Origin of the sequence: Glutamicibacter sp. NPDC090743 (assembly GCF_044769125.1) — a bacterium.
Taxonomy (GTDB): Bacteria; Actinomycetota; Actinomycetes; order Actinomycetales; family Micrococcaceae; genus Glutamicibacter.
Map to the genome: position 1 here is coordinate 1 of NZ_JBIVXE010000010.1, position 55445 is coordinate 55445.

The 55445-nt window shown below is 62.6% G+C and carries 57 protein-coding genes and 1 tRNA gene (1 of these 58 running past the window's edge); 23 read left to right on the plus strand and 35 right to left on the minus strand.

Annotated features, from left to right (window positions below; translation table 11 throughout):
• Positions 1-205: 205 nt before the first annotated feature.
• The 6 genes from ACIQTS_RS17125 (at position 206) to ACIQTS_RS17150 (ending at position 7801) form a co-directional block, all read left to right on the plus strand.
• Positions 206-2179 carry a M13 family metallopeptidase gene (locus tag ACIQTS_RS17125; protein ID WP_402474058.1) on the plus strand — a complete coding sequence of 658 codons (1974 nt, stop codon included), beginning with the start codon at positions 206-208 and terminating at the stop codon, positions 2177-2179.
• A 93-nt stretch (positions 2180-2272) separates the two neighbouring features.
• Positions 2273-3832, plus strand: coding sequence for a lysine--tRNA ligase (lysS, locus tag ACIQTS_RS17130; protein ID WP_402474060.1), 1560 nt, complete (start codon positions 2273-2275; stop codon positions 3830-3832).
• Between the two features lie 2 nt (positions 3833-3834).
• The gene (locus tag ACIQTS_RS17135) at positions 3835-4002 is read left to right on the plus strand and encodes a hypothetical protein (protein WP_166650875.1); all 168 of its coding nucleotides are present in this window, start codon (positions 3835-3837) and stop codon (positions 4000-4002) included.
• 137 nt (positions 4003-4139) lie between these two features.
• Positions 4140-4460, plus strand: coding sequence for an Lsr2 family protein (locus ACIQTS_RS17140; RefSeq protein ID WP_105659017.1), 321 nt, complete (start codon positions 4140-4142; stop codon positions 4458-4460).
• Positions 4461-4729: 269 nt separating this feature from the next.
• On the plus strand, positions 4730-7243 hold the full coding sequence (locus ACIQTS_RS17145; RefSeq protein WP_105659016.1) for an ATP-dependent Clp protease ATP-binding subunit: 2514 nt from the start codon (positions 4730-4732) through the stop codon (positions 7241-7243).
• A gap of 90 nt (positions 7244-7333) precedes the next feature.
• Complete coding sequence (locus ACIQTS_RS17150) at positions 7334-7801, plus strand: hypothetical protein (RefSeq protein WP_402474064.1); 468 nt, start codon at positions 7334-7336, stop codon at positions 7799-7801.
• Between the two features lie 32 nt (positions 7802-7833).
• Here ACIQTS_RS17150 and ACIQTS_RS17155 read toward each other — a convergent pair whose 3' ends face one another.
• The 4 genes from ACIQTS_RS17155 to ACIQTS_RS17170 are packed head-to-tail and all read right to left on the minus strand — an operon-like array spanning position 7834 to position 10367.
• Positions 7834-8280: an iron chaperone gene (locus ACIQTS_RS17155; RefSeq protein ID WP_105659014.1), complete on the minus strand. Its 447-nt coding sequence runs from the start codon at positions 8278-8280 to the stop codon at positions 7834-7836.
• Complete coding sequence (locus ACIQTS_RS17160) at positions 8277-8699, minus strand: VOC family protein (protein ID WP_105659013.1); 423 nt, start codon at positions 8697-8699, stop codon at positions 8277-8279. The genes ACIQTS_RS17155 and ACIQTS_RS17160 overlap by 4 nt, the downstream gene beginning before the upstream one ends.
• Before the next feature lie 48 nt (positions 8700-8747).
• Positions 8748-9092: a helix-turn-helix transcriptional regulator gene (locus ACIQTS_RS17165; RefSeq protein ID WP_219844379.1), complete on the minus strand. Its 345-nt coding sequence runs from the start codon at positions 9090-9092 to the stop codon at positions 8748-8750.
• Between the two features lie 57 nt (positions 9093-9149).
• Positions 9150-10367, minus strand: a complete 1218-nt coding sequence (locus ACIQTS_RS17170) for an MFS transporter (RefSeq protein WP_402474067.1) — start codon at positions 10365-10367, stop codon at positions 9150-9152.
• A gap of 130 nt (positions 10368-10497) precedes the next feature.
• On the opposite strand from ACIQTS_RS17170, the gene ACIQTS_RS17175 reads away from it, so the two are divergent.
• Positions 10498-11007 (plus strand): amino-acid N-acetyltransferase, encoded by a 510-nt coding sequence (locus tag ACIQTS_RS17175; protein WP_105659010.1) that lies wholly within the window; start codon positions 10498-10500, stop codon positions 11005-11007.
• Between the two features lie 5 nt (positions 11008-11012).
• On the opposite strand, the gene ACIQTS_RS17180 is transcribed toward ACIQTS_RS17175, so the two are convergent.
• Together ACIQTS_RS17180 and ACIQTS_RS17185 are read right to left on the minus strand one after the other, a co-directional pair.
• On the minus strand, positions 11013-11813 hold the full coding sequence (locus tag ACIQTS_RS17180) for a DUF1206 domain-containing protein (RefSeq protein WP_400291534.1): 801 nt from the start codon (positions 11811-11813) through the stop codon (positions 11013-11015).
• A 64-nt stretch (positions 11814-11877) separates the two neighbouring features.
• Positions 11878-12786 (minus strand): A/G-specific adenine glycosylase, encoded by a 909-nt coding sequence (locus ACIQTS_RS17185; protein WP_402474070.1) that lies wholly within the window; start codon positions 12784-12786, stop codon positions 11878-11880.
• Positions 12787-12909: 123 nt separating this feature from the next.
• Between ACIQTS_RS17185 and ACIQTS_RS17190 the strand changes: the two genes are divergently transcribed.
• Positions 12910-13527 carry a hypothetical protein gene (locus ACIQTS_RS17190; RefSeq protein ID WP_402474073.1) on the plus strand — a complete coding sequence of 206 codons (618 nt, stop codon included), beginning with the start codon at positions 12910-12912 and terminating at the stop codon, positions 13525-13527.
• Between the two features lie 6 nt (positions 13528-13533).
• On the opposite strand, the gene disA is transcribed toward ACIQTS_RS17190, so the two are convergent.
• Genes disA through ACIQTS_RS17205 form a run of 3 tightly spaced genes read right to left on the minus strand, consistent with a single transcriptional unit; the run spans position 13534 to position 17100 of the window.
• Entirely contained in the window at positions 13534-14607 is a 1074-nt protein-coding gene (gene disA / locus ACIQTS_RS17195) for a DNA integrity scanning diadenylate cyclase DisA (RefSeq protein WP_105659006.1), read from the minus strand.
• A gap of 34 nt (positions 14608-14641) precedes the next feature.
• Complete coding sequence (gene radA, locus ACIQTS_RS17200; protein WP_105659005.1) at positions 14642-16036, minus strand: DNA repair protein RadA; 1395 nt, start codon at positions 16034-16036, stop codon at positions 14642-14644.
• Between the two features lie 35 nt (positions 16037-16071).
• Positions 16072-17100: an aromatic acid exporter family protein gene (locus ACIQTS_RS17205; RefSeq protein ID WP_286134711.1), complete on the minus strand. Its 1029-nt coding sequence runs from the start codon at positions 17098-17100 to the stop codon at positions 16072-16074.
• 326 nt (positions 17101-17426) lie between these two features.
• Here ACIQTS_RS17205 and pstS point away from each other — a divergent pair, with 326 nt between their 5' ends.
• The 6 genes from pstS to ACIQTS_RS17235 all read left to right on the plus strand — a co-directional run bounded on the left by pstS (position 17427) and on the right by ACIQTS_RS17235 (position 22428).
• Entirely contained in the window at positions 17427-18542 is a 1116-nt protein-coding gene (gene pstS / locus ACIQTS_RS17210; protein WP_402474076.1) for a phosphate ABC transporter substrate-binding protein PstS, read from the plus strand.
• Positions 18543-18661: 119 nt separating this feature from the next.
• Positions 18662-19597 (plus strand): phosphate ABC transporter permease subunit PstC, encoded by a 936-nt coding sequence (gene pstC, locus ACIQTS_RS17215; RefSeq protein ID WP_105659002.1) that lies wholly within the window; start codon positions 18662-18664, stop codon positions 19595-19597.
• The gene (gene pstA, locus ACIQTS_RS17220) at positions 19597-20736 is read left to right on the plus strand and encodes a phosphate ABC transporter permease PstA (protein ID WP_402474078.1); all 1140 of its coding nucleotides are present in this window, start codon (positions 19597-19599) and stop codon (positions 20734-20736) included. The genes pstC and pstA overlap by 1 nt, the downstream gene beginning before the upstream one ends.
• 47 nt (positions 20737-20783) lie before the next feature.
• Positions 20784-21563, plus strand: coding sequence for a phosphate ABC transporter ATP-binding protein PstB (gene pstB, locus ACIQTS_RS17225; RefSeq protein ID WP_105659000.1), 780 nt, complete (start codon positions 20784-20786; stop codon positions 21561-21563).
• Between the two features lie 203 nt (positions 21564-21766).
• Positions 21767-22231 carry a hypothetical protein gene (locus tag ACIQTS_RS17230; RefSeq protein WP_134778933.1) on the plus strand — a complete coding sequence of 155 codons (465 nt, stop codon included), beginning with the start codon at positions 21767-21769 and terminating at the stop codon, positions 22229-22231.
• Positions 22231-22428: a helix-turn-helix transcriptional regulator gene (locus ACIQTS_RS17235; RefSeq protein ID WP_105658998.1), complete on the plus strand. Its 198-nt coding sequence runs from the start codon at positions 22231-22233 to the stop codon at positions 22426-22428. Before ACIQTS_RS17230 ends, ACIQTS_RS17235 begins: the two co-directional genes overlap by 1 nt.
• Here ACIQTS_RS17235 and ACIQTS_RS17240 read toward each other — a convergent pair.
• The 4 genes from ACIQTS_RS17240 to ACIQTS_RS17255 all read right to left on the minus strand — a co-directional run bounded on the left by ACIQTS_RS17240 (position 22425) and on the right by ACIQTS_RS17255 (position 26251).
• Positions 22425-23453, minus strand: a complete 1029-nt coding sequence (locus ACIQTS_RS17240) for an anion permease (RefSeq protein ID WP_388025993.1) — start codon at positions 23451-23453, stop codon at positions 22425-22427. The genes ACIQTS_RS17235 and ACIQTS_RS17240 overlap by 4 nt on opposite strands.
• Before the next feature lie 5 nt (positions 23454-23458).
• Positions 23459-24073 (minus strand): hypothetical protein, encoded by a 615-nt coding sequence (locus ACIQTS_RS17245; RefSeq protein ID WP_286134404.1) that lies wholly within the window; start codon positions 24071-24073, stop codon positions 23459-23461.
• Positions 24074-24310: 237 nt separating this feature from the next.
• Complete coding sequence (locus tag ACIQTS_RS17250) at positions 24311-25522, minus strand: MFS transporter (protein WP_402474081.1); 1212 nt, start codon at positions 25520-25522, stop codon at positions 24311-24313.
• A 63-nt stretch (positions 25523-25585) separates the two neighbouring features.
• The gene (locus ACIQTS_RS17255; protein ID WP_105658994.1) at positions 25586-26251 is read right to left on the minus strand and encodes a hypothetical protein; all 666 of its coding nucleotides are present in this window, start codon (positions 26249-26251) and stop codon (positions 25586-25588) included.
• 160 nt (positions 26252-26411) lie between these two features.
• On the opposite strand from ACIQTS_RS17255, the gene ACIQTS_RS17260 reads away from it, so the two are divergent.
• A tRNA-Lys gene (locus tag ACIQTS_RS17260) sits at positions 26412-26484 on the plus strand.
• 90 nt (positions 26485-26574) lie between these two features.
• Here the strand turns inward: ACIQTS_RS17260 and ACIQTS_RS17265 are convergent.
• From ACIQTS_RS17265 to ACIQTS_RS17295, 7 genes are all read right to left on the minus strand, one after another.
• Positions 26575-27165, minus strand: coding sequence for a dienelactone hydrolase family protein (locus ACIQTS_RS17265; RefSeq protein WP_400291550.1), 591 nt, complete (start codon positions 27163-27165; stop codon positions 26575-26577).
• Between the two features lie 18 nt (positions 27166-27183).
• A complete protein-coding gene (locus ACIQTS_RS17270; RefSeq protein ID WP_105658992.1) occupies positions 27184-27435 on the minus strand; it encodes a hypothetical protein in 252 nt (83 codons plus the stop codon).
• Positions 27436-27507: 72 nt separating this feature from the next.
• Positions 27508-29115 (minus strand): ABC-F family ATP-binding cassette domain-containing protein, encoded by a 1608-nt coding sequence (locus ACIQTS_RS17275; RefSeq protein ID WP_402474083.1) that lies wholly within the window; start codon positions 29113-29115, stop codon positions 27508-27510.
• 212 nt (positions 29116-29327) lie between these two features.
• A complete protein-coding gene (locus tag ACIQTS_RS17280) occupies positions 29328-30110 on the minus strand; it encodes a CPBP family intramembrane glutamic endopeptidase (protein WP_402474124.1) in 783 nt (260 codons plus the stop codon).
• Positions 30111-30272: 162 nt separating this feature from the next.
• On the minus strand, positions 30273-30974 hold the full coding sequence (locus tag ACIQTS_RS17285; protein ID WP_105658990.1) for a demethylmenaquinone methyltransferase: 702 nt from the start codon (positions 30972-30974) through the stop codon (positions 30273-30275).
• Between the two features lie 59 nt (positions 30975-31033).
• On the minus strand, positions 31034-32005 hold the full coding sequence (locus tag ACIQTS_RS17290; protein WP_402474086.1) for an SRPBCC domain-containing protein: 972 nt from the start codon (positions 32003-32005) through the stop codon (positions 31034-31036).
• An 11-nt stretch (positions 32006-32016) separates the two neighbouring features.
• Positions 32017-32355 (minus strand): ArsR/SmtB family transcription factor, encoded by a 339-nt coding sequence (locus ACIQTS_RS17295; RefSeq protein ID WP_402474088.1) that lies wholly within the window; start codon positions 32353-32355, stop codon positions 32017-32019.
• A 221-nt stretch (positions 32356-32576) separates the two neighbouring features.
• Here ACIQTS_RS17295 and ACIQTS_RS17300 point away from each other — a divergent pair, with 221 nt between their 5' ends.
• The 5 genes from ACIQTS_RS17300 to ACIQTS_RS17320 all read left to right on the plus strand — a co-directional run bounded on the left by ACIQTS_RS17300 (position 32577) and on the right by ACIQTS_RS17320 (position 37723).
• Positions 32577-33797 carry a GAF domain-containing protein gene (locus tag ACIQTS_RS17300; RefSeq protein WP_400291555.1) on the plus strand — a complete coding sequence of 407 codons (1221 nt, stop codon included), beginning with the start codon at positions 32577-32579 and terminating at the stop codon, positions 33795-33797.
• Between the two features lie 165 nt (positions 33798-33962).
• A complete protein-coding gene (gene adh, locus ACIQTS_RS17305) occupies positions 33963-35486 on the plus strand; it encodes an aldehyde dehydrogenase (RefSeq protein WP_402474092.1) in 1524 nt (507 codons plus the stop codon).
• Between the two features lie 149 nt (positions 35487-35635).
• Positions 35636-36667, plus strand: coding sequence for an alcohol dehydrogenase AdhP (adhP, locus tag ACIQTS_RS17310; RefSeq protein WP_013347531.1), 1032 nt, complete (start codon positions 35636-35638; stop codon positions 36665-36667).
• A gap of 168 nt (positions 36668-36835) precedes the next feature.
• Entirely contained in the window at positions 36836-37261 is a 426-nt protein-coding gene (locus ACIQTS_RS17315; RefSeq protein WP_013347532.1) for a DUF779 domain-containing protein, read from the plus strand.
• Positions 37262-37270: 9 nt separating this feature from the next.
• A complete protein-coding gene (locus ACIQTS_RS17320) occupies positions 37271-37723 on the plus strand; it encodes a pyrimidine dimer DNA glycosylase/endonuclease V (protein WP_105658982.1) in 453 nt (150 codons plus the stop codon).
• Positions 37724-37743: 20 nt separating this feature from the next.
• On the opposite strand, the gene ACIQTS_RS17325 is transcribed toward ACIQTS_RS17320, so the two are convergent.
• The 9 genes from ACIQTS_RS17325 to ACIQTS_RS17365 form a co-directional block, all read right to left on the minus strand.
• A complete protein-coding gene (locus tag ACIQTS_RS17325) occupies positions 37744-38727 on the minus strand; it encodes a diaminopimelate dehydrogenase (RefSeq protein ID WP_400291557.1) in 984 nt (327 codons plus the stop codon).
• A 114-nt stretch (positions 38728-38841) separates the two neighbouring features.
• A complete protein-coding gene (locus ACIQTS_RS17330; RefSeq protein ID WP_166650877.1) occupies positions 38842-39000 on the minus strand; it encodes a hypothetical protein in 159 nt (52 codons plus the stop codon).
• A 22-nt stretch (positions 39001-39022) separates the two neighbouring features.
• Positions 39023-39301 carry a metal-sensitive transcriptional regulator gene (locus ACIQTS_RS17335; protein WP_105658980.1) on the minus strand — a complete coding sequence of 93 codons (279 nt, stop codon included), beginning with the start codon at positions 39299-39301 and terminating at the stop codon, positions 39023-39025.
• Between the two features lie 27 nt (positions 39302-39328).
• Positions 39329-39673, minus strand: coding sequence for a thioredoxin (trxA, locus tag ACIQTS_RS17340; RefSeq protein WP_105658979.1), 345 nt, complete (start codon positions 39671-39673; stop codon positions 39329-39331).
• A complete protein-coding gene (locus ACIQTS_RS17345) occupies positions 39670-40539 on the minus strand; it encodes a sulfite exporter TauE/SafE family protein (protein ID WP_402474097.1) in 870 nt (289 codons plus the stop codon). Before ACIQTS_RS17345 ends, trxA begins: the two co-directional genes overlap by 4 nt.
• A gap of 3 nt (positions 40540-40542) precedes the next feature.
• Positions 40543-41082: a rhodanese-like domain-containing protein gene (locus tag ACIQTS_RS17350; protein WP_388026027.1), complete on the minus strand. Its 540-nt coding sequence runs from the start codon at positions 41080-41082 to the stop codon at positions 40543-40545.
• A gap of 32 nt (positions 41083-41114) precedes the next feature.
• Entirely contained in the window at positions 41115-42500 is a 1386-nt protein-coding gene (locus ACIQTS_RS17355) for a rhodanese-like domain-containing protein (protein WP_388026030.1), read from the minus strand.
• A gap of 119 nt (positions 42501-42619) precedes the next feature.
• Positions 42620-43072 carry a hypothetical protein gene (locus ACIQTS_RS17360; protein ID WP_105658975.1) on the minus strand — a complete coding sequence of 151 codons (453 nt, stop codon included), beginning with the start codon at positions 43070-43072 and terminating at the stop codon, positions 42620-42622.
• 4 nt (positions 43073-43076) lie between these two features.
• The gene (locus ACIQTS_RS17365; RefSeq protein ID WP_105662720.1) at positions 43077-43745 is read right to left on the minus strand and encodes a GntR family transcriptional regulator; all 669 of its coding nucleotides are present in this window, start codon (positions 43743-43745) and stop codon (positions 43077-43079) included.
• Between the two features lie 130 nt (positions 43746-43875).
• Here ACIQTS_RS17365 and ACIQTS_RS17370 point away from each other — a divergent pair, with 130 nt between their 5' ends.
• Entirely contained in the window at positions 43876-46707 is a 2832-nt protein-coding gene (locus tag ACIQTS_RS17370; protein WP_402474101.1) for an FAD-binding and (Fe-S)-binding domain-containing protein, read from the plus strand.
• A 122-nt stretch (positions 46708-46829) separates the two neighbouring features.
• Here ACIQTS_RS17370 and ACIQTS_RS17375 read toward each other — a convergent pair whose 3' ends face one another.
• A complete protein-coding gene (locus ACIQTS_RS17375) occupies positions 46830-48290 on the minus strand; it encodes an HNH endonuclease (RefSeq protein ID WP_402474102.1) in 1461 nt (486 codons plus the stop codon).
• Between the two features lie 334 nt (positions 48291-48624).
• Here ACIQTS_RS17375 and ACIQTS_RS17380 point away from each other — a divergent pair, with 334 nt between their 5' ends.
• On the plus strand, positions 48625-50097 hold the full coding sequence (locus tag ACIQTS_RS17380) for an amino acid permease (RefSeq protein ID WP_332503508.1): 1473 nt from the start codon (positions 48625-48627) through the stop codon (positions 50095-50097).
• A 121-nt stretch (positions 50098-50218) separates the two neighbouring features.
• On the opposite strand, the gene ACIQTS_RS17385 is transcribed toward ACIQTS_RS17380, so the two are convergent.
• The 5 genes from ACIQTS_RS17385 to ACIQTS_RS17405 form a co-directional block, all read right to left on the minus strand.
• Complete coding sequence (locus ACIQTS_RS17385; RefSeq protein ID WP_359198782.1) at positions 50219-51724, minus strand: tripartite tricarboxylate transporter permease; 1506 nt, start codon at positions 51722-51724, stop codon at positions 50219-50221.
• The gene (locus ACIQTS_RS17390) at positions 51724-52245 is read right to left on the minus strand and encodes a tripartite tricarboxylate transporter TctB family protein (protein ID WP_402474104.1); all 522 of its coding nucleotides are present in this window, start codon (positions 52243-52245) and stop codon (positions 51724-51726) included. Before ACIQTS_RS17390 ends, ACIQTS_RS17385 begins: the two co-directional genes overlap by 1 nt.
• Entirely contained in the window at positions 52235-52612 is a 378-nt protein-coding gene (locus ACIQTS_RS17395) for a universal stress protein (protein ID WP_402474106.1), read from the minus strand. Before ACIQTS_RS17395 ends, ACIQTS_RS17390 begins: the two co-directional genes overlap by 11 nt.
• Positions 52613-52634: 22 nt before the next feature.
• The gene (locus ACIQTS_RS17400) at positions 52635-53657 is read right to left on the minus strand and encodes a tripartite tricarboxylate transporter substrate-binding protein (protein WP_359198773.1); all 1023 of its coding nucleotides are present in this window, start codon (positions 53655-53657) and stop codon (positions 52635-52637) included.
• 155 nt (positions 53658-53812) lie between these two features.
• Positions 53813-54481, minus strand: a complete 669-nt coding sequence (locus tag ACIQTS_RS17405; protein ID WP_359198770.1) for a GntR family transcriptional regulator — start codon at positions 54479-54481, stop codon at positions 53813-53815.
• A 167-nt stretch (positions 54482-54648) separates the two neighbouring features.
• On the opposite strand from ACIQTS_RS17405, the gene acnA reads away from it, so the two are divergent.
• Positions 54649-55445, plus strand: partial view of an aconitate hydratase AcnA gene (gene acnA / locus ACIQTS_RS17410; RefSeq protein WP_400291575.1) — the 5' end (the start) only. 1852 nt of this gene lie beyond the right edge of the window; 797 of the gene's 2649 nt are visible here — the first part of the coding sequence; it begins with the start codon at positions 54649-54651; the stop codon falls past the right edge of the window.

Below are 55445 nucleotides of genomic sequence, written 5' to 3' on the forward strand. Positions count from 1 at the left end.
TGAGGGTGTGGGAGAGTAGGTCACCGCCGGACTTAACTTGAGTAGATGGTTTGAGGCCCTGGTACCGTTTGGTGCCGGGGCCTCACCTGTTTAACTAGACTATTTAAGCCGTACGCGCATCGGCGGTCCTCACCCTTCCTATCTTCATGGATGTAGATAAGGTGTGTAGTAGAAATAACAAGATCTTCTACACGAGGGGCTTTCCTTGACCACCGAGACTACGAGTCCACTGACATACCGCGACGATTCAATTCGTCCCCAGGACGATCTCTACCGCCATAGCAATGGCAAGTGGTTCGAGACAGCAACAATTCCAGGAGATCAAGGAATTTACGGTTCCTTCATGGAACTCCGCGACCAGGCTGAGGCTGCGGTCCACGGAATCATTAATGAAGCAGTACAGAAGGTCGATTCCGGTGCAGAAACTGACGCCGCCACCCAGCGCATTGCCCGCCTCTACAGCTCATTCATGAATGAAGCCGTTATCGAAGAACGCGGTGCCGATCCGGTTGCTGTCTTCTTGAATACTATTTCGGATATCCAGAACACCGAACAGCTGCTCGAAGTATGCGGTTTCTTCCAGCGCAAAGGCATCAGCGGCTTCATGGATATCGGCGCGATGAACGACGCCGGCAATCCGGACCGGAACCTGCTGACCTTCCTGCAAGGCGGCCTGGGCCTGCCTGATGAGTCCTACTATCGCGAAGAGCAGTTCGCTGAAACCGTATCCGACTACCAGGACCACCTTGGCCGCCTGCTGGCCCTTGGCGGTATTGCTGATGCCAAAGCCGCGGCCGCACATGTCGTAGCGCTCGAGAAGGCCATGGCCTCGCATCACTGGGACCGGGTCAAGGTCCGCGATGCTCAGGCACGCTACAACCTGATGTCCGATGAGGAGCTTTCCGCGCTTTTCCCGGGTGTGAGGACCTGGCTGGCAGGCGCCGGCATTGAGCCGAAGTACTACAGCGAAGTTGTCGTCTGGCAGCCAAGCTACCTTCAGGGATTGTCTGAGCTATTCGGCTCCCAGCCGCTGGATGCCTGGAAGAACTGGTTGCGGGTCCAGGTGCTGCGCTCGTTCGCTCCCTACTTGTCCAGCGCATTCGTCAATGAGAATTTCTCCTTCTACTCGGCCAAGCTCGGTGGCGTGGAACAGCTCAAGGAACGCTGGAAGCGAGGTGTCGCATTCACCGAAGGTGCTGTAGGCGAAGACATCGGCCAGCTGTACGTGGCTGAGCACTTCCCTGCAGAGGCCAAGGACGCCATGGACGCGCTGGTCCAGCGGCTCATCGAGGCTTACCGCATCTCGATCAGCGAACTGTCCTGGATGGGCCCGGAGACCATCGAAAAGGCACTGGATAAGCTTTCCAAGTTCCGTCCGAAGATCGGCTACCCGAACCAATGGATCGACTACTCTGCCATCCAGGCTGATGAACTGGACGTCATCGCGAATATTGCCTCGGCGAACGAATTCGAGTTCGCTCGTGAATTGAAGAAGATCGATGACGGGGTGGATCGCGAACTGTGGTTCATGTTCCCCCAGACGGTAAACGCCTACTACCACCCGCTGCTGAACGAAATCGCGTTCCCAGCGGCAATCCTGCGCCCGCCATTCTTCGACGTGAACCGCGACATCGCCTCGAACTTCGGCGGCATCGGCGCGGTCATCGGCCACGAAATCGGCCACGGCTTCGATGACCAGGGCTCGCAGTTCGATGGCACTGGCCAGTTGACCAATTGGTGGACCGATGAGGACCGGGCTTCCTTCGAGAAGCTGACCGCCAAGCTGGTGGACCAGTACAACGCGCTGTCCCCTTCAGAAGCCCCGGAACACAACGTCAACGGTGCGCTGACCTTGGGCGAGAACATCGGCGACCTCGGTGGATTGGGCATTGCCTACAAGGCCTACAAGCTCGAGCTGGCCGCCCTTGGCATACAGGAAGATGAAGTGATCGACGGCATCACCGGAGACCAGCGCTTCTTCTACTCCTGGGCCGAATGCTGGCGCACGCTGATTCGACCGGAGACCGCGGTGGTACGCGTGACCACCGACCCGCATGCACCCGGGGAGTTCCGCTGCAACCAGGTGCCGAAGAACCTGGCATCCTTCCACGAGGCCTTCGGCACCAAGCCCGGCGATGGCATGTGGCTGGATCCAGCTGACCGCGTAGAAATCTGGTAAACCGCATAACTGAATGGATAGGGCCGGGGCAAAGCCAGCTTTGCCCCTGCCCTATCCTGCGTTGCGGGCCAAGATCACTGTGTAAGGCTGATCATGAAGGGCTTCAACTGCACGCCACGACACGTAGAATGGTCTATTGTGACTTCCGAAAATAATTCCGCACAGGCCCCAGATCCAAACGACCAGCGACAGGTGCGCACCGATAAGCGCAACCAGCTGCTGGCCAAGGGCGAGGAAGCCTACCCGGTAGGCATAGCTCGCACCCACTCGTTGCAGGAAATCCGCGACAAGTACGAGCACCTCGAAGCTGGTGAAGAGACCGAAGACGTCGTCGGCATCGTCGGCCGCATCGTTTTCATGCGCAACACCGGCAAGCTGTGCTTCGCCACCTTGCAGGAAGGCGGCCAGAAGGGCGAAGGGGTTCGCCTGCAGGTCATGCTCTCGCTTGCCAACGTTGGCGAAGAGCGCCTGGCCCAGTGGAAGTCGCTCGTCGATCTGGGCGACCATGTGTTCGTGACCGGCAAGGTCATCTCCTCGCGCCGCGGCGAGCTGTCCATCATGGCAGACGCTTGGGAAATGGCTTCCAAGGCCCTGCGCCCACTGCCGGTGCTGCACGCCGATCTGAATGAAGAGACCCGCGTGCGCCAGCGCTACGCCGATTTGATCGTGCGCAACGAGGCCCGCGAAATGGTCTACAAGCGCGCCGCGATCGTCCGCGCCGTACGCAACACCCTGGAGAACCGCGGCTACGTCGAGGTTGAGACCCCGATGCTGCAGCTGGTTCACGGTGGCGCTTCGGCCCGTCCATTCAAGACGCACCTGAACGCCTTTGACCAGGAAATGACCCTGCGCATCGCAACCGAGCTGTACCTCAAGCGGTGCGTCGTTGGCGGTGTCGACCGCGTCTTCGAGGTGGGGCGCATCTTCCGCAACGAGGGTGTCGACTCGACCCACTCGCCGGAATTCACCACCTTGGAATCCTACGAAGCCTACGCCGACCAGTACGTCATGGCCGATCGCATCAAGGAAATCATTCTCAATGCCGCTGATGCCATTGGCGCCGGCCGCACCATCGAGACCCCCAAGGGCACCGCTAACTTGGACGGCGAATGGCGCTGGGTCAGCGTCTACCCTGGCCTGTCCGAAGCTGTCGGCGTGGAGATCACCCCGGAAACCGAAGCTTCGGTACTGCGCGAAGTCGCTGCGAAGCACGAAGTGAAGATCGATCCGGCCTGGGGCGCCCAGAAGCTGGTCATCGAGCTGTTCGGCGAAATCGTCGAGCCGACCTTGATCGACCCGACCTTCGTGTGCGACTACCCGCCACTGGCACAGCCGCTGGCACGCCCGCATCGCTCGAAGCCGGGAGTCATCGAGGCCTGGGACCTGATCATCGGCGGCATGGAGCGCGGTACCGCGTTCTCCGAGCTGATTGACCCGGTGATCCAGCGCGAGCGCCTGACCGAGCAATCCCTGATGGCTGCTGGCGGCGATCCGGAAGCAATGCAGCTTGACGAAGACTTCCTTCGTGCATTGGAATACGGTGCACCGCCGATGGGCGGTATCGGTTTGGGTATCGATCGTCTGGTTATGCTTTTCACCAACGTCGGTATTCGTGAAACTATTCTGTTCCCACTCCTAAAGCCGGAGGCATAGGAATGCCATATATTGAGGCGATCGTCCCGACAATCGGCCTGGCGCTGCTTTTCTGGTACGTGATGAAAGCAATTACAAACGCGGATCGAAAAGAACGCCAAGCTGAAGCTGAAGCTGATGCGCTAATTCAAAATCGCTCGGATTCTAATAATCCAGTAAACGAGAATTAGTCTTTCCTGAAAGAACCTTGTGAATTCTGATGATAATTAGAGTTTAGTGCGGCTATTTGTATATGCTTGTTGTTTGAAATGGGCTGATGATCGAATGTCAGTTGGTCCAGTACATTCAAGCTCGGAGGAATTCCTAAATGGCACGTCAGGTTCAAATTGCCCTGATCGACGATATTGATGGTAGCGAGGCGACTGAATCTATTGCATTCAGCGTCGCTGGTCAGCATTTTGAAATCGACCTGAACGACGAGCATGCTGCTCAGTTCCATGCAGCCATCGAGCCGTACATCGATGCGGCGCGCTCGTCGAAGCAGACTGCAGCGAGCGAAGCTCCAGCAATCCGCGCATGGGCGAAGGAAAACAACATCAAGGTCAACGCACGCGGACGCCTTAATGCAGAAGTTGTAGATGCCTACAATGCTGCAATGCGCAAGGGCGGGCGAAACCGCGCGAAGTAATTTGCGGGGATTTCAACAAGTCTCAATATAAGAGCCGGCACGCAATGCGTGCCGGCTCTTATTCTTATAACGACGTTCGTAATTCATCCAATACTTTCATTGAAGATCGCAATACTGGTGAGCCAAGTAAATCCGGAAATTAATTGCACCTCAATTACGGATTTCCGGTACCAGGGGACCGCTTCGGTTATCCCTGTGGCGAACAAGGGCGCATTGCCGGCGCTTGGTGCGTAGCATCGAATTATTGGTAAGCAAGGAGTGTGCCGAAGATGTTTGAGAGATTTACCGACCGTGCCCGTCGAGTTGTCGTGCTCGCCCAAGAAGAGGCGCGCATGCTCAACCACAACTACATCGGCACCGAGCACCTGTTGCTCGGTCTAATCCACGAAGGCGACGGTGTCGCCGCAAAGGCGCTTGAGTCGCTGAATATTTCGCTGGGTGCCGTTCGTGAGCAGGTTCAGGAGATTATCGGCAAGGGCCAGCAGGCGCCTTCCGGTCATATCCCGTTCACTCCTCGCGCCAAGAAGGTTTTGGAGCTCTCGTTGCGCGAAGCGCTGCAGCTGGGGCATAACTACATTGGTACCGAGCACATCCTGCTCGGCCTGATCCGCGAGGGCGAGGGCGTCGCAGCCCAGGTACTGGTGAAGCTGGGCGCTGACCTCGGTCGCGTGCGCCAGCAGGTCATCCAGCTGCTCTCGGGCTACCAGGGCGGCAAGGAAACTGCCTCCGCTGGCGTCAGCTCGGGCGGACAGCAGGAAGGCACCCCGGCAGGCTCGGCGGTGCTCGACCAGTTCGGCCGCAACCTCACCGCAGCTGCCCGCGAGGGCAAGCTCGATCCAGTGATTGGCCGCGAGCACGAGATGGAACGCGTCATGCAGGTCCTCTCGCGCCGTACCAAGAACAACCCGGTGCTGATCGGCGAGCCTGGTGTCGGCAAGACCGCAGTAGTCGAGGGCCTGGCCCAGTCAATCGTGCGCGGCGATGTGCCCGAGACCATCAAGGACAAGCAGCTGTACACCCTGGACCTCGGTTCCCTGGTGGCCGGCTCCCGCTACCGCGGCGACTTCGAGGAACGCCTGAAGAAGGTCCTCAAGGAAATCCGCACCCGTGGCGATATCATCCTGTTCATCGACGAGATCCACACCCTCGTTGGTGCTGGTGCCGCCGAGGGCGCCATCGATGCCGCGTCGATCCTCAAGCCGATGCTGGCTCGTGGCGAACTGCAGACCATCGGTGCCACCACCTTGGATGAGTACCGCAAGAATATCGAGAAGGATGCAGCGCTTGAGCGCCGCTTCCAGCCGATCCAGGTCAAGGAGCCTTCGGTAGAGCTGACCACGCAGATCCTGCGTGGCCTGCGCGACCGCTACGAGGCGCACCACCGCGTGACCATCACCGATGGTGCACTGCAGGCCGCTGCCACGCTGGCGCACCGCTACATCTCCGATCGCTTCCTGCCGGACAAGGCCGTGGACCTGATCGACGAGGCGGGCGCACGCCTGCGCATCCAGCGCATGACCGCTCCTCCGGCCTTGAAGGAAATGGACGAGGAAATCGCCACCGTGCGCCTGGAGAAGGAAGCTGCGATTGACGCGCAGGACTTCGAAGGGGCTGCCTCGCTGCGCGATAAGGAATCCAAGCTGATTGAGGCCCGCAACGAGAAGGAAAAGTCCTGGCGCAATGGCGACATGGACGAAGTCTCCGAGGTGACTGAGGACCTTATTGCCGAGGTACTTGCCAACTCCACCGGCATCCCGGTTGTGAAGCTGACCGAGGAAGAGTCCACGCGCCTGCTGAATATGGAAGACGAGCTGCACAAGCGCGTCATCGGCCAGGACTCGGCGATCAAGGCCATCTCCCAGGCGATCCGCCGTACCCGTGCAGGCCTGAAGGATCCGAACCGCCCAGGTGGTTCGTTCATCTTCGCCGGCCCAACCGGTGTAGGCAAGACCGAGCTGGCCAAGGCGCTGGCAGAGTTCCTCTTCGGTGAAGAAGACGCGCTGATCACCCTGGACATGTCCGAATACTCGGAGAAGCACACCGTTTCCCGGCTCTTCGGTGCTCCTCCGGGCTACGTCGGCTACGAAGAGGGCGGGCAGCTGACCGAGAAGGTCCGCCGCCGTCCGTTCTCCGTAGTGCTCTTCGACGAGGTCGAGAAGGCGCATGCCGACTTGTTCAACTCATTGCTGCAGATCCTGGAAGACGGCCGCTTGACCGACTCCCAGGGCCGTGTGGTGGACTTCAAGAACACCATCATCATCATGACCACCAACCTCGGTACCCGCGACATCTCCAAGGGTGTGATGACCGGCTTCCAGTCGGCCGCGGATACCAAGACCGGTTACGAGCGCATGCAGGCCAAGGTCCAGGAAGAACTGCGTCAGCATTTCCGCCCTGAATTCCTGAACCGTGTTGATGACACCGTGGTCTTCCCGCAGCTGAACCAGGACGAGATCGAAGAAATCGTCGACCTGTTCATCGCACGCCTGGCCAAGCGCCTGGAAGAACGCGAGATCACCATCGAGCTGACCCAGGCTGCCCGCAGCCTGCTGGCCCAGCGCGGTTACGATCCAGCAATGGGTGCCCGCCCGCTGCGCCGCACCATCCAGCGCGATATCGAGGACCAGCTCTCCGAGCGCATCCTCTTCAGCCAGATCGTTGCGGGTCAGAAGGTCACCGTCGACGTCGAGGGCGAAGGCGAGAGCCGCAAGTTCGTCTTCCACGCTGAAGGCGGCACCGGCCAGCTGGAAGGCGAGCCGGCACCGGCAGCACTGGAAAGCTAGGCCGCAGAGGCATAACCCATAGCCGTGGAACTGACAACGTTCAGTTCCACGGCTATTGGCTTTAATCCGGCCATGTCGTAGGCTCAACACATGAAGAAGCGAAGCAAAGGGCAACAGCTGATTGCCGCTTCCTGCCTCGCAGTCATGGCCTATTCAGCCCTGTACCTTCTCCTCCGTCCCCAGCTTCCTGGACAATTGGTGCGCCATGCCGGCACCGACGGAGCCGGATACGGCCCAACGTGGCTGGTGGTGCTGGTGATTGGTGCCGCGGGCACGCTCAGTATTACCATCGGCATCATTGCCTACCGCGACTTCACCTCATTGGGGCACTGGAACCCGGGACCGAAATCGATTGTGGTCTGCTTCCTGGCCGCTGGCTTCGGAATCCTCGGACTGGGCGCTGCCATGCTTCTCGCTGCCATGGGAGAAGACGCCGCGCAGCAAGGCACCCTGCCTATTGGCATGGGACTGCTTGGGCTGATCGGGGTCTTCGCGCTTTCCGCCTCGCTGCTGGCAAAGGCATTGCCCCAGGCGGAGCAAGAAAGCCTCGACGCCTGAAGAGCAATCGATTCCCTCCGGGCGTGCTGGACTTAGCGTGCCACCGCCTTGGCTACCAACTCGGCAAGCATTTCTTCGAGCTGCCCATCAAGCGCGGTAATGGCGAACGAGGTGGGCCATAGGGTGCCCTCATCCAGCTGCGCAACATCGTTGAAGCCGAAAGTCAGGTAGCGGGTACCGAACTTCTTGGCATCCTGCATGAAGCACAAGATCTTGCCGTCCAAAGCGTAAGCGGGCATGCCATACCAGGTTTTCGGCTCCAATTCCGGAGCCGTCTCGGTGATGATCCGGTGCAGCTTCTGCGCAAGCACCTTGTCGTTGCCCTCGAAGGAAGCAATCTTCTCTTCCACTTCCTTGCGGGCCTGTTCCGCCTTCTCGGCTTTGGTCATGCGCTTCTTCGAAGTGCGCACCTCAGCGGCCCGCTCTTTCATCGCGGCCTTCTCAGCGGCTGAAAAGCCTTCTTGTTCTGAACTGCTCATGCTTCTTCTCCCTGAACTGCTTGGTTGATACGGACCATATTTCCCGAAGGATCGCGGAAGGCGCAATCGCGCGGACCCCACGGTTGGTCCATTGGCTCCTGCAGGACTTCAGCGCCCGACGCGCTCAAAGTTTCAAAGACCTTGTCCAGATCATTGGTGGACAGCACCAGCGGGCCGATCGCGCCTTTGGCTACCAGCTCGGCCAAGGCCTGCGCATCGGCAGCTGACCGGCCAGCGCCCGGAGCCGAAAGCACCAGGCTGGTGCCGGCGCCGTCGGAGCCGCCAAGGGACACCCAGCGGAAGCCGCCGTTGGCGACATCGGAGAGGACCGTGAAGCCCAGCGCATCGCGGTAGAACGCGAGCGCCTCATCCACATCGAGCACGGTCAAAGGGACATGATTGATTGAAATGCTTGCCATGGCTCCAGCCTAGGGAGCGCCGACCAGATAGCGCTTCTTCAAAACTGCTCAGAATCTCTCGGGACGCAAAAGGATCTTGGCGATGCAGGCAGGGATCTGCTCGGTGGCTGAATGGTCCCGTTCCCGGTATGACGAGGGAGTTTCGCCGACCACTTCGGTGAAGCGCGTGCTGAAGGAACCCAGAGAGGTCCATCCCACTTGCATGCAAGCATCTGTTACCGAGACCGATGCGCGCAGCAGATGCATGGCGCGCTCGATACGGCGGGTGAGCAAATAGGCATGCGGGGTTTCGCCATAGGCCCGCTTGAACTCCCTGGAAAAATGAGCAGGAGACATGGAAGCACGCTGGGCCAACGCAGGCACATCCAATGGTTCCGCATAGTGCCGGTCCATCAGGTCCCTGGCCCGGCGCAGGTGCGCCAGGGTTTTCAGCGCTTCGGCATCCACCGGCTAGCCCCGGTTCCTGGCTCGCAGGACAAGGAATGCACCCAGCACCGTTGAGCACAGGTAGATCCCGGTGACGGTGATCCAGCCCGCGGTGAAGCCACCGGCCGAGCCGACCAGCAGGCCCATGGCCAAGGGCCCCACGGTGAAACCGCCAAACTGGCCCGCCGAGACGATTCCGCTGGCACTTCCCAGGCGGCTTGCGGGGATCACCCGCAGCAAGCCCGCCATCAGCACTACCGAAACTCCCAGGGCCGAGGCCCCGTGCAGGCAGACCGCTAGCCAGAGCAAGGCCACCGAGTGCAGCTGCTGGGCCATCAGGAAGCTGGCACCGCCCGCAGTGGCCAGCGACGCCAGCAGCAGCAAGAGCTTAGGCGCTGATACGCCGCGTGACATCATCTGCCCCCATCCGACGCGGGCGGAAACGCCAATGACGCCAGCGACCGCGGCGGTCAGGCCGCCAGCCACCAAGGAGAAGTCCAGCTCGCGGACCGCAAAGAGCGCCAGGTAGACGTTGGTTGCCTGTACGCCGACACCGTTGATGAAACCGAATAGGGCCAGCGCAAAAATGACGAACTTCGTGGAGGGGGCGGCCGCAGCCACCGGCTGGCTCGCGCCCGCTGCCGCCTTCTGCGGGGCAGGCGCGGCGAGCATGGGGGATGCGCGGATAACCCGTACAGCGATCACCGCGAGGACCGCGGCGAGCACGGCGCCGGCCAGCGATGCTCCGTTCCAGCCAATGAATGCAGCCAGCAGCGGGAACCCCACGCTGCCTACGAGCTGCGAAACCTGCACGCCAGACTGCTTGATGCCAGTCCACGTGATGCGCTGGGCACTAGGGACGCGCTGGGCCAGAATGCGGTTGGTGACCCCGTTGGGGAATGACTGGGCGAAGCCGGCCAGGCCGGAAGCCGCCAGGAGCAAGACGTAGCCTGCGGGAATGGCTGCCAAGCCCAGCGCGACCGCCGTCGTGCCGAAGATCAGCAGGATCAGCCTGGTATCCGGTTGCCTGTCGGAGAACTTCCCGAAGACGGCGTTACCCAGTGCGGCGCAGCCGAAGCACACTGTCGCCAACAGGCCGAACTGGGATTCGGTGATTCCCAAATCCCTGATGACCAGGTCGCTGGTGGCGTTCAACCCGTAATTAAGCAGGGGAGCGATGCCGACGGCGGATAGGAGGATGGCAAGCAACCCGAATCCGGGGCGTGCTGTTCTAGCTGGCATCCTCATCCTTGCTCCAATGCGACTTCAATGTTCAAGTTTATCTTGGCACGCCGTGTTGCGGGATGTTCCTTCAATGACATATCCGGCATCTGCTTCGATTCTGCAAACGGTGGGGCATAGGATTTAGAACGTGAACTCTTTTACCGTCCGCTCAGCCAGAACCAGTGATGTCAACGCTATCCGCAATCTTGTGCGCCCGTTGGCCGAGGAACGGATCCTGCTGGATAAGGAAGCGGTCACCTACTACGAGTCCATCCAGGAATTCCTGGTTGCCGAGGACGCGGACGGCAATGTTGTCGGCTGCGGCGGTTTGCACGTCATCTGGGAAGACATCGCCGAAATCCGTACCTTGGCGACCTCGGGCGAGCTGCGTGGCAAGGGCGTAGGCCATGTCCTGCTCTCCGAACTCTTGGAACGTGCCCGGGAAGTCGGGGTTGGCCGCGTCTTCTGCCTGACCTTCGAAGTGGATTTCTTCATACGCCAAGGCTTCAAGGTGATGGCTGACCAGAGCGCCGTGGATCCAGCGGTATACCAGGAGATCCTGCTCTCCCGGGATGAAGGCGTTGCTGAATTCCTGGACCTCGCCCGCGTGAAGCCGAATACTTTGGGCAACACCCGCATGATTATTACGCTGGACTGATACTTCTAGTCCATCCGGTCGTAGCGCGCACGGAATACCAGGTACAGCGCGTAGCAAACCAGGCCCGCACCGATAGCAACCAGGGCAACCGGCCCAAACGGCTGATCCTGGATGGCCTTCAGCGCGCCATCAATGCCGCTGGCCTCTTCCGGGTCGCGCTGTACCGTGGCCACGATGAAGAGCAGGCCCACGGCACCGAGGACTACGCCCTTGGCAGGATAGCCCAGCATGCCCGAGTACTTGATCGCGCGCGATACCTCGGTATTTCCGGAACCGGAGAGATCCTTCAAGAACTTCCGGGTGGCACCCTTGTAGATGTAGTAGCCAGCCATGGCCAGCAGCCCCAGGCCCAAGGCGATCAGCAACCCCCGGCCAGGGCCGGTCTCCATCATTTCTCCGCTGAAGCTGGTGGCAGTCTTTCCCGAATCACTGGGAATTCCTACCGCAAACCGCCCAAAGGTGAAGCCGACAGCCAAGAATGATACGGAGATGGCCGCGGACTTGAGCCTGCCCTTCAGCTCGTTTTCGGGCAAGAAGACCTGCGCCAAGGACCATAGGCCCAGCAATAGTGCGCCGATTGCGCAGATCCACAGCAAGACCATGCCGAAAGGCTGCTCGGCCAAGGCGCCCATGGCTCCGCCCTGATCGGCTTCCGCCTTGCCGCCGGCAGCGACGAAAGCTGCGAGGATTCCCACGGTTGCGTGAAGTACGCCGTTGGCGACGTATCCCAGGCGTGCGGCGCGTTCGAACCATGGGTGCTTGGCTACGTGGCGAACAGCAGCGGCCGGATCAACTGAAGCGTTCATGGGCTAAGCATAGGTAGGCATCAGGGCATAAAGCTAGCCGCTTCTGGCTCGTTCCGGGCCGATGCTACGAAGGCAGGCGGATTCCATCTTCTTCGGCGATCGCCAGGCCATCTTTGAGCAGCCCGGCCAGTGCCCGTTCACGCTGCTCCAATGGTGCTTGCAGTTGGTCAAGCGCCACATACCTTGCATGCGATTCATGGGACAGTTCGGCCAGGAAGGACTGCTCTGGCACCGCCTGCTCATGCTCGCGCAGGATCGCCATGATGGCGCCGCGGACCTGCCGGTCCGTACCCTTCCAAGCTTGTCCCTTCGGGATGTAGTGCGGGGCCGGCTGCCCCTGGGCAATCCATGCGCACTGCTGGAAGACCGGGCATTGCTCGCACTTCGGGCTGCGAGCGGTGCACACCAGGGCACCGAGTTCCATTACCGAAATATTCCACAGATTCGCTGCCTGATGATCCTCGGGCTGGACTTCTCCAGCCCGGGCGAATTCACTGGCGCGCGGGCTTGGCTCGGGCAATGCCATGCCGCCGAAGAGCCGTGCATGCACGCGGCGAATATTCGTGTCCACGACAACGGTGCGCTCGCCGAAGGCAAAGCAGGCAATGGCGGCCGCGGTGTAGGAGCCGATGCCCGGCAAGGCCAGGAGCTCGGCTTCGGTGCGCGGGACTTCGCCGTTGTACTCGGTGGTGATCTCCACGGCGGCGGCATGCAAGCGCTGCGCGCGCCGCGGATAGCCCAGCCGTCCCCACGCTTTCAGTGCTTCGGACAGCGGTTCCGCAGCCAGATCCTGCGGCCGTGGCCAGCGGCGCATCCATTCTTCCCAAACCGGCAAGACACGAACTACCGGAGTCTGCTGGAGCATGAACTCGCTGACCATGACTTCCCAGCCGCTCACTCCGGGGCGTCGCCAAGGCAGGTCGCGGGCGTTCTCTAGGTACCAGGTGTTGATGGTGTTGTGGATTTGCTGCACCCCACCACTCTAAGCCAGCGCACCGTCCGCCCGGAATCAGCGGGAATGGATTGCAGAACGTGATTTGCCCCGGATCCTACGCCATTACCGGCTTCGGGCAGGCAAATGAATTAGCCTTAAGCCATGAGCAACGCATCAGGGGGGAAACCATCGGCCAGCGTCTACCGGCGCAGGCGGATCACCGTGGCAGTACTTGCCCTGGTGCTCGTCGGCCTGCTTGTCTGGGGCGTCGTTGCGCTGGCCGGATTGTTCTCCCCTGATGAGAAGAAAACTGCAGACAATGAGCCAAGCGCCCAGCAAACCCAGTCGGTTCCTTCGCCATCGCCAGAGCCGGAAGACGACGAAGCTGCGGCCAAGAAGTGCAAGAGCGACGAGGTCGAGATTACTGCGACTACCGATGCGAAAAGCTACGCCTCGGACAAGAAGCCGACCTTGCTGCTGGGCATCGAAAATGTTTCCAAGCGCGAATGCGAATTGAACGTCGGAACCACGCAGCAGGAGTTCCTGGTTTCCAGCGGCGCGGACCGCATCTTCTCCACCATCGATTGCCTGGACGGCGCAGAAGATGTGAACCTGGCCTTCAAGCCGGGGCAGAAGGAGAACGCGCGCTTCACCTGGAACCGCGAGCGTTCCGCTCCCGGTTGCAAGTCGGTCAGCGTGCAGCCGCGTCCGGGAACCTACAAGTTCACCGCGGCTATCGGCGACTTCGTTTCGGAGCCGGTCACCTTCACCTTGGAGTGAAAAGGCCTAGATGTAGCGATCCAGCAGCGAGGATTCGGCCATGCGGGCCAGCCCTTCCCGGATGGAGCGTGCACGCTGCTCGCCGACGCCCTCGATTTCCATGAGCTGGCTGGTGGACGCTGCCATGAGCAGCTGCAAGTTATCGAAGGACGCCACCAGGCGGTCCCCGACCAGCTTGGGCACCGTGCGGATCTGCGAAAGCAGGCGGTAGCCCTTCGGGGTCAGCTGGTCGTCTTGGCCAATGGTGGAGTGCGGGAACAGGATCTTGGTCAGGCCATCAAGCTCAATGAGCTGGGCATCGGAAACTTCATGCAGCGTCTCCAGGGCACGCTCGATATCCAGCTCCTGGCCTTCCGCGTCGGAATAGTCCCGCAGTAGCAACTGGTTATCCGCCTGGATGCCGGAGAGCAATTCCGCATGCTGGGCCGCCAGCAGGCGTCCATCGATGCCCAGCTCCAGCACGTAGCGGGAGATTTCTTCGCTGGTACGGCGCAGCATCTCGGTGCGCTGCAAGACAGCGAGCACTTCCCGCGCGGTGGCGACATCTTCAATTTCCGCAGCTGACAGGGCGCTGGTGACCTGGTCCAGGCGGTGGCGGTACCGTTCCAAGGTAGCAATAGCCTGGTTGCCGCGGGCCAGCAGGCGCTCGGCTGGCTCGAGCACATGGCGCTCGCCGTCGGCATAGAGGGTGATGGTCTGCATGGACTGCGAAACCGAAATCGTCGGGAACCCGGTTTGCGCGGCTACGCGTTCTGCCGTGCGGTGGCGGGTGCCGGACTCCTGGGTTTCAATCTGCGCATCCGGCATCAGCTGCACGCCGGCCTGCTGGATCTGGCGTCCTGTGCCGTCCAGAATGATCGCGCCGTCCATCTTGGCCAGTTCGCGGATGCGTGTAGGCGTGTATTCGGTGTTGATCCTGAAGCCGCCGGAGCTGATCGACTCCACGAGCCTGTCATGGCCCAGCACTATGAGAGCGCCAGTACGGCCGCGCTGGATCCGTTCAAGACCCTGGGCGAGCTCGGTACCCGGGGCAATCTGGGCCAGAACGGCAAGGAATCCGGGGGTTGGGTGCGCTTTCAACTTGCGTCCTTTCGGCGGGCAGCAACAATCAAGTTTATCCTGCGGGCTTCTGTCGCTGGTTAAACGCAATATCCAGCGCCTGCGCGATGTTCTCCACCTGGAATACGCGGATGCCCTCGGGGATATTCTTCAACGGTTCCGGGGTGGCCGGAGCCATCGCGAAAGAGAAGCCCAGACGCTGCGCCTCGGTGATGCGCCGTGAGATTTCTGGTACTTGCCGAACTTCGCCGGCCAAGCCGACTTCGCCGAAGGCCACGAAGTCCTGCGGCAGCGGGAATTCATTCATCGAAGAAGCCAATGCCAGCGCGCAGGCCAGATCCGAGGCGGGTTCGGCAATTTTCACGCCACCCACGGTGGCGATATACGAGTCCATGGACGACAGATCCATATGCGCGCGGGCCTGCAGCACCGCCACAACCATTTGCGCCCGCGCGGCATCCAAGCCACTGGTGGCCCGGCGGGCAGCAGGGGCATTGCTGCGCGAGAGCAAGGTCTGCACCTCGGCAACCAGCGGCCGGCGGCCCTCCATCGTGACGGTGATGCAGGTGCCCGGCACCGGGGTGCGGGTTCGGGTGACGAAAAGCTTGGAAGGATCGGTCAGCGATTCAATGCCGTCTTCATTCAAATCGAAGCAGCCCACCTCGTCGGTGGCTCCGTAGCGGTTCTTCAGCGCGCGCAGGATGCGCAACCGCGAATGCTTCTCGCCATCGAACTGGCAGACCACGTCCACCAGGTGCTCGAGCAGCCGTGGGCCGGCGACCGAACCTTCCTTGGTCACGTGGCCGACCATGATGGTGGACATGGCTCGGGTCTTGGCCGCGTTGATGATCGAGGCAGCGACTTCGCGCACCTGGGAAACGCCGCCGGCAGCGCCGTCCACCTCTGCCGAGGAGAAGGTCTGCACCGAGTCCAGGATCAGCAGCTGCGGATCGATCTCCTGGATCTGCCCCAAGGCCAGAGCCAGGTCGGTTTCGGCGGCCAGGAACAGCGTATCGGCGATGGCGTTGATGCGTTCGGCGCGGGACTTTACCTGCGCGGCGGACTCTTCACCGGTTAGATAGAGCACGCGCAAGCCGGTTTGCGCGGCTTTCGCGGCAACGTCCAAGAGCAGCGTCGACTTGCCCACGCCAGGTTCGCCGGCCAGCAGGATCGCGGCTGCCGGAACCAGGCCGCCACCGAGCACGCGGTCAAGTTCGGAGACGCCACTGGGGCGGAAGGCCGCTTCGGAGCCGTCAATCTGCGCGATCGGCTTGGCGGGGTGGGCCACCTTGGCCGCGGCTACGGTGCGTGCGGAGACGACTCCCACTTCTTCGACGGTGCCCCAGGCCTGGCATTCGCCGCAGCGGCCCACCCACTTAATCGTGGTCCACCCGCATTCAGAGCATTTGAACGATGCGGAAGACTTGCTGCGAGTGGAGGTTTTGGCCATGGCTCAATGCTATCGAGCTATGCGGACATTTTCGTTCAGGACAGCTTGGGCAGCACTTCGATGGCTTCTTCGTGTTCGCGGCCTGCCGCTTCGAGCAGATCCACCACCATCGGGCGCAGCAGCAAGACCAGGCCTTCGCCCTGGAGCCCCTCAACTCCCAGGGCGCGCGGATCCAGCTGGGCGGCGACGCCTTCGAGCTGCAGCTGGGCGGCCTTCTCGTATTTGCGTTGGCCAGCCACTGTGGTTTCGCGCACCGAGTGCGCCAAGGTGTTGACCGCCTCGGATAGCTCGCGCATCAGGGGAGCCAAGGTTTGCGCGCCTTCCGGGGTCAGTGCGCTGTTGCTGAGCACGGAAGCAAGGCGCCGGGCGAAGACCCGCGAGTTGCGGGCGGCCCAGTCGTAGTGGTTGAAACGCTTGGATAGCCGGTTCAGTTCATGGCGGTGGCGCCGTCCGGTGGGGGAAATCGTTGCGATTTCCTTCGAAGCGCGGAAGGCGGCTGGCAGCATATCCAGGTACTTCTGGGTTCCGCGAGCCTTGATCAGTGCGTGGAAGGCTGCGCGCCGGTCATCGTCGCGGATGGCCCAGGCGCATTCCAAAAGCGCTTCGGAGAGCTCCTTGAACAGATCCGATAACGCGGACACCGGGCTGCGCCGCGGGTCGGTAGGCCAGAAAATAATCACCAGCAGGGCAAGCAGGGACCCGGTCAGGGCATCGATGGAACGGGCAAATGGCCCATCCGCGCTGATGGGCAACAGCACTACCAGCGCCGATTGCATGCCCAGCTGGGTGGAGAAGATGGCACCGGAATCCAAATAGCGGGCAATGACCAGACTCAGCGACATCACCAGTGCGGCCTGCCAGATCCCCTGCCCGAACCAGTGCATGAGGGTATCGCCCAGCGCCACCCCCAGGGTGCACCCCAGGGCGACTTCGGCGGTTTTGCGCACGGTGGTGGAGGCGCCGAAGCCCAGGGAAACCAGCGCGCTGGTGGCTGCGAAAATCGGCTGGGAATGTCCCCAGATGCTTTCGGCGATCCAAAACGCTCCGATTGCGCCAAGCGTCATGCGCAGGATTCTAGGCAGGGAGTTGCGCGAGCGTATCAGCCCAGCGCGATTGCGCTGCGCTATGAATCCGAATAGATGCGCTGGCATGCGCTTCACTTTCCGCCCAGTTGCCATGGCTTCAGTCTTCCACGTGTTCGGCGGCAGGTGGCAGAAGCTGCCGGGATATTGCGCTGGTGAGCAGGATCACTTGGCTTCGGGTATGTTGTTAACCTTATGTTCACCTTTGCCGGGGGAGCTGGTTACTTTCGATCTTTAACGTCGTAGATGAAGCGGGAAGACGCCGCTGAAGGTTTTACATCGATCTACCAACATGGGGAGTAAATCTCGTGAAGCTCAATCGCTTTGGCAGCGCAGCTGCTGTTCTTTCCGTAGCGGCACTCGCGCTGACCGCTTGCGGCTCGGATAACCCAACCGCCGCAGCAGGTTCTGAAGGTGCCGAGGCGTCGGCAGCATCCGGTGTCACCGGAACCCTGACCGGCATCGGCGCATCCAGCCAGAACTCGGCCATGGAAGCATGGACCACCGGCTTCAAGACCGCCAACCCGGAAGCCAACGTGCAGTACTCGCCAGATGGCTCCGGCGCAGGCCGCGAAGCATTCCTGGCAGGTGGCGCGCAGTTCGCCGGCTCGGATGCATACCTGAAGGAAGACGAAGCCGAAAAGGCCAAGGAAGTTTGCGGCCCAGAAGGCGCATTCAACATCCCGGCCTACGTTTCGCCGATCGCGATCGCTTTCAACCTCGAAGGCGTTGAAGAGATCAACATGGACGCAGCCACCATCGCCAAGGTGTTCAAGAAGGAAATCACCAAGTGGAACGATGAGGCTATCGCCAAGCAGAACGAAGGCGTTGAACTCCCGGACACCGCAATCACCGTGGTGCACCGCAATGATGAGTCCGGTACCACCGAGAACTTCGTCGAGTACCTGAAGGCCGCAGCGGCTGACGTTTGGAGCTACGATGTTTCCGGCGACTGGCCAAGCGACATCCAGTCGGAGAATGCCAAGGGCACCTCTGGCGTGGTTTCGACCACCACCTCCACCAACGGCGCAATCACCTACGCCGACTTCTCCGCAGTGGGCGGCCTGTCCACCGTGAACGTGAAGGTCGGCGAGGAATACACCAAGATTTCTGCTGAAGCAGCTGCCAAGGCCCTGGAGACCGCAACCCCAGTTGAAGGCGCAGCCGAGAACGACCTGGCTCTGGACCTGGAGCGCGACACCACCGAAGCGGGCACCTACCCAATCGTCCTGGTTTCGTACCACATCTTCTGCAGCAGCTACAAGGACCAGGCAACAGCCGATCTGGTCAAGACCTTCGGCAACTACGTCATCTCCGAAGACGGCCAGAAGACCGCGCAGGCTTCGGCAGGCAACGCCCCGATCTCGGCAGCCATTGCCGAGAAGGCAAAGAAGTCGATCGACGGCATCACCGTCGCCGAGTAGTACCCCGCCGGGCAACCGGCACCAGGTGCGGGTGGACGAACTCACCCACCCGCACCAGCAGTACCCCTCCACCCCCGCAGTGAAAACTGCACCACCCCCGTTTCGTAAAGGCTCTAGCCATGACTACCAATGCTTTGACAAGCAAGTCATCGACTTCCGGCCGCGCTGGTGACAAGATCTTCTCCGGTGCCGCCCTGGGCGCCGGTGTCCTGATCCTGATCACGCTCTTCGCGGTCGCGGTCTTCTTGCTGATTCAAGCCCTGCCGACGTTCTTCGCCGATCCGGCGGAGATTTCCGGCGGCGCAGGATTCTTCGCTTACATCTGGCCGATTGTTATCGGCACCGTGATCGCAGCGGCTATCGCGCTGCTGATCGCCACCCCGATCGGCATCGGCGTGGCGCTGTTCATCTCGCACTTCGCTCCACGCAAGGTCGCAGGCCCGCTGGGCTACCTGATCGACCTGCTCGCCGCGATCCCTTCGGTGATCTACGGGGCCTGGGGCTACATGGTGCTCGCTCCGGCTCTAGTGCCCGGCTACGAATGGCTGGCCAAGAACCTGGGCTTCATCCCGATTTTCGAGGGCCCGGCCAGCCAGACCGGCAAGACCATGCTCACCGCCGGCATCGTACTGGCCGTGATGGTATTGCCGATCATCACCTCGCTGAGCCGCGAAATCTTCTTGCAGACTCCGAAGCTGCATGAGGAAGCCGCTCTGGCGCTGGGCGCCACCCGCTGGGAAATGATCACCACTGCGGTGATCCCATTCGCCCGTCCGGGCATCATCTCAGCTGTCATGCTGGGTCTGGGCCGCGCCTTGGGCGAGACCATGGCAGTTGCCCTGGTGCTCTCCACCGGAAACTTGATCCCATCGTTGATCAAGACCGGCAACCAGACGATCGCCGCGGAAATCGCGTTGAACTTCCCAGAGGCCTTCGGTCTGCGCCTGGCAGAGCTGATCGCCGCCGGCCTGGTCCTGTTCCTGATCACTTTGGTCGTGAACATGATCGCCCGCGGAATCATCGCCCGCCACAAGGAATTCTCGGGAGCTAACTGATGAGCACCATGACGACTAATCAGAGCAATATGGCTGGCCGGCCGACTCCGCCGGTACGCAAGCGCAACTCGCTGGCCAAGGGCAAGCTGCCGAAGTGGGCCATCTGGGCGATCGCCGCAGGCGCCATCATTGTCGGCGCGGCAGCGTCCACGCTGACCGGCTTCAACGTTGCCTCCTTCGCCATCTACTCGGCGCTCATCTTCCTGGTGGCCGCTTCCGTGATCACCACCGCAGCTGAAGGCAAGCGCCGCGGCAAGAACGCGATGTGGACCTACCTGATCTACGCGGCGTTCATCGTCGCCGTAATCCCGCTGGTATCCGTGCTCTATACGGTGCTGGAAAAGGGCATGCCGGGCCTGAACAGCCACTTCCTGTTCAGCTCCATGAACGGCGTGACCGGCGCGGTGGACAATGAATCCGTCGCCAATGGCACCCCGGTAGTCGGCGGCGCGTACCACGCGGTGATGGGCACCTTGCTGATCACCCTGTGGGCCACCTTGATCTCCGTTCCAGTGGGCATGCTGACCGCTGTCTACCTGGTGGAATACGGGCAGGGCAAGGCGCTGTCCAAGGCGATCACCTTCTTCGTCGACGTGATGACCGGCATTCCTTCGATCGTTGCCGGCCTGTTCGCAGCGGCCTTCTTCGGCATGATCCTGGGTCCGAACGCCCGCATGGGCATCGTCGCGGCGGTCGCGTTGAGCGTGCTGATGATCCCAACGGTGGTCCGCTCCACCGAGGAAATGCTCAAGATCGTTCCCAACGAACTGCGTGAAGCTTCCTTCGCGCTGGGCGTGCGCCGCTGGCGCACCATCTTGAAGGTCGTCATCCCGACCGCGATCTCCGGCATCGCGTCGGGTGTCACCTTGGCCATCGCCCGCGTGATCGGCGAGACCGCGCCAATCCTGGTCACCGCAGGCATCGCAAGCCAGATCAACATGAACGTCTTCGCAAACTGGATGTCCACGCTGCCAACCTTCATCTACTACCAGATCCTGACTCCGACCAGCCCGACGAACATCGACCCGTCGGTGCAGCGCGCCTGGGCTGCTGCCCTGCTGCTGATCTTCATGGTGATGGCGTTGAACCTCCTCGCCCGCCTGGTCGCTTCGATCTTCGCCCCAAAGAAGGGCCGTTGAGCTAAGGCTCCGGTCCGGACAAACCCGAACTTTTCAAGGATTACATCATGGCAAAACGCATTGACGTCAACGACCTGAACGTCTACTACTCCAAGTTCCTCGCCGTTGAAGGCGTCTCGATCAACATCGAGCCGAAGTCCGTCACCGCTTTCATCGGCCCCTCGGGCTGCGGCAAGTCCACCTTCCTGCGCACCCTGAACCGCATGCACGAGGTCATCCCGGGCGGCCGCGTCGAGGGCCAGGTCCTGCTGGACGGCGATGACCTGTACGGCGCCGGCGTCGACCCGGTCACCGTGCGCAGCCAGATCGGCATGGTCTTCCAGCGTCCGAATCCGTTCCCGACCATGTCCATCAAGGACAACGTGCTCGCCGGAGTGAAGCTGAACGGCCAGCGGATTTCCAAGTCCGATGCCGATGCCCTGGTCGAGAAGTCGCTACGCGGCGCCAACTTGTGGAACGAAGTCAAGGATCGCCTGGACAAGCCGGGCTCGGGACTCTCCGGCGGCCAGCAGCAGCGCCTGTGCATCGCCCGCACCATTGCGGTCAAGCCGGACGTGATCCTGATGGATGAGCCTTGCTCGGCATTGGACCCGATCTCCACTCTGGCTATCGAGGACCTGATCAACGAGCTGAAGAACGACTACACCGTAGTGATCGTGACCCACAATATGCAGCAGGCTGCACGCGTGAGCGACAAGACCGCGTTCTTCAACATTGCGGGCACCGGCAAGCCGGGCAAGCTCATCGAGTACAACGACACTGCAGCCATCTTCTCCAACCCGGAGCAGAAGGCCACCGAGGATTACGTCTCCGGACGCTTCGGATAAAGATTTCGGATACCGCCGCTCCTTGAGCCGGCGGTAGACGGACCGGAAGGGGGGTCTTCCGGGGATCCTGGAGGGGATCACCGCCAGCGGCGCACCGATTACGGTGCGCCGCTGCACTTTAACTATCCATGTAAAGCACCCTTGACTGTAAAGCGCGCTTGGCAGTAAAGTGAGGTTTACATCAATAGGGATAGGGGACAACGATGGATTCAAAAGCAGTTGGCCAGAGCAAATGGGGCCGCTCGCGCTTCGGTGGCGGGTCGGCCGCCCTGATTGCCGTCAGCCTCAGCGCAGGGGCCGTGCTTTCAGCCGGTGCAGGTGTGCTCTTCGCCCGGCTGAACGCCCCGGAGCATTTCGTCTTGGCAGCGTTGCTGATGGCCGCTGGCTTGCTGCCGGTGCTTTCAACAGCTTGCTGGGCGTTGCTGCTGGATCGCGACACCCTGCGCGGTGCCACAAGGAACCCCGAGATATCGGTGGAGAGCCAGTGGTATGACCGAGCTGCCATCGGAGTGTTCCAGGATTTGCTGTTAGTTTGCGGCCTCGGTGGCGCAGTGTTTTCCTTCATTCAGATCCAAGCATCACTTGGCCTCGTTCTGGCTGGTGTCGTGCTGCTGGCGTTGCTTGACTTCGGAATCCGCTATTTCATCATTAAGCGGGCAGAAAGCTAGTGGAGAACAATCTCAGTGCATACCGCAGGGAACGCGGGTTCTCCCAGCAAGCATTGGCCGACCTGCTGGGCGTCTCGCGGCAGACCGTCATCTCGCTTGAAAAAGGCCGCTACGACCCGTCCCTGCCGCTGGCATTCAAGCTCTCAGCGGTCTTCGGCTGCAAAATCGAAGACCTCTTCATTCCGGGCGAAGACTAGGCGTTGCCCAGCAGCGGGTGCACCGCCAGCGTGAGAATCGCGCCGCAGGCAACGCAGGCAATCGGGGTCAGCACCCAGTGCAGCAGCACCTTGGTGACATTGCGCCACACCACCGATTCGAAAGACTGGTTATTGCCGGCACCGACGATGCCGCTGGTTACCGCCTGCGTGGTGGACAGCGGCAGGTGCAAGACAAGCGAGCCGAGGAACAGCATTGCCGCGGCTACGCCCTGGGCGATCATGCCGCGCAGCGGATCGAAGTTCACCAGCCGGCGGCCGAGCGTATAGGTGATGCGCCATCCGCCCAGGAGCACGCCAAGCCCCAGTGCCGAGGCCGCGGCCAGCTGGATAGCCCATGTCACGGGCCCCGGGTCCATTGCATGACCGGTGATCAGCACCAGTGCGATCATCGCGCCGGTGCGCTGGCCATCTTGCAGCCCCAGTCCCAGGGCCACGGCGCAGGCGGTGATGGCCTGGCCTGCGCGCGAGCCGTTGTTGACCGAACGCGAGGAGTTGTGGCGCATCAGCCAGGTCGCCGGAATCACCAGCGCATAGGACAACAGGTAGGCGATGACCGGGGTGATCAGCATGGGCAGCAGCACCGAGCCGAGCAGCAGACCCCAGGCCCCGGACATCGACAGGTCGCCCATGAAAGCCGAGGCGCCGCTGGCGCCCACCAAGCCGGAGAACAGCGCATGGGTGGAACTGACCGGCAGGCCGCGCCACCAGCAATACAGGCCCCACGCGCCGGCGGTCAGCAAGCCGCAGATCAGCAGCTTTAATCCGACGACGCCATCGGGGAGGTTGAAGTTCAGCTTGTCCACCAGCGCCACACTCAGCCCCGAGGTCGCCAAGGTGCCGAGGAAGGCGAATACCGCCGCCACAGAGACCGCAATGGCCGGGCGCAGCGCCCTGGTGCGGACGGAGGCCGCAACGGCCGTAGAGGCATCCCTGAAGCCGTTGAGCACGCCATAGCCCAGGGTCAGGACGATCGCGAATCCGGTGAGGACCGAAAGGATGGTCATTTCCCCTAGGACTCCTTCACCAGCACGCGACCCAGGTGGTCGGCGAACTGGCGCAGGGTGTTGGCGGTAAGCATCAGGTGGTCGGCCACGCGCTGGTGGCGGTGGATGGTCCCTGGCTTGGCGAACTTCGCGATCTCATTGACCCACACCAGGTGGGTTCGGGCCGCGCGCTTGGAGAACTGCAGCATCTGCAGCCAGTTGTCTTCCAGGTCATCGAGGTTATGCAGGCGCTGGACCGAATCGGAGGCCAGCTCGGCCAGCTGCGAAATGAGTTCAAGCTGCTCCGAGGAACGCTCGGAAAGCGGGGTGGAGCCAACGGTCATGATCAGTTCGCCGGTGCCGCGCAGCTGTTCCATGGTTTCGTGCAGCAAGCGCGAAAGCGTGTACATGTCTTCGCGGGGAAGCGGGCTGATATAGCTGGTTCGCAGGTGGGTGAGCACCGCGTGCACCAGATCGGAGGCCTCGGCTTCCGCGGAGGCCAGATCCCGCAGCTGGTCCGCACGGGTATCGGGTGAGCCGATCATCTCGGCGACATTGGCAACGGAGGTGCGAATGGTCGTCGTCAACCCGCACAGCAACTCGATGCCGCGCGAGGCGGAGGGAAAGATCTGGAACTTCACTTTACGGCGCACCATTCGATTCGACGGCTTTTGGTACCAACGCAGAACAGTTTACGACGTGGAAGTTAACACCGGGTATTTGAAGGTGCCGGACCGGGAACGCCTCTCGGCGGAAGGCCGCTCGAAGCGGCAGAATTTTGGAGCCCGGGGTTACCAGCGGCCCGGCACCGTTACCTAGTGTTCTCGCCCTACCGGTGTGCTGTCAACCGCAGGGCGGCGCTCGTGCGTTTTCTCACGCTAGCGGCGCACGCTCTTCTCCGCTCCGCTCAGGCAGAGCAGCGCGCAGCAGAACCAGATCGCTCCCGCCGGCCCCAAACCCGCGGCGACCGTACTCGAGATGATCGGCAAAGCTACTTGTCCGACCCGGTTTCCCATGAGCCGCACGGCCAATGCGGCACCGCGGTCCACCGCCGGCACCGAGGTGGAAATCATGGTCATGGTCATCGGCTGGCCCAGGCCCAGGAAGAAGCCGCCGACCAGCAACGCGGCCCCGGAGGCCCACAGCGAATCGATGAAGATCGGGGCCAGCGCGATGGTTATGCCCGAAATGTACAAACTGGTGACCAGCAGGTGGTTGCGTTCGAAGTGGGCCGAGAGCTTGGGGATGAACAGCCGGGAAACTACCGAAGCGAAACCTCGAATGGCCAAAAGCACACCAACATCTTCGGGTGTGACGCCATGTTTCTCCGCCACCAGCGGCAAGAAGGCCGTGAGGATGTCCAGCATGGCCAGCAAGGTCATCGAGGCGAACATGTGCGAAGCCATGCCCTTGATGCGCAAGACCGAGGGAATGGAGGCTTCGGACTTCGCCGGGCGGGTTTGCGGCGCCGTCTTGGAAATCCTCGGCTGCCAGCTCGGAAGCAAGAAGGGGACAGCTAGCAGTGAGCACCCGGCCGCAATCCACAGCGACAGGCTGATGCCGGCGATGCGCTCAGGGGAGACGGCATCGGTACCGGAGCCGAGCACCAATCCGCCAATCAGCGGCCCGATGAATTGCCCAGCCGCGTAGGCGGCCGTGAACCAGCCAAAGCCCTTGTCCAGATCGCTGTCGGGGAAGAACCGGGCGATGGAAGATTGCCCGCCAATGGTGAACATCAGATGCCCGAGCCCGAGCACGGCACTGGCCAGCGCCACGGTCAAGGCATTCGGGGAGAAATTGATGCCGATGCCGCCCGCGGCCAGCAAGGCCACGCCGGCAACCATCAGGAACCGGATCCTGCGGATCCGCGAACTGGCCCGGCCCAGCATCATTGCGGTGAATAGCGGGAGGATGGCATAGGCCGCGGTCACCACGCCGACGGTGAACTCGCCGGAACCAAAAGAGATGAGCTTATAGGTGGTCACCGGACGAATGAGGTTCAGCGCCGTTTGGGAAAGCAGCGCCGTTGCGATCAGGATCAGCAACCAGCGTACGAGCCCTGAAGAGTTGGTCCTCGATGCGGCGCCCACACCCACCTGCCTAAAATTGAGGGGCAACTTCCTCAACCCATCCTAAGGGCGCGGGATCATGTTTCAGTCCAATGCGTCCTGGCGCCAAAGCCGGGCGCAGGCTTCCAGATCCACGGCGGTGCCCATCAGGGCCTTGGCCTGCTGGGTCAGCTTGGTTCCCCGATCACTGCTGGAAAAATCCGCGGCATCGGCATGCTCGGTCATGCCCAACGCCAGTACCCGGCAATAGGCGGCGGTGCGTTCCAAGGCGTGGGCGAAGTCGCCGTCGAAGGCGCCGGAGAGAATCGACCCGGTCATCTTCTTCATCTCCTCGGCGGTCGGCGGCTCGGCCACTCCGGCGACGATGCGTTCGACCTGGGCGCGATGGGCTCCAGCCTGGAAGCGTGCAGAATGCACCTCGGGCTTGCTCATCGTTGCCGCGCGAACCGCATACAGGCGCCACAGGGCACCTGGCAGGGAGCGGGCCGGAGCCTCGCTCCACAGCTGCGCGAGCACCTCCAGCCCTTCTTCTTCGGCCACCGCAATCAGCCGGCGTGAAACTTCGGGGTCGTTGTTGGCAATGCCGCGCTGAACGAAAGCCTGGGCGGACAGATGGGCTGCCTCGGATACGCGCGCCGGATCAGCGCCTCCCTCGTAGGGCTCGAAATCTGCCGGGGCGAAGGGGCGTGGTTTGTGATGGCGGAATCCCGCATCCTGGGCAACTTTTGATCCTGCACGTGCACCTCTCATGCGCTCCAGAATACTCGCTGATCCTGAGTTCTGCGCCAACAAGTGATTTAGCTTGCAAACCCCAAGATCCAGCGGAAATTACGGGTTGCCGAATTGCGGAATACGCCGATTAATACTCATGCCGGTCCATCAGGTAGTATGGATTTTGGCCTTGTGCCGTGCGCCTTTAGCTCAGCTGGTAGAGCACTGGACTTTTAATCCATTGGTCGCGGGTTCGATCCCCGCAGGGCGCACAAAATGAAACCGGACCCGGCTTGCTAACGCAAGCCGGGTCCGGTTTTTCGATTTATTGTCCGGCATGGAACCAGCGGACTGCCCTCGTGCTAGACGTAGGGCTGAAGGAACTTGACCATGCGTTCCATCACCAACGCGCGAGCTTCTGGATCATGCGAGCGAAGCGAGCTGTCGGTGAACAGGTGCTGCTTGCCAGGGTAGGTGAAGAGCTGGGCGATATCGCCGCCCTCTGCTTCAACGAAGCGCTGAGCTGCCTCCAGGTCGCCTTCCTTCGCGAAGAACGGGTCCTGGTCCATGCCATGGATCTGCACCGGGACATTTTCCGGCCACGGCCCGAAGCTCCAGTCGGCGTCCAGATCCACGAAGGATTCGAGCAGGATCGCGGCGATGGCGCCGGGACGTTGCTGCGCGCACTGCTGGGCCAGGGCCGCGCCCCAGGAAGTGCCGATGTAGACCAGCTCTTCGGGCAGTTTGCCAAATAGCTTGTCCACGCGGTCCTGGATCTTGTCCGCGGTCAGCTTGCCTGCCATGCGCATCCCGGCATCGAAATCCTTGGGCAGCTTGCCGGCGTACAGATCCAGTGCGTGCACGGTGTGGCCAGCGGCGCGCAATTCTGCGGCCATCTCCTGCACCCCGGGGGTCAGGCCCTGGACGTGATGGAAAAGAACAATCGTAGCCATGGGTGCTCCTAGCGGTTTCTAGCGTTCGTCGACCAGGTTCTCGATGCGCTGCGGCAAGTGCTCAATGGCCATGTCCCAGCCGGGCATCTGGCTATTGATCTCCACGCTGTACCCTTCGACCAGCATGAATTCTGCGCAGGTAAGGATTTCCTGGCCGGAACCCGTTTCATAGATGAAGGCACGTTTGATGTCCTGCCAGAGCAGGGTTGCGGACTGGTCGATCACGAGGCCGCTTTTGACGACTTCGACGGTGCGCTGGGGGTAGGACATACTCAACTTGCTTTCGGGGTCCTTGGCGGTGTGCTTTGAACAAGTCTAAACCGGCAGCGCACCGCCATGGGGTTAGCAAACTGGATTCGGGTAGGACTTCGTTAAGGTTCCCTGAGGGCCGACTTCCAGCAAATAGTCCAGATCCAGCTGCGACAGGAAATGCTGATCGTGGCTGACTACCAGCAACGCGCCCTTATAGGCGCCCAGTGCTTCGCTGAGCTGGCGCACGCTGTCCATATCCAGATTATTGGTGGGCTCATCGAGGATGAGCAGCTGCGCGGCTGGTTCTGCCAGCAGCAACGACGCCAGATGGACCCGGAAACGCTCGCCGCCGGAAAGCGCCGCCACTGGCCGGTCGGCGCTGGCCCCGCGCAGCAGCAACCGGGCAAGCATATTGCGCACGTCGTTCGCGGTTGCTGCTGGCGCCACCAGCGCCACGTTCTGGATCGCGCTTAGTTGGCCATCCAGGCCGTCCAGGCGCTGGGGCAGGTACCCGACCCGGTCCACGAAGAGCGTTCCGCCCGGTCCGGGGCCGGGAGCTTCGCCGGCGAGCATCTGCTGGAGCAGCCGGGTCTTCCCGGAACCATTGGGGCCGACAAGGCCCACGCGTTCGGCTCCCTGGATGATGAACTGGTGATCTTCTGCACCTAGCGCCGCGACCTGCTTGCCCGAGGGCAACCGGGGATCGGGCAGCTCGATGCTGATGTGCTCGGCCTGCCGAACCCGCCGATCGGCATCGTCGAGCCTGGCCTGGGCCGAATCGACCTTGCCATCCAGGTTTGAACGCATCTTCCCGGCGTTCGCCTCGGATTTCTGGCGAAGGTGGTTGGCCAGGATCTTCGGCATGCCTCCGGAAAGCTGGGTGGCCCGCCCCTTGCGCTTGGCCCGCGCCAACTTCGTTTCGGCCTCTGCCCGTTGGCGCTTTTCCACTTTCAGGGAGGCCTGGGCAGTTCTGGCTGCCTGCTCGGCCGCCTGCTGCTCGGTTTCAAGCTGCTCGCGGTATGAGCTGTAGGGCCCTCCGAAAACGCTGAGCTTCCCGTCGTAGAGCTCCACCGTATGCTCCATGAGCTCGAGCAGCTCGATATCGTGGCTCACCACAACCAGCGTGCCCTTCCAGGCACGTACAAGGTCGTAGAGCAATTCACGGGCAGGGCGATCGAGGTTATTCGTCGGCTCGTCGAGCAGCGTGATCGGCGAATCGGCCAGTCGCAGGCCCAGTACCGCCAGCAGCATGACCTCCCCACCCGATAAGGTGGTGATTTGGCGGCCCAGATCCAGCCCGTCGAAGCCCAGCGGCGCCAGTTCAGCTCGAACCCGGGCTTCGGCATCCCAGTTCGCGCCCACCGCATCGAAATCCGCTGGGTCGACACTGCCGGACTCGATAGCTTCCAAAGCCGCCAGGACCTGATGCACCCCCAGCAGCTGGGCGACGGTCGTGTCCTGTTCCAGAGCCAGCGTTTGCGGCAGGTAGCTCAGCGGTGCGTTCGTTTCTGCCGTTCCGCTCGTTGGGCGCAGCTGCCCGGCGATCAGCTTCAGCAACGTCGATTTGCCGCTGCCGTTGGCGCCGATCAAGCCGGTGAGCCCGGAGGGGAACGTGCCGTCCAGATTGGCCAGGGCGCTTTCTCCCGAGGGCCAGGAAAAGCTGAGGTTGTTCAGGGAAATTGGTGGTGTCAAAGACATGCAGGTCCTCCCGCAAATGCGAAGGGGCTGCCGGCTTGGGGGATCGCAGAATTGGCTCAACCCCGCAGGGGAGCCGGAAAGGAAAAGGATACCGAAGCCGGTAGCCGAAATGAACAAGATGCACCGTTGGGAATCGATGCGGGGTCATCGGCTGGCTCAGTAGGTATCCATGCCAACGAGTGTAGCAGGGGGGAATTGGGGTGTTAACCCCCTCAGTACAAGAAGATCGGGAGCCATTCCCGGTTGTGCGCGTGGACCAGCGCGAGGAACAGGACGAAGTCGAAGATCAGGTGCACGCTAACTACATAGGACAAGGACTTGGTCAGCTTGAAGGTATACCCCTGCAGCAGGGCGAAGGGAAAGGTCAGCAACGGCCCCCAGGATTGGTAGCCGATCTCCCACAGGAAGGAGGAGAAGATCACCGCTTGCAGGAGGTTGGCCTGCCAGTCCGGGAAATGCTGGCGCAGCAATGCGAATGCCGTGCAGATGAAGAACAGCTCGTCCCAGATGCCCACCGAATTAACCCCGAGGAAGAGCCGCCAGAAGATGGCTGGGTCCGAGGCATCCGGCCAGTTCTGGTAGGCGCCGGTGCTGATCAGGTACACCGGGAGGATGAAGAAGCCCAGCGCCACCACCCCCAGCAAGTACAGCTTCGCTGCCAGCGGCCACTTGCGGCCGGTGTTCACCGGGAACTTGATGATCTGCTCGCGCAAGGCGAAGCGCGAGATCAGCCAGGGCAGCAGGACTGCCGCGGCCAGCGCGCCACCCATTAATGCCATATGCCCAAGGCTCAGGTCGGCATTCAATGGAACCAGGCTGATGACCACCAAACCGGTTGCGATGAGTCCCAGATGCCGCGCAAGCCTGCGGTCGATGAACCCCGCGCACAGCAGGCTCAGCGCCAGCAGGCCGTAGCCCGCCGGGTCGTTGCCGACGCCGAAAAGCAGCACTGCGGAACCCGAGAGCAGGGAAGCCGGCAGCAGCTTCCAGCTCATCGCGGGGCGGTGCGATTCGGTTGGTATCTGGCTCACGGACACAAGCATGCCAGCTGGGCCGGCAGAAAGACACAGCCCGCCGCCGCGGAACCGGTGCTTTAAAGCTTCTGGCCCGCATCCGTCATTTCGGCTGCGGGCCAGAAGGAAAATTCTGGAGAAGTGCTACTTCCAGGCGCGGTGCACCGCGACGATGCCACCGGTCAGGTTGCGGTATTCCACGTTCTTCCAGCCAACGTTGACGAACTTGGCACCCAGTTCGTCCTGGTCTGGCCAAGCTGCAATGGATTCAGCCAAGTAGGCGTAAGCGGTCGGGTTAGGGGAAACCAGATAGCCCAGCGCAGGAATGGCGCGCGGCAGGAACTGCTTGTAGGCCGTCTTGATCGGGGCGACGGTCGGAGTGGAGAACTCGGCGACGACGATCCGTCCGCCGGGCTTGGCCACGCGGCGCATTTCGGACAGGGCCTTCTCGGTATCCGCGATATTGCGCAGACCGTAGGAGATGGTCACTGCATCGAAGGTGTTGTCTTCGAACGGCAGGTCGGTTCCGTCTCCGTAGACGAAGTTCAGCTGCGGGTAGCGCTTGCGGCCCTCATCGAGCATGCCGTGGGACATGTCGCAGGCGGTGACGTCAGCGCCGGCTTCCGCGAGCGGGACCGAGGAGGTGCCGGTGCCTGCGGCGAGGTCGAGAATGCGCTCGCCGGGCTTTGGCGCGATCGCTTCGGTGGTGATCTTGCGCCAGTAGTTCACGATGCCGCCGGTCATCAAGGTATTGAGCAAGTCGTAGCGAGGAGCCAGCTTGTCAAACATTTCCTGAACCTGTTCGGCCTTCTTGTCCAGGCCTGCGCGCGCATTCTGAGAACTCATGGGTCTAAGTCTTCCATATTTGCGCGCGCCAAGGCGCCGGATGTGGGGCGAATCGCCCTTTAGAGAATCGATTCGAGCCGGGCGTAGCTGGCCTCCATCCCGTCGGTCATTCCGGTGGCGAGCACCATGTCGCGGGTTTGCGCATCTGGGTAGGTGATCAGGATCGTCAGCAGGGTGCCGCCCTGGTTGGATGTCAGCGTTAATTCATTCACCGTGGCCGGGTAATCGGTGCCGATCATTTGCTCCGTGGTCCGCTCGTAGGACTGGGGCAGCGTTTCAAGTACGGTTCCAGTGAAACCGAAACCGGAGCCGTCATCGGCAGATAGCGGTTCCCACCAGTACCGGTAGGTCTCGCCGGCCTCTTGCGCCGTCACGCATTCAGCCAACTGCCATCCGTCGGGGCCGAGCATCCAACGCTTCATGAGCTGCTGGTCATGGTGGGCCTGCCAGACTTGCGCCACTGACCCGCGAACCAAGCGGGTAATGCGCACCTGGGTGTCCGACAGGATCTGTGCGTCGGTGATGAAATCTTCGGCATAATTGCGCAGGTCGATGAGGACTTGCTCGATCTGGCTCATGGCCGAACGGGTGCCGTCGATCATGCCCATTGCTACGACCTGCTCCAGGTCCTCGGCGGAGTCGAAGGTGGAGGTGATGGTCAATTTCGTTCCCTCGGATGTCGGATCGAAGGTGAAGACTATGCGATTGGCCGGCAAGTCGGTATTGGGCGTGCCATCGGCGTGCGCAAAGCCGTCACTGACCTCGAAGAATTTGTGCTCGACGACTTCGTTCCAGATCCAGTATCCGTGGAATTCTTCGCCTTCGGGAGAAGTCATGTGGTAATTCGAACGGCCACCAGGGGCGGCATCGTGCCGGGTGAAAGTTGCCGGGTATTCCACCGGCCCCCAGAACTTTTCAAGTTGCCGGGCGTCCAGATAGGCATCCCACAGACGGGAAACTTTGACCGGGAATTCTGCATGGACAGTCAGTGAGAGGGCTTCGGAATCTTTGACAACGGATGTGACAGGCATGGGAATGCTCCTTAGGTAGCCTCGTCGGCGAGGAAATCATCGAGCCGGCTGATGCGTTGGCGCCAGATATCCTCGAGGGAAGTAAGGAGTTCTTGCGCATGCCGGATGGTATCCGGCTGCCCGCGAACGATGCGTTCGCGGCCACGTGCGATTTTCCTGACCAGGCCTGCGGCTTCCAGTGCGGCAACGTGCTTCTGCACTGCGGCAAAAGACATGTCGTAGCTTGACGCCAGATCCGTGATGCTGACCGCGGCGTGAAGCGTCCGCCGCACGATGTCCCTTCGTGTGGCATCTGCCAAGGCGCGGAAGACCTTGTTCACCTGTTCTTCGCTCAACTCATATACAACCATTTGATTGTATGTTACTCCCTTCGTTGCGGCTGGTAAAGGGGAATCCCGGAAATTGCCGAAGATAAATTTCTAGTCAACTTATCGCCTGATTTTTGACGTAATTCCGGATGATTCATCACCTAATCGGATTTGCGGGGCAAGGCGGGCTCTTCTCAAGGCCCGGCCCTTCGCCTAGGCTTGTGGGAACTGCGGAGAATAAGCCTTGCTAGCGAGGGGATTGCATGAGTGGGTTCGCCATTGATTGGCCTGGCGCATCGCGTCGCGCTCAGCATGCCCATGAGCTTTTGGGGTCCAGTGGCGCCGGTGTTACCGACCTCCCCTTGCGCAATGACGTGCGTGAATCCTGGAAGCGGTCACTGGAGAATTCTGCTGATCTCCGCGTTCCGTCGGTACTGAGCGATGACCACCTGCGTCTCGCCCGCGAGCGCAGCGAGCTCCAGCGAATCTGGCCCGTTTTCGAAAAGCTCCTGGTCCCCGCTGCCGCGGATGCCAATCTCTTGGTGGCTCTTGCGGATGCTGGCGGCACCTTGCTGTGGGTGGCGGGTGGAAATGGCGCAATGAGCCAAGCCGAGCACGTGGGCTTCATGGCAGGTGCCGACTGGGCGGAAAAGAGTGTTGGCACATCCGCGCCGGGCATGGCGCTGGCAACCGGGACCGGCTCGCAAGTGTCGGGGGCTGAGCACCTCTACGAGCAAGCCCACCGCTACAGCTGCTCGGCGGTACCGATTCGCGATCCGCGCACGGGGCAGGTGATTGGCGCAATAGACCTGACCGGTGGACCGGAAGCCATAGCCACGCACTCCCTGCCGCTGCTGCAGGCGGCGGTCATGGCTGCGGAAACGCAGCTGCTTTTGCCAGGTGCCGGAGTCGTCGCCGACCCCGACTACCTGGACTTGGGGCGCTCTGACGGGGCACATCTGGGATCCGCGCCGATTTCCCTCCGCCATGCAGAGATCCTGACCCTCCTGGCGCATTACCGGGAGGGCTTGAGCACTGCTCAGCTGGTGGAAGAGCTGTTCGAACGTCCTGATGCTGCGGCCGAAGGCACGGTCCGCGCCGAAATTGTCAGGCTGCGCAAGGTGCTCGCAGGCCCAGGCGGGCGTGCCTTGACTTCACGCCCATACCGCCTTCAGTGGGACCTGCATACGACCCTTGGCCGCCTATGGCATGCCCTGGAGCAGGGTGATCTCGATACGGCCCTGCCGCTGTACTCGCCGGGCCTGCTGGCCCGCTCCCAGGCGCCAGGGATCGTTGCGCTGCTGTATCGGACCGAAGCTGCGCTGCGTGAAATGGTGCTGGATCGAGGAACTGCGCATCAGCTGCTGAACCTGGGCCGCCAGCTTGCCGACCCGGGCCTGTTGCGTGCGGCCTTGCGGGAATTGCCCGCGCAATCCCCAGCGCGCTCACTTGTCGTCGCCGAAGTCCAGGCCATCGAGAACTAGGTTCCCGGGCATTGCCGATCCACCCGCTAGGCCCGGAGTTGCCGCTACGGGCATCATGCACGTCCGTTGCAACCTGCCTGCAACCTTTATGTGACTAGAGTCACAAGCATGGTTCCGCGATGATGCCGTCGCGGCCAGGACATCCGATTAAGGAGACGTGGAGCAATGGCGGTTTACGCAAACCCGAATACCGATGGAGCACTGGTCAATTTCAAGCCGCGCTACGAGAACTACATCGGCGGTGAATGGGTAGCCCCGGTCAAGGGCATGTACTTCGAGAACATCACCCCGGTCACCGGAAAGGTCTTCTGCGAGGTGGCCCGTTCCACCGCAGAGGACGTCGAAGTAGCACTGGACGCGGCGCATGCGGCGGCTGGCGCCTGGGGCAAGACCAGCCCGGCCGAACGCGCAGTCATCCTGAACAAGATCGCGGACCGCATCGAGGAAAACCTTGAAATGCTCTCCGTGGCCGAGACCTGGGATAACGGCAAGGCGATCCGCGAGTGCCTGAATGCCGACCTCCCGTTGGCAGTGGACCACTTCCGCTACTTCGCCGGCGCCATCCGCGCCCAGGAAGGCAGCCTCTCCCAGCTCGATGAGGACACCACCGCGTACCACTACCACGAGCCGCTGGGCATGGTCGGGCAGATCATCCCGTGGAATTTCCCGCTGCTCATGGCCGTGTGGAAGCTCGCCCCCGCTCTGGCTGCCGGCAACGCGATCGTGCTCAAGCCCGCCGAGCAGACCCCCGCCAGCATCCTGGTGCTCATGGAGCTGATCGGCGATCTGCTTCCAGCCGGCGTGCTGAACGTGGTCAACGGCTTCGGCGTGGAATGCGGCAAGCCGCTGGCATCCAACAAGCGCATCCGCAAGATCGCCTTCACCGGCGAAACCACTACCGGCCGGCTGATCATGCAGTACGCGTCGGAAAACCTGATCCCGGTCACCCTGGAACTGGGCGGCAAGTCCCCGAACATCTTCTTCGAGGACATCGCGGCCAAGGATGACGCCTTCTACGACAAGGCGCAGGAAGGATTCACGCTGTTCGCGCTGAACCAGGGCGAAGTCTGCACCTGCCCATCGCGTGCGCTGATCCAGGAAAGCATCTATGACCGCTTCATGGGCGATGTGGTGGCCCGCACCAAGGCCATCAAGCAGGGACACCCGCTGGATACCGACACCATGATGGGTGCCCAGGCATCCAACGACCAGCTGGAGAAGATCCTCTCCTACATGGACATCGGCAAGTCCGAGGGCGCCAAGGTGCTGCTCGGCGGGGGACGGGCGGATCTGGGCGGAGAGCTCTCCGGCGGCTACTACGTGCAGCCGACCATCTTCGAGGGCACCAACGACATGCGCATTTTCCAGGAGGAGATCTTCGGGCCGGTGGTAGCGGTGACCAAGTTCAAGGACTACGACGACGCGATCTCCATCGCCAACGACACCCTGTACGGGTTGGGTTCGGGGGTGTGGAGCCGCAATGGCAACGTGGCCTACCGTGCCGGCCGCGCCATCCAGGCCGGACGCGTGTGGGTCAACCAGTACCACGCCTACCCGGCGCACTCGGCCTTCGGCGGATACAAGTCCTCGGGTATCGGCCGCGAGAACCACCTGATGATGCTGGACCACTACCAGCAGACCAAGAACCTGCTGGTTTCCTACTCGGAAGACAAGCTGGGCTTCTTCTAGGAGCAGTAGCTGCCACGAGCAGCACGAGATGACAACAGACCTCGAAGGTGCGGGGCCAGCCGGGACAGCGTCCGGGGATCGATTGGCCTCATCCCCCGCACGCCAGCCGGCACCCCGCACCTTCGAATGTCATGCAAAGGACAAAGTACATGAGCAAGATGAAAGCTGCAATAGTCGAAGGCTTCGGCGAAGAGTTCCAGGTGAAGGACGCCGAGATCCCCGAGCCGGGCCCCGGCCAGGTGCTGGTGAAGCTGATCGCCTCGGGCGTCTGCCACACCGACCTGCACGCCGCCGAGGGCGATTGGCCGGTCAAGCCGAAGCTTCCGCTGATTCCCGGGCATGAAGGCGTGGGCATCGTGGAAAAGCTCGGCGAAGGAGTCACCGAGGTCGCGCTCGGGGACATGATCGGCAACGCGTGGCTGGCCAGCGCCTGCGGGCACTGCCAGTACTGCCGCACCGGCTGGGAGACGCTGTGCGAAGCCCAGTCCAATGGCGGATACTCCGTGGACGGTTCCTTCGGCCAGTACATGCTGGTGGATTCCCGCTATGCCGCGCACATCCCGGAGGGCTCGGATCCCCATGAAATCGCGCCGGTGCTGTGCGCGGGAGTGACTGTCTACAAGGGCCTGAAGATGACTGAGGTCAAGCCCGGCCAGTGGGTGGCTATTTCGGGTATCGGCGGACTGGGCCATATCGCGGTGCAGTACGCGGTGGCCATGGGCATGCGGGTGATCGCCATTGACGTGGCCGATGACAAGCTGGCGCTGGCCTCGAAGCATGGAGCGGAAATCACCGTCAATGCCTTCGCCCAGGACCCGGCCGAGATCATCCAGCAGAAGGTTGGCGGAACGCACGGCGTGCTGGTTACGGCGGTGCATCCAAAGGCGTTCGGGCAAGCGATCGGCATGACCCGGCGCGGCGGAACGATCGTGTTCAACGGGCTGCCCGCCGGTGATTTCCCCGCACCCATTTTCGACATCGTGCTCAAGGGCCTGACCATCCGCGGATCGATCGTGGGAACACGGCAGGACATGATCGAGGCGCTGGAATTCTATGCGGCAGGGAAGATCAAGCCGACCTTCCATACCCGCCCGCTGGAAGACATCAACGCCGTATTCGACGAAATGCGCCATGGCAAGATCGATGGGCGCGTTGTCATCGACTACGCCGGCAGGGCGTAGCCGGATCCGCAACGGTTGATGGCACGGTACCGGATGCGGCTTTTCGAAGCGGCATCCGGTACCGGTGTCCTGGCCGCCCTGGCCGAGCGATGGACGGTGCGGCCCAAAAAGAGGACACTGGCCACAACGAGATAAATCCGGACGTGGACAACGAGGCAGGAGCAGGACATGAGCACCGTAACCGAAACGCGCGCCGCAATCGAGGGCGAAGAGTTCTCGCGGGTGGCCTTCACCTCCGAAGCCCTGGACCTGCTGCGCAAGCTGTGGGGGATCCATGGCCCGCTGATGTTCCACCAGTCCGGAGGATGCTGCGACGGGTCCTCGCCGATGTGCTATCCGGCCGGCGAGTTCCGCACCGGGGGATCGGACATCCGGCTCGGCGTGCTTTCCCTGGACGGCGCTGATGGCACCGCCCTGGGCGACATTGATTTCTGGATGTCCAAGGAGCAATTCGAATACTGGAAGCACACCAAGCTCACCGTGGACGTGGTCAACGGGCGGGGATCCGGTTTCTCCGTCGAAGCCCCGGAGGGCAAGCGCTTCTTGATCCGCAGCGAGATCATCGAGTTCCCGGCTGGCCCGAACCCCGACTAGGCTTGGCCCATGCGACTGTGGTCCCTGCACCCCTCATTGCTCGACGCCAAAGGGCTGGTTGCCTGTTGGCGTGAAACACTGCTGGCCCAGAAGGTGCTCGCCGGCCAGACCAAGGGCTATACCGGGCACCCGCAGCTTCTCCGGTTCAAGGCGCAGCCCGCCCCGCTGGTGCATATGGGCGGCTATCTGCAGGGCTTGTGGGATGAAGCGGCTGTCCGGGGCTATCGCTTCGACGCCGCGAAAATCCTGCATCCGGCAGCCGCCGCGCAGCTGGAAAAGATCCCGGTCACCCAGGGGCAGGTGCACTTCGAGCGCGAGCACCTGCTGCGCAAGCTCTCCGTCCGGGATCCCGCGCGCATCGCCCGCTTGGAACCGGCAGGGCAGGTGGCCCTGCATCCGCTGTTCGTGCAGGTCCCGGGGCCAGTGGAGGCCTGGGAGAAGGATGCGCTCGCCAGCGGATGAGCTGCTGCCCCGGCAAAATCCTAGAGCAGCTCTGCGCGCAACTGTGCGGGGGACTTGGGCGAGAGCAGCCCCGGGGCCACATCGTAAACGGTCTGCGCACCGGTGATGCCGCGCTGGTTCATCCGGAAGGCGGCCCGGGCGTAAGCCACCAGCACGCTGGAAGTGAATTCCGGGTTGGAGCCAAGGGCCAGCGAATACTCGATGACCTGCTTCTGCTCGTCGCTGGTATTGCCCGAACGGATCACGAACCCGCCATGCGGCATATTCGAATGCTCGGCGGCCAAGCTCTGCTCGTCGATGAACTGCACCGTGGTGTCGTACTGGTCGAAGTAGTGCTCCATGGTCACGATGGCTTCGCGCACCGACTCCGGATCGGCACCGTCTTGGAGCACGACAAAGCATTCGCGCTGGTGCTTCTCGCGGGTGCTCAAGGAAGGGCGCTCGCCGGCCCGGACCCGGTCGATAGCCTCCTGGCTCGGGATGGTGTACTGCACGCCGGCGGCGACGCCCGGGACGCGGCGGATCGCATCCGAATGCCCCTGGCTCAGCCCGCGGCCCCAGAAGGTGTAGGTTTCGCCGTCGGGCAGCAAGGCCTCCCCGAAGACACGGTTGATCGAGAACATGCCCGGATCCCAGCCCACGGAGAGCAGCGCGGTCTTGCCAGCTGCCTTCGCCGGGCCGTCGATGGACGCGTAGTACTCGGGGATGCGGGCGTGGGTATCGAAGCTGTCCACGGTGTTGAACAGCGCCGCGAACTTCGGGCCCTGCTGCGGCAAGTCCGATTTCGAGCCGCCGCAAAGGATCAATACGTCGATCTGTGCGGCGTGCTTTTCCAGCTCATCGATGCCGAACCGCGGTGCTGGCTGAGCCAGTTGGAGGGCCTGCGGGTCACGGCGGGTGTAGACGCCCACCAGCTCCATATCCGGATTCTTGGCGATCGCGGCTTGGACGCCGCGTCCCAGATTCCCATAGCCAGCAATACCGATGCGGATCTTTGAAGTCATGCCTGCCGTTTCCTTGGGGGAGTGAAGTTTGCTCAGCCGCGGATGGGCTAAATACTTCGGATTATGCCAACGAATCCCGGGGCAGTGAAACCCTTGACCCTCTATGACCCCGGCTTAGCCGAACAGGCGCTTGAAGAAGCCCTTCTTCGGTTCGGCTTCGTGGCCCTGGCAACGGTCCTTATTGGGGACATTGCGCATAGTTGCTTCAACGTGCTGGCCGCAGCCAGCCCACGTGGTCTTCTGGCAGATCTTGCATTGAACCTGGCGGCACATAATTTTTTCCTTGGGGTAGTGGTTAGGACAGGGAGAGGAAGAGCTTTTCGAGTTCTTCGACGCTCAGGCCGTCTTCTTCCTCGGAAGCCTTCTCGGGATCGGCGATGCAGTACTGCATCGCGGTGGAGACAATGGCGAATCCGGCGCGGTCCAGCGCGGTGGAGACGGCGGCCAGCTGAGTGACTACCTCTTTGCACGAACCATCGGTTTCCACGGCGTTGATCACCGCATCAAGCTGGCCTCGGGCACGCTTAAGGCGGTTGAGGATCCGCTTGCGGGTCGCTTCGTCAGCAGTACGCATCAATTTCTCCTTGGTACGGGTAGCGGGTTAGTCGTCTTCTGCAATTTCGGCATCCAGGTGTTTGAGTTGGACGAGCAACTGCTCCATAGCGCCAGAGCTCAACGCTCCGGGTTTTGAATGTACAAGTATCCCATCCTTGAACGCCATGAGCGTCGGTATGGATGCAATCCGGGCTGCCTGCGCCAAATCCGGCTGGGTTTCGGTATTCACCTTGGCGAAGGCGATTTCAGGATGCGCCGCGGATGCTTCGTCGAAAATCGGGGCAAAGCCGCGGCAAGGACCGCACCAAGGCGCCCAGAAATCCACGAGCACCAGCCGGTTCCTTGCGATGAACCCAGCGAAGTTCGAAGCTGACAATTCAAGCGGCTTCATCGGGTTTCTCCTTTCAGAACGAGCGGGCAGCGCGCCCCCATCGCCGGAATTTTGTTGCACAGCAGCACCAATGCGCCCGCGAGGGCTGCAACCGCAACTACGACCAGCCCGCCGGGAGCCGGCAGTTCCTGGCTGAGCACGAACACGCCCATGGCCAAGACGAAGTAGCCGAAACCCTTGCGCAAAGCGCGTTCGTCGATCCTGCGCGAAAGCCGTGCGCCGATCAACGAACCGAGGATCGCGGTGGTCGCCAGCCCTGCGGCCAGCGGCCAATCCAGTGCAACTGAATTCAACTGCCCGGCCAGGCCAGTGATCGAATTCAGGGTGATCGCCAGCAGGGAGGTGCCCACCGCCTGTTGCATGGACAGCCCGGCCAGCAAAGCCAGTGCAGGGACGAGCAGGAAACCGCCTCCGGCACCGACCAGGCCGGTGACCATGCCAATGCCCAAGCCGACCGGGGCGGACAGCCACAACGGCTGTGTTGCGCTGCCAGTGTTTTTCCGTCCGCGGATCATCCCGCGGGCACTGGCCAGCATGATGATCGCGAAACCGAGCATCAGCAGCTGGGCAGGGATCCCGCTGGCCAGCAGCCCGCCGCCAAAGGCGCCAAGCATGCTGGTGGCCGCGAAGACCATCCCCTGTTTCCAACGCACATTGGCCTTGCGGGCATGCGGGATCAGGCTCGTTGCCGAGGTCGCACCGACCACCAGCAGGGAGGTGGCGATCGCTTCCTTGGCGGGCAACCCGGCTACATAGCTGAGCAGGGGAACCATCAGGATTGAACCGCCGCCGCCGAACAGTCCCAGGGACAGCCCGACGATGCTCGCTAGTGCAAGGGCCAGAACCAGCAGCGGTCCGAACTCCATGGCCTACTTCTTTACTTTGTTCCAGGGCATCTTGCCCAAGAAGCTGATCATCGGGCAAGAATCCCGCAGGGCTGAGAACACCAGTCCGCCACCGATGGCCGCCGAAAGATAGGCGAACTTCGGGGAGATGAACTTCGCTCCGAGCAACCCGGCGAGCACCACGGAACCTGCGGTCATGCGCATCTGGCGGTCCAGCGCCCAACGCTGCACGCCGCGCACCATGGTGCCGCCGGCATTTTCGTAGGCGGTGACGCCGCCAAGCAGTACCGTGCTGTGCTCGATCTGCTGCTCCTGCAGGGCACGCTGCGCCTTGGAAGCACGGTTGCCGCTGTGGCAGATCAGCACCGGCTTGCCTGGAATCTTGGCGAGCACCTCGGTGGCGTTGGCGGTGAATTCTTCGAGCGGCACGTTGTACGAGCCGGGAATGTGGAGGGTTTCGAATTCGCCCGCGGTGCGCACGTCAATCAAGGCGAGGTCCGTGTCGGGGGCTTCCACCAAGCATCTAAGTGCTTCGGCGTCCATGGTGGTCAAAGGGGTAGTCATTGAATGCAGTTCAGCTTTCGTGGCGGGGGTGGCTAGTTGGCGAAGGAGGACCAGCCGAGGTAGCTGCCCTCAAGCTCGACGACGTTGTAGCCGGCATCGCGCAGTGCGCTGGCGGCCACGGCATTGCGCATGCCGCTTTGGCAGTAGGTGACGATGGTGCCGCCGGCGGGCAGCTGATCGAGATTCCACAACACCCGTCCGCCGGACAGCTGCTTGGCGCCCGGGATATGCCCGGCGGCGAACTCGGTCTTGTTGCGGACATCCAGCAGCATCTCGTACTCGAAATCGTCCAGCTGTGCCGGGGTGATCGACTTCGGCTTCACCGTTGGCAGGCCTTCCAAGCTGGTGGTGAAACCCTTGACCGCGTCGATGCCCACGCGCATTAGGTGGGCGCGGATCGTCGCGGCGTGTTCGCCGGTCTCGGCCAGCACGATCAGGGCGCGTTGGTCCTTTTCCGGATCGTAGGCCCAGGCGCCGAAGCTGGCGGTCTTCGCCGTACCCGGGATGGACAGCGCGCCGGGAACGGTGCCTGCGGCGATCTGGGTGTACCCACGGGTATCGACGAACACCGAGACCCCCGCCTCCACCTGCTGGAGGAGCTGCTGGACGGGTATTTCAGCTAGGGGGTCGAGCTGGCCCAGGATGGCTGGGCCCAGGCGGTTCTGCCGCTTCATGCGGCCGAAGTAGGCGTGGGCGTCAGGCTGGCCGTTGAGCAGTTCGGCGATGAAGCCGTCCTGGTCGTCGTTGGCCAGGTAGGTGCTCCACCAGGCGAACTCGCGTTCGTAGCCCAACGTGGTGGAAGGGACCGCGCCCAGCGCTTTGCCGCAGGCGCTGCCCGAGCCGTGGCCTGGATGCACCTGGATGTAATCGGGCAATTCTGCCAGGGTTTTCTTCAGCGAAGCAAAGAGATCGCGGGCGCCTTCGAAGCGGGTATCGACACCGCCGGCGGCCTCGTCCAGCAAATCCGGACGGCCTAGGTCGCCGGCGAAGATGAAGTCGCCGGAGAGCAGGTAGCCAGGGTCTTGGCTGAAGGCTCCGTCGGTGATGGCGTAAGCCAGGTGCTCCGGGGTGTGGCCCGGGGTGTGGCGGGCGGCGATGCGCAGGTTGCCCAGCGTGATGATATCGCCATCCATCAAACGTTCTGCCTCGAATCCGTACTGCCAATCTTTGCCGCCCTCGCCCGAAACGTAGCTGGTGGCGCCGGTGGCGGCGGCTAGTTCGCGGGTTCCGGAAAGGTAGTCGGCGTGGATGTGGGTTTCAGCGACGGCCGTGATGCGCATGCCGTGCTTGGCAGCCAGGGCAAGGTAGTCGGCGATGTCGCGGCGCGCGTCGACCACGAGAGCTTCGCCTTTGGCCTGGCAGCCGATGAAGTAGCTGGCCTGCGCGAGATCTTCGTCGTAGAGGCGTTCAAGCAGCATGGTTGGTTCCTTTCAAGGTGGATTGGAACCAGACTAGTCTATACCCCCGGGGGTATGTCAAAAATACGGGTGGGGGTATGTGCGGATGCCCGCAATGCCGCTAGGTGGGAAAGGTGTTTTTATGCCCGGGTGAAAGTGCGCAGCCAGCCGGTTAGCCGCAGCTGCTCCGCGGGGTCCAAGGTTGCCAATAGCTGCAGGGTGCCGTCGTCTGCGGGGCGCAGAATACCCAGGTGATCGGCTGGAACATCGGACATCGCCTCACCAGCCGGGGAATCGGGCGATGCGCTCGCCGCCCTGGAGATGAAGACCTCGTCGGGTGAACCGTTCCAACCCTCGAGGATCGAGATGGTGCCTTCCAGCAGGCGCAGGGCCTCGTGCGCGTGGATCCATGCGGTGGCATCCTTGGCAGCCAGCTCGAACCCGGCTTCGGGAACAATCTTGCGCAGGCCCGTGGCCAGGACGCGCGCTTTCGCGCTGAGCCCCTCGGCCTGGAAGGCGGCTACCGCATCCAGGCGCTGTGTCATGCGCGCGAAGTCCTGCTCAATGCTTTTCCTGCTTGCGAAAATGCCCATGCTCCTATCTTCGCCTACCTTGGGAAAGGCTGTCGAGGTGCTCGGCCAATCGGGTGCTGGCGCGGGAGAGGTGCTGGGCCAAAACCTCTGCCGCGCCCTGGGCATCGCCGGCGGCGATGCATTCGAGCAGGCGTTCATGTTCGCTGGCGATGTCCGCGGTGTTCAGCAGCGTTGCATCCTGGACGTGGGTCATGCACAGGCGGATCTCATCGCTGAGCTGGCCGTAGATTGCGCTGGTACGGGTCGAATCCAGGGCCTGGACCAGTGCGGAGTGGAAGCGGACATCCGGATTGACGATCTGGATCGGGGAAGCATCGCGCAGTGCGGTGATTTCGGCATTGGCCTCGCGTGCAGCTTCCGGGACCTGTCCGGTGCTGGCCAGCAGCCGCACGGCCTCTGCTTCGATGATGGCGCGGGTGCGGTAGATGTCGCGGGCGTCGGCGGATGAGAGCAGCGTGACTTTCGCGCTCTGATGCGCGTTGCGCGTCAGCAGGCCGCTGGCAACGAGGTTCTCCAGCGCGGCCTTGGCGGTTGGCCGGGCCACTTCATAGTGCGCGGCGACGTCCACTTCGCCCAGCGGGGTGCCGGGAGACAGTTCCCCGCTGAAAATCCGGGCACGCAGGGACTTGACGACGGCCTGAACCACGGAAACCACACCTAAACGGGCCGCCATCAGGGTCCTTTCGAGCCGCGGAAAATTTACCTAACAAGTATCCCATGAATAGTACTACTATGGCTTGTGTACTTGTAAGACAATTTCCGTATTCGGCAAGCGCCGCTTGCCAACTGCACAGGAGCGCACCATGGCATTGAGCACGCCAGCACTCGGAGAAACGACGGTTTCATCCGGCATCCTCGATCTGGTCGGCGACCAGGATCGCGTCAAGACCCGATCCATCGACCGCGTTGCCTACGCCTCGGATGCCTCGCACTACCTGTACACGCCGCAAGCTGTCGTGCTGGCCAAGGACGCCGCGGAAGTCTCCGCGCTGCTGGCTGCGGCCGCGCGCGGCAACCAGCCGGTCACCCTGCGCTCGGGCGGCACCTCGCTGGCCGGGCAAGCCAGTGGCGACGGACTGATGATTGATGTGCGCCGCAACTTCCGCGGCATCACCGTGCTCGATAACGGAGCGCGCGTGCGCGTGCAGCCCGGTGCCACCGTCCGCCAGGTCAACGCGCGCCTGGCCGTCTATGGCAGCAAGCTGGGGCCGGATCCGGCCAGCGAGGCGGCCTGCACCATCGGAGGCGTGATCGCGAACAACTCCTCGGGCATGGCCTGCGGCACCGAATTCAACACCTACCGCACCCTGGAATCCATGACTTTCGTGCTCCCCTCGGGCACCATGATCGACACCGCGGATCCACAGGCCGACCGCAAGCTGGCCGCCGCTGAACCGCAACTGGTCGCCACGCTGGACAAGCTGGGCCAGCGCGTGCGCAGCAACCCGGCCTCGGTCGCCAAGATCGAGAAGCACTTCGCGCTGAAGAACACCATGGGCTACGGCATTAACGCCTTACTGGACTACGACACCCCGGCAGAGCTGATGGCCCACCTGATCATCGGCTCCGAGGGCACCCTGGCGTTCGTCGCCGAGGCCGTCTTCCGCACCGTGCCAATCCGCAAGCTGGCCATCGCCACCTTGGCCGTCTTCGATAACCTGGATCTGGCCACCCGGGCGCTGCCTGAACTCGTGGATTCCGGCGCCGCCACCCTGGAACTGATGGATTCCACCTCGCTGCGCGTGGGCCAGTCGCTGCCCGGCGTGCCGGATGCCATCATGGGCTTCGACGTCGACCAGCAGGCCGCCTTGCTGGTCGAATACCATGCGGACACCGAAGAGGAACTGGCCGGGCTGCGCTCCGCTGGCCAGTCGCTGCTCGACGCATCGGCATTGCGCGCCCCAGCGGTGCTGTCCCCAGAAGCGAAGAACCGCCAGGCCGCGTGGAAGTTCCGCAAGGGCCTGTATGCTTCGGTAGCCGGTGCCCGCGCCACAGGCACCACCGCGCTGCTCGAAGACGTCGTGGTCCCGGTAGAGTCCCTGGCCGAAACCTGCGACAGCCTGCAGGAGCTGTTCACCGAGTACGGCTACGCGGATTCGGTGATCTTCGGCCACGCCAAGGACGGCAACATCCACTTCATGCTCACCGACCGTTTCGAAGGCGATGCGGCGTTGAACCGGTACAACTCCTTCAACGACAAGATGGTCCAGCTGATTCTGGACAAGGACGGCAACCTCAAGGCGGAGCACGGCACCGGCCGCGCCATGGCGCCGTTCGTGCGCGCGCAGTACGGCGATGAGCTCTACGAGGTGCACCTGGAGCTGAAAGCCGCCTGCGACCCGCGCCTGATGATGAACCCCGGGGTGATCATCGACGAAGACCACGCCGCGCACATCCGCAACATCAAGCTCAACGAGACCATCGAGATCGAGGCCGACCACTGCGTGGAATGCGGCTATTGCGAGCCGGTCTGCCCGTCCAAGGACCTGACCCTGACCCCGCGCCAGCGCATCGTCGTGCGCCGGGCCATCGCCAAGGCCGAGGCCGAGGGCAACGCCGAGCTGGCGGCCGAACTGGAGCGCGACTACGAATACAACGGCGTGCAGACCTGTGCCGTGGACGGCATGTGCGTCACCGCCTGCCCGGTGGGCATCAACACCGGCCTGCTGGTCAAGCGCCTGCGCCGCGAAGACGCGCACCCGGTCCTGGAAGCCGGCTTCAAGGCCGCAGCCAAGGGATGGGGACCTGCCACGCGCGCTGGTTCGCTGGCCCTGAGCATCGCCGATAAATTCCCTGCTTCGCTGGTCCGCGGTGCCACCGATGCTGCGCGCAAGTTGGTCAGCACCGACACCATGCCACGTTACGATGCCGACCTGCCCGGCGGTGGCAAGGCGCGCAAGCCCATGGCCGGTAACTTGGGTGCAGCTGGCACCGAGCCGCTGGCCATCTACCTGCCAGCCTGCGTGAATTCGATGTTCGGCCCTGCAGGAGATGGGGAAGGAGTTGCCCCGGCGTTCACCAAGCTGCTGCACGCTGCTGGCGTCTCGGTTTACGTCCCCGAGGGCATTGAATCCACCTGCTGCGGTACCCCGTGGACTTCCAAGGGCTACGAACAGGGCCATGAGGTCATGGGCCAGCGCGTGCTGGAAGAAGTCCGTGCGGCCATGCCGGGCAAGGTCCTGCCGATCATCTCCGATGCCTCCAGCTGCACCGAAGGCTTTGCGCATACCCTGGCCGAGCATGGCTACGAAGTGGTTGACCTGCTGGCGTTCACTTCGCAGCACTTGCTGGAGAAGCTGCCAGCGCTCGAGAAGATCTCCTCGGTCACCTTGCACCCAACCTGCTCGTCCACGCAGATGGGCCTGAACCCGGACATGCAGAAGATCGCAGAGGCTGTGGCAGATACCGTGAACACCCCGGTGAACTGGGGCTGCTGTGGTTTTGCCGGTGACCGCGGCATGCTGCATCCGGAGCTGACCGAGTCGGCTACCGCTCGCGAAGCTGCCGAGGTTCGTGAACTGGATGCGCAGGAACACGCTTCGTGCAACCGCACCTGTGAACTGGGCATGACCCGTGCGACGGGCAAGGAATACCGCCACATCGTTGAACTGCTGGCAGACGCCGCCAGCAAGTAGAGGTCGGAGCAAAGCCGCTTGGAAAGTAGTTTCCAGGCGGCTTTGTCGCAGGATGCTGCGCAAAGCCGGTGGCGTCGAGCGGCATTAAGCCATGAGTACGCGCAATGGTTGCTTGCCGGGAGTCAGGCTGCGATGTCTTCAGGGCCATCCTTGGGCTTCAGCCGTTCCTTGAGCTGCTGTATCCATTTCGAGTCGCGTCTCAATTGCGGGAACGGCTTGTGCGCGTAGCCCGTAGCTGGCGGCGCGGTGGACTTGTAGGACATCGCCGAGCCGGGACAGATCATGATGGTGTGGCCGTTGCCGTAGGTCGTGTATTCGTACCAGCCGGCGGCTTCCTTGGCCTTGTTGCAACTAGCGCAGCGGCCATCGCCGTTGAAGACGGTGCTCCTGCCTCCGCGGGCGTATTGCTTGACGTGGTCTATTTCCTCCACGATGCCGTCGCAGAACGGGGTGCGGCAGTGCCGGTCGCGGATCGCGATGAACTTCTTGAGCTTTTCCGGGAAGATCCGGGCTTTGGAGTCCATGGCGATCAGGTCCTGGTCGCCGGGTGCGGTGTAGAGGCGGGCGAGTTCGGTGCGCACGTCGAGCTGTTCGATCAGCTCCGTGGTGGGTTTGGCGTCCATTTGGTCGAAGGTCAGGCTGTTGGGGATCTGGTGCCCGCTGATCCATTCGCGTACGCTCTGGGCGGGGATGAAGCCGTAGCCTTCCAGATAGGCTGGTTCGCGTTCGCCGGCGAACAGGGCCCGGTCGGTCATGACTACTGCGACTTGCAGGGCGATGGGCATTTTGGAGGGTTCGCCGACCATCATGTAGCTGAAGAGCAGGTCGGCGCGGATCTGGGTGCGGGTGCGGGGGTCGCCTTTTTTGCGCAGGGTTTTGGATTCTTCGTCGAGGTAGCGTTTGAGGCACATGCCCTGCAGCAGGGGGTATTCGCCGTGGATGATGATGCGGCCGTGCTGGTCGTCGATTTTCAGGGTGAGGTTGCGTTGCTCTTCGACGGTTTTCTGCTTGATGGAGTCGGGGTCGGAGATGTAGGCCAAGGCGAATTTTCGGACTGTTTCCTTGATTTGGGTGGTGCCCATGGATTCGAACATGTGCGGGTTCTGGGCGTAGAGCTGGTCGAATTCGGTGCGGCGCTGGGGTTTGAGGTCTTGGAGCGGGGTGAGGATGGCTTGGGTTTGGGCTTCGGTGAATTCGCCGCGGGCGCAGGCGGCGGCGAGGTTCGGGGTGTCTTCGAAGAGGATGCGGCAATTGACCAGGTAGTTGCGCATGCCGTGCGGTGATTGCTTGCGGGCCAGGGCGACGCAGGCGGCTGCGCCGCGGGTTTGGTCATCGAGGTGGACGCCGCGTTCTTCGTGGTCGCGGACGTATTCTTTTTCGATTTGGTGGGCGAGGCAGGCCTGCTTGCAGCGTGCTGCGGAGATGAGGGCTTCCAGCAATTCGATACCGTGGGCGCAGTCGGCTTTGCTGCCGTGTTCCTCGAGGGCGGAGAGGTCGTTTTGCACGGTTTGGACGTGGAGGTCGAATTCCTCGGGGGGTGCTGGTGGGGTGAGGCTGTTTCCGTGCGCCTTTGCTTCGGACATGTTCGAATCATACTTCGCTTGTTCGAATATGTCTTCTAATAGTGTGGAAAACTTCAGGGGTTTTCGATAGGCGAGAGCGCGCGAAGCGGAATGAAATGCATAAATATGCATTCCTGATCATGAAATCCATCTCAAAAGCTGACTGCCGAGCGATGCGCAAATACGGCTAATGCCCAAGAAGAAGCGGGAATTAGTGCGAACCCGCCGGATTCCTGAAAAGTCGGGACCAGCTGGATTATGACATGATATTCCAGTTCAGAACTTCCACGCGCAGCGCCCGGCCGCATCCTAGGCAGGGGCGAGGCAGCACCACCATTTCCCTTGAGGATCCGCGATGAACCGCAAACCGTCCGTGAGCTCCAGTCCGGCCACCCTGCTGGGCGCGCAGCTGCGCCGCCGCAAGTCGATCACGAATATGATCGCCGAAGCGGAAACCAATGCAGGGGCAGGCCAGCTGCGCCGCACCTTGGGCATGTGGCAGCTGACCATGATCAGCGTCGGCGCCACCATGGGCACCGGCATCCTGGTGATCCTCGGCGATACCGTGCCGATCGCCGGTCCGGCCATCTGGATCTCGTTCGTGATCGCGGGCATTACCGCGCTGCTTTCGGCGGTGTCCTATGCCGAAATGGCCGGCATGGTTCCGGTTTCCGGCTCCAGCTATTCCTATTCCTATGCCACCATGGGCGAAGGCATCGCCTGGATCTGCGGCTGGTGCCTGGTGCTCGAATACGCGGTGTCGGTGGCTGCGGTGGCCGTGGGATCGGGCCAGTACGTGAACGAAACGTTGCGCACCTTCGGCATGGAGCTGCCCGAGCTGCTGGCTGGCGGCCCGGCCGACGGCGGAGTGGTGAACCTGCCGGCGCTGATCGTCGTCGCACTGGCCACCTTGCTGCTGGTGCGCGGGGCGCGCGAGTCGGCCATCGTGAACTCGATCGTCGTGGCCATCAAGGCCGGCATCCTGCTCTTCTTCTCGGCCGTCGCCTTCAGCGCCTTCAATGCGGGCAACTTCGAGCCGCTGCTGCCAATGGGCGCCGCCGGCGTGACCGCGGCGGCATCGAGCGTGTTCTTCTCCTATATCGGCTTCGACGCCGCCTCGACGGCCGGCGAGGAAGCCAAGAACCCGAAGCGCGACCTGCCCCGGGCGATCATGCTCTCCATGCTGATCGTGACCATCAGCTACGTGCTGGTGGCCGTTTCGGCGATCGGCGCGCGCGAATGGAACTGGTTCGAAGGCGCACAGGCGCCGCTGGTGCAGATCATCGGCGAACTGACCGGGCAGCCGATCTTCGTGCTGGTCTTCGCGGTCGCCGCCGTGCTGGCCATCGCCTCGGTAGTGCTCACCGTGCTCTACGGCCAGACCCGCATCCTGCTGGCCATGTCGCGCGACGGGCTGGTGCCCGCGGTGTTCGGCAAGGTCTCGGCCCGCACCGGCACCCCGGTCGCCGGCACCTGGATCACCGGCATCCTGGTGGCGGTCACGGCCGGGTTCATCCCGCTGGGCGCACTGGCCGACGCCACCAGCATCGGCACGCTGTTCGCCTTCGCGCTGGTGGGCGCCTCGGTGATCTACCTGCGCAGAACCCAGCCCAAGGCCGAGCGCACCTTCCGCGTGCCGCTGTACCCGCTCACCCCGATCCTGGGCATCTTCGCTTGCCTGTTCCTGATGAGCCAGCTCGGTTGGCATACCTGGCTGGTGTTCATCATCTGGATGATCGTCGGCGCAGCGCTCTACCTTGGCTACGGCCGGCGCCGTTCGCGCCTGGGCCAGATGAGCGCGCAGGACTACGCGGCCAGCCACCTGTAGAACCGCAGGCGGGGGCCCAGGACACATCACCGCGCACCGCCTGGCTCCCCGGGCGCGCTTGGCCGCAGCGCACGAACCGATGGAACTTGGCGTGCAGCCGGGAAATCCCAAAGCGTTGCAGCTACACGTCCTGGCGGCGCGGGGAAGCGATCCGGCGCCACAGGCTGTAGCCGATCATCGCCGCCAGCAGCGCATACAGGGTGATCGTGATCCCCGAACCGAGCAGGATCGACAATTCGCCGCCGCTGGACATCAGCGCATTGCGCAGGCTGGTTTCGGCCAGCGGGCCGAGCACCACGCCGATCATCACCGGAGCCAGCGGGTATCCGTAGCGGCGCATCAAGAATGCGACGAAACCGATGGCCAGCACCAGCAGCAGGTCGATCACCGAGGCGCCGGTGGCATAGACGCCCAGCCCGCAGAACACCGTGATGCCGGCGAACAGGTGAGGCTTGGGAATCAGCAGCAGCTTGGCCCACATCGGCGCAAAGGGCAGGTTCAGCACCAGCAACATCACCAGACCGACAAAAAGGCTGGCCAGCAGTGCCCACACCAGATCGGCGTTGCGCTCGAAAAGCATCGGGCCGGGCTGCAGGCCGTATTGCTGGAAGGCGGCGAGCATGATTGCGGCCGTCGCCGAGGTGGGGAGTCCCAGGGCCAGCAGTGCGCCCATGGCGGTGCCGCTGGTGGCATTGCCCGCGGCTTCAGGGGCGGCCACGCCGCGGATCGCGCCGGTGCCGAACTTGGGTTGGCGGCGCTTGCGGTCAAGCTGCCGTTCGGTGCCGTAGGCCAGGAAGGTCGGGACCTCGGCGCCGCCTACCGGGATCACTCCGAAGGGCACGCCGAAAGCGGTGCCTCGCAACCAGGCAGGGATTGCCTCGCGCACTTCGGAGCGCGAAAGGTAGGGACGGCCAGCCACGGAGATGGCGGTCAGCTTCTCATCGCGGTGGATGCGCGAGGCCACATGCAGCACTTCGCCCAGGGCCAGCACTCCGACGGTGATCACAATGATGCTCACCCCGTCGAAAAGCTGGGGCACATTCGCGGTGAAGCGCGAGGCGCCGGAAATGCCGTCGATGCCGACCACGGCCAGGGCCAAGCCCACCAGGAGCGAGGCCAGCCCCTTCAGCGCCGAATCGGAGACCACCGAGGCGGTGGCAATGAATGCGAAGATCGCCAGGGCGAAGTATTCGGCCGGTCCGAAGAACACGGCGATTTCCGCCAACTTCGGGGCGAAGAAGACCACCATGGTGGTGGCGATCAATCCCCCGACAAAGGCGCCGATGGCGCTGGTGGCCAGTGCCTGGGGCGCTCGCCCGTCCTTGGCCATGCGGTGACCCTCGAAGGTCGTGGCAATGGCGGTGGAACCGCCGGGGGTATTCATCAGGATGCCCATGGTGGAGTCGCCGAACAGACCGCCAAAGTAGACTCCGGCGAACATGATGAAGGCGCCGACCGGATCGAGCGAGAAGGTCATCGGCAGCAGCAGGGCCACTGCCATGGAGGATCCCAGGCCGGGAAGCACGCCCACGGCGGTGCCCAACAGGGCTCCGATGAACACCCAGAGCAAGTTCATCGGGGTCAGCGCCTGGCCGAAGCCTTCGAGCAGCAGGTTCATCGATTCCATTAGCCGATCAGTCCTTCCAGAATGCCGCTAGGCAGATTCAGTCCGAGTGCCGCGCCGAAGGCCAGCTGGATGGCGGAGGCGAATACCACGGCGATGCCCAGGTCCCTGGCGCGGTTCTTGCTGCCCAGAGCAAAGGCAACGGTCCAAAACAGGAGGCTGGCACTGATCAGCCAGCCGGCGGGAACCAAGAGCAGGGCGAAAGCCAGGAAGCCTGCGGCGACCAGTGCCACGGTTTTCCAGTCGGAATAGCTCCGGTAATCTTGCCGATCAGCGGCGACGGGTTCCGGGGTGCGCACCAATTGAACGGTTAGCAGCGCTGACAGAACGAAGATCGCGACGATGATCAGGATCGGGAAGAATTTGGGTCCCGGCTGCTTGGCGCCGTCGGGCACCTCCATGGTGATGACGCCGACGCTCAGGTAGATTCCCAGCAGCACGAGGATTCCCGGCAGGACCAGTCCGCTGCGCCCGGTGCCGGGAGAGGTCCGGTGTGGGGCCTGAAGGGCAGCTTCAGTGTTCATCGTCGTCCGCCTTTACGCTCAGTACCGGGATGCTGGCACCGAGGATCACGGCCTGGGCATCGGAACCCATCAGCATTTTCCCTACCCGCGAGCGGGAGCGTACGCCGATGACGATCAGCTGGGCATCCAGTTCGTTGCCCAGGTCGACCAGTTCGTCGGCGGCACGCGGAGAATTGGCGCGAGGCTGCACGAAGCGCGCCCTGCCTTGCAGCCGCTCGGCCAGTTCCGCGTTCGGCCAACTCTCGCCGTTACGGGCGAAGAGCGGGAAGAGCGCAACCTCGGTGCGGGCCAGTTCGGCGGCGGCCAGGCCATGCCGCAGGGCGGCGGCGCCCTCGGCGGTGTGGGTGTATCCGACCAGAATGGTCATGGTGTCTCCAATATCTTCGGGGCTAGTAGCCGAGCTCATTCCAGATGGCGTCAACGCTTTGGCGTTCGGATTCGAGGAAGTCCTCGAATTCCGGTCCGGTCAGGAAGGTGTCGGCCCACTGGTTGCGTTCCAGGGCGTCGGCCCATTCAGGGGTCTTGACGGTTTCGGCGACGATTTGCTGGAGCTCTCGGACGTTCTCGTCACTCAGGCCGGGAGGCGCGACGATTCCACGCCAGTTAGTCAGCTCGATGTCGTAGCCCAGCTCTTTGAGGGTGGGCACCCCGGTGGCCTGGACCGGTTCGGGAGCGGAGACGGCCAGCGCCCTGAGTTTTCCTGCTTCGATCTGGTCGGCGAAGTCCACCCAGCCGGAGACCGAGGCCTTGATGGTGCCGCTGAGCAGGCTGGTGGCCAGTTCGCCACCGCCTGAATAGGCGATGTAGTTCACCGTGGTGGGCTTGATGCCGGCCTGCTGGGCCAGCTGGGTGATGATCATCTGATCGACGCTGCCCAGGGAGCCGCCGCCGAAGGCGAAGGAATTGGGATCCTCGGCCCAGTCGGTGACCAGTTCGTCCACCGAGTCATAGGGGGAGTCGGCGGGCACCACCAAGACGTCGTAGTCATCGGTGAGCCGAGCGATCGGGGTGACATCCTGGATGGTCGTTTCCGAGCCGTTGATGTTGACGGCTCCGAGCATCGTGATGCCCATGACCATGAGGCTGGATTTCTCGCCGTCCATGCCGGCGAATTTGTTCAGCCCGATGGTGCCGCCGGCGCCGGGGATGTTGACGACCTGGGCGTTATTGACGATTGATTGCGCGCGCATGGCCTGCTGGGCTTCGCGGGCTGCTCCATCCCAACCGCCCCCGGCGCCTGCCGGGGCGATAAGGGTCAGCTGGGCTCGTGCGTTATCGCCGTTGCCGCCGCTGGCCGCGCTGAAGGCCGCCCCGGCGACCACCGCGGCGCCAGCCAAGAGGGCCAAGCAGCGAAGTGCTGTTCGCAGGGGTGGCGGGAGGATCGTGCGCCGCCGGGTGCTGTCAAGAGTCATTCTGATCCTTTCGCGTCCGAGTGCGAGGACCCGGCCGGATATTACAAATTATAAATTATAGTTAATGACCATATGTTGTGACCCATGTCATGTCAAGGTGCTGGCGGAGGGCAAGAAAATACCCCCGGCGCCTTGGGCGCCGGGGGTATTCGGGGCTAGGGGGCTTCGGAGCCCAGGGCGTCAATCGCCCTGCGGCCGAGGCTCCCTTGTACGTGCCGGGCCATTTCTTCTTCGGCCTTGGCTGCATTGCCGGCAGTCACTGCCTTGAGAATGCGCTCATGCTCTGCGGCCACGCGCTTCTTGTCCGCAGCCGAATCCTTCCGCGCGGACAATCCCACCTGGCGGTACCGGTCGGCCTTGTCCCATAGCGATTCAAGCATGCGGATCAGCAGGTCGTTATGCGAGGCCGCATAGATCGACCGGTGGAACTCGCGGTGCGCGGCAAGTGCTTCGAGGTCGGGATTCTGCGCCAACGGACGCATCTTCTCGGCCGCCGCCTTCATGCGGGCGATGTCGCTGTCGGTGCGGTGGGCCGCCGCCAAGGCGGCGGCCATGGGATCCAGCCGTTCGCGCACCTGGAAGAGGTTGGTCGCCTCCCGGGCAGTCAGCGGCGCAACCTTGGCGTTGCGGTGGGCGTCGATGATAATCAGCCCCTCGGCTTCCAGCTTGCGCAGCGCTTCGCGCATCGGGGTCAGGCTGACACCAAGATCGGCGGCGAGCTGCGATTGCGCCAAGGCTTCGCCCGGAGGTAGTTCCCCGCTCATGATCAGCCCCCTGACGCTCTGATAGGCGTAGGCATTCTTGGTCAGGGCAGCTTGGCTCACGGGTGGCCTCTTTCGAAGTGCAGGGTTTCAGCGATGCACCATTTATAGAGTGCAGCGTCCTTTTTGTAAATGTTAGTCGGTGGGTGCGCTGGGCAAATGGAGGGTGTTGGGTCTGGCGTGGACGTGCGGTACGATTTTATAAATTATAAAAATGAGGGGAGAGGCGAATGCCTTCGCAGAACCAACGGCGCATCACAACCTTCGCATCGGGCGGCAAGAGCTATTCGGCCACCGATCTGAGGGCGGCACTGGGTGCAGAATTCAGCCGGCTTCCCGTCGTGCTCAGGCTGCTGGCAGAAAATACCTTGCGCCGTTCCAGCGTGGAGGAAAGTGCCAGGACCACAGCCAACCTCAAGGATTGGCTGCAGGAGTGCAGATCCGAGGCCGAGCTGGAATACTGGCCGCACCGCATCTTGATGCATGACACCACGAGCACTCCCGCCCTGGTAGATATCGCCGCCATGCGCGACTCGTTGGCCGAGGTCGGGATCGACCCGAGTACATTGAACCCGCAGTTGCAGGTCGAGGTGTCCATCGACCACTCGCTCGCCGTCGAGGACTACGGCCGTGACGACGCTGCACCGCGCAATCTCGCCCATGAGTACCGGCGGAACCAGGAGCGCTACCAGTTCCTGAAATGGGCCCAGCAGTCAATGGATACGGTCAACGTCAACCCGCCCGGAACCGGGATCATGCATACCCTTAATCTGGAGCAGCTGGCTACCGTGGCTCATCCTGACTTTGAGCATTCGGGGGATCCGTCAGCTCCGCTCATCGTCCCTGACATGATGATCGGCACCGATTCGCACACTCCGATGGTCAACGCCTTGGGCGTCCTGGGCTGGGGCGTCGGCGGACTCGAGGCGCAGACGGTCATGTTCGGCCTGCCCACCACCTTGCGCATCCCCGACGTCATCGGTTTCCGGCTGACCGGAGAAATGCCCGCGGGAGCTACCGCCACCGA

Coding starts and splice junctions, on each gene's coding strand:
- lysS (WP_402474060.1), top strand. CDS start 2,273: ATGAAGGGCTTCAACTGCACGCCACGACACGTAGAATGGTCTATTGTG.
- ACIQTS_RS17135 (WP_166650875.1), top strand. CDS start 3,835: ATGCCATATATTGAGGCGATCGTCCCGACAATCGGCCTGGCGCTGCTT.
- ACIQTS_RS17140 (WP_105659017.1), top strand. CDS start 4,140: ATGGCACGTCAGGTTCAAATTGCCCTGATCGACGATATTGATGGTAGC.
- ACIQTS_RS17145 (WP_105659016.1), top strand. CDS start 4,730: ATGTTTGAGAGATTTACCGACCGTGCCCGTCGAGTTGTCGTGCTCGCC.
- ACIQTS_RS17150 (WP_402474064.1), top strand. CDS start 7,334: ATGAAGAAGCGAAGCAAAGGGCAACAGCTGATTGCCGCTTCCTGCCTC.
- ACIQTS_RS17155 (WP_105659014.1), bottom strand. CDS start 8,280: ATGAGCAGTTCAGAACAAGAAGGCTTTTCAGCCGCTGAGAAGGCCGCG.
- ACIQTS_RS17160 (WP_105659013.1), bottom strand. CDS start 8,699: ATGGCAAGCATTTCAATCAATCATGTCCCTTTGACCGTGCTCGATGTG.
- ACIQTS_RS17165 (WP_219844379.1), bottom strand. CDS start 9,092: ATGGACCGGCACTATGCGGAACCATTGGATGTGCCTGCGTTGGCCCAG.
- ACIQTS_RS17170 (WP_402474067.1), bottom strand. CDS start 10,367: ATGCCAGCTAGAACAGCACGCCCCGGATTCGGGTTGCTTGCCATCCTC.
- ACIQTS_RS17180 (WP_400291534.1), bottom strand. CDS start 11,813: ATGAACGCTTCAGTTGATCCGGCCGCTGCTGTTCGCCACGTAGCCAAG.
- ACIQTS_RS17190 (WP_402474073.1), top strand. CDS start 12,910: ATGAGCAACGCATCAGGGGGGAAACCATCGGCCAGCGTCTACCGGCGC.
- radA (WP_105659005.1), bottom strand. CDS start 16,036: ATGGCCAAAACCTCCACTCGCAGCAAGTCTTCCGCATCGTTCAAATGC.
- ACIQTS_RS17205 (WP_286134711.1), bottom strand. CDS start 17,100: ATGACGCTTGGCGCAATCGGAGCGTTTTGGATCGCCGAAAGCATCTGG.
- pstC (WP_105659002.1), top strand. CDS start 18,662: ATGACTACCAATGCTTTGACAAGCAAGTCATCGACTTCCGGCCGCGCT.
- pstA (WP_402474078.1), top strand. CDS start 19,597: ATGAGCACCATGACGACTAATCAGAGCAATATGGCTGGCCGGCCGACT.
- pstB (WP_105659000.1), top strand. CDS start 20,784: ATGGCAAAACGCATTGACGTCAACGACCTGAACGTCTACTACTCCAAG.
- ACIQTS_RS17230 (WP_134778933.1), top strand. CDS start 21,767: ATGGATTCAAAAGCAGTTGGCCAGAGCAAATGGGGCCGCTCGCGCTTC.
- ACIQTS_RS17240 (WP_388025993.1), bottom strand. CDS start 23,453: ATGACCATCCTTTCGGTCCTCACCGGATTCGCGATCGTCCTGACCCTG.
- ACIQTS_RS17255 (WP_105658994.1), bottom strand. CDS start 26,251: ATGAGAGGTGCACGTGCAGGATCAAAAGTTGCCCAGGATGCGGGATTC.
- ACIQTS_RS17265 (WP_400291550.1), bottom strand. CDS start 27,165: ATGGCTACGATTGTTCTTTTCCATCACGTCCAGGGCCTGACCCCCGGG.
- ACIQTS_RS17270 (WP_105658992.1), bottom strand. CDS start 27,435: ATGTCCTACCCCCAGCGCACCGTCGAAGTCGTCAAAAGCGGCCTCGTG.
- ACIQTS_RS17275 (WP_402474083.1), bottom strand. CDS start 29,115: ATGTCTTTGACACCACCAATTTCCCTGAACAACCTCAGCTTTTCCTGG.
- ACIQTS_RS17280 (WP_402474124.1), bottom strand. CDS start 30,110: ATGAGCTGGAAGCTGCTGCCGGCTTCCCTGCTCTCGGGTTCCGCAGTG.
- ACIQTS_RS17285 (WP_105658990.1), bottom strand. CDS start 30,974: ATGAGTTCTCAGAATGCGCGCGCAGGCCTGGACAAGAAGGCCGAACAG.
- ACIQTS_RS17290 (WP_402474086.1), bottom strand. CDS start 32,005: ATGCCTGTCACATCCGTTGTCAAAGATTCCGAAGCCCTCTCACTGACT.
- ACIQTS_RS17295 (WP_402474088.1), bottom strand. CDS start 32,355: ATGGTTGTATATGAGTTGAGCGAAGAACAGGTGAACAAGGTCTTCCGC.
- ACIQTS_RS17300 (WP_400291555.1), top strand. CDS start 32,577: ATGAGTGGGTTCGCCATTGATTGGCCTGGCGCATCGCGTCGCGCTCAG.
- adh (WP_402474092.1), top strand. CDS start 33,963: ATGGCGGTTTACGCAAACCCGAATACCGATGGAGCACTGGTCAATTTC.
- adhP (WP_013347531.1), top strand. CDS start 35,636: ATGAGCAAGATGAAAGCTGCAATAGTCGAAGGCTTCGGCGAAGAGTTC.
- ACIQTS_RS17315 (WP_013347532.1), top strand. CDS start 36,836: ATGAGCACCGTAACCGAAACGCGCGCCGCAATCGAGGGCGAAGAGTTC.
- ACIQTS_RS17320 (WP_105658982.1), top strand. CDS start 37,271: ATGCGACTGTGGTCCCTGCACCCCTCATTGCTCGACGCCAAAGGGCTG.
- ACIQTS_RS17325 (WP_400291557.1), bottom strand. CDS start 38,727: ATGACTTCAAAGATCCGCATCGGTATTGCTGGCTATGGGAATCTGGGA.
- ACIQTS_RS17330 (WP_166650877.1), bottom strand. CDS start 39,000: ATGTGCCGCCAGGTTCAATGCAAGATCTGCCAGAAGACCACGTGGGCT.
- ACIQTS_RS17335 (WP_105658980.1), bottom strand. CDS start 39,301: ATGCGTACTGCTGACGAAGCGACCCGCAAGCGGATCCTCAACCGCCTT.
- trxA (WP_105658979.1), bottom strand. CDS start 39,673: ATGAAGCCGCTTGAATTGTCAGCTTCGAACTTCGCTGGGTTCATCGCA.
- ACIQTS_RS17345 (WP_402474097.1), bottom strand. CDS start 40,539: ATGGAGTTCGGACCGCTGCTGGTTCTGGCCCTTGCACTAGCGAGCATC.
- ACIQTS_RS17350 (WP_388026027.1), bottom strand. CDS start 41,082: ATGACTACCCCTTTGACCACCATGGACGCCGAAGCACTTAGATGCTTG.
- ACIQTS_RS17355 (WP_388026030.1), bottom strand. CDS start 42,500: ATGCTGCTTGAACGCCTCTACGACGAAGATCTCGCGCAGGCCAGCTAC.
- ACIQTS_RS17360 (WP_105658975.1), bottom strand. CDS start 43,072: ATGGGCATTTTCGCAAGCAGGAAAAGCATTGAGCAGGACTTCGCGCGC.
- ACIQTS_RS17365 (WP_105662720.1), bottom strand. CDS start 43,745: ATGGCGGCCCGTTTAGGTGTGGTTTCCGTGGTTCAGGCCGTCGTCAAG.
- ACIQTS_RS17370 (WP_402474101.1), top strand. CDS start 43,876: ATGGCATTGAGCACGCCAGCACTCGGAGAAACGACGGTTTCATCCGGC.
- ACIQTS_RS17375 (WP_402474102.1), bottom strand. CDS start 48,290: ATGTCCGAAGCAAAGGCGCACGGAAACAGCCTCACCCCACCAGCACCC.
- ACIQTS_RS17380 (WP_332503508.1), top strand. CDS start 48,625: ATGAACCGCAAACCGTCCGTGAGCTCCAGTCCGGCCACCCTGCTGGGC.
- ACIQTS_RS17385 (WP_359198782.1), bottom strand. CDS start 51,724: ATGGAATCGATGAACCTGCTGCTCGAAGGCTTCGGCCAGGCGCTGACC.
- ACIQTS_RS17390 (WP_402474104.1), bottom strand. CDS start 52,245: ATGAACACTGAAGCTGCCCTTCAGGCCCCACACCGGACCTCTCCCGGC.
- ACIQTS_RS17395 (WP_402474106.1), bottom strand. CDS start 52,612: ATGACCATTCTGGTCGGATACACCCACACCGCCGAGGGCGCCGCCGCC.
- ACIQTS_RS17400 (WP_359198773.1), bottom strand. CDS start 53,657: ATGACTCTTGACAGCACCCGGCGGCGCACGATCCTCCCGCCACCCCTG.